The following is a 57,671-nucleotide window of genomic DNA, read 5'->3' on the forward strand; positions in this document are numbered from 1 at the left end:
CAATAATAGAACCAGGTAGTGATGATGTTGTTAAAATAATAGACGATAAAAATGGAAATTATCAAATTAACCTAGATGCAGTTGGAAATCCTGTCATAGAAAACAGGGAAATGATAGGTATCAATTGGACAATTAGGGTAAATGCAACACAAGACTTAAGAGATGCCTTGGGCTATAAGTTAAATTTGACTACTGTTGAAGGTTCAGGACTTGGAGAAATTACTGATGTAAAAATCAATGGACAAAGCGTAGATCTAAAGGACCAACTTAATGGAGCTTTGGGAATAGTTGACTCTAAACATCATGATTTTCAAGGAAAGGGTCAAGATCTTGTATATAATTTCTATACAGAAGTAACAAATAAACAAGGCAACTATGTGTTAGATATTTCTACAATTCTTACAAATAAAACTGATGAACAGGGAAGGGGAAAGACGGGAGCTATTAGATTAGTTTTTGACAAGGGATATACCCAAGATTCAATAATAGAATTTACTCCTACTCGTGTTGGTGTAAATAATAGAACTACAATAGAAGGAAAGTTCAATTCCAATTCACAAGCAACATGGACTATTACAGACGGAGTATCAAGTGGAGATACTAATGTTACTCTTCCATTAGAAACTAGAAGCTTGGGAAATAATCAAAATATTGCTCAAGGACAAAGTGCAGTATACGGTTTAAATGACCAAGGTCAAATGGTTCAAATAGGAAGCACACAAACTATTACTGATTTTCCACAAGAGGGAACAAATCCAGGTGGAAACCAAGCGGTAGGGAATATAGCAGTATATAAAGTTATTACTGACTTACAATCTCCGGAAACATATCAAGATTACGAAGTGAGTGGAGTTAAAATCTCAAAATACAGAGATCTTTACGTCCAACAAGTTTGGAACTTGCCAGAGGGTCTGACAATGCCTAGCGAAACATTTAAAGCAGTGGGAAATGACGGAGATGTCCTTGGCGAGATAAAAGTTAGTGAAGGATTAGATGGAGAAAAGGAAAGAACAATAACTATACCCCATGTAAAATATTGGAATATTAGCTCATTGGGAGAAGCCTATCTAATAGATCACAGAGTAAAACAAGAATACGATGCAAATCCAGTAACAATAAATGGCAGAACATACAGATACTATGAAAATGTAAATTACTACAAAAACTATGAAAAAGTTCATTATATTCAAAATTCAGCCATTGAAGAAACTGAAGCAAAGACGGCGTCCTTTAAAGTGGTTAAAGTTGACAGCAAAGATCCAAACAAAAAAATAAAAGGAGTAACTTTTAGATTATTAGGAACTGGGATAGATGTAACGACAAATGAAGAAGGAGAAGCTGTTTTTACAGATATACCTTCAGGTTCTTATCAATTAAAAGAAACTAAAGCGGCAGATGGATATAAAATAGACCAAGATTTAAAGACTGTAAATATATCCAACAGTGGAGAGATTAGCGTATCGGGAAATAATGCAGATTTCTCACTTGGAGCAGGTAAAACTGAATATGTGGAACATAGCGGCTACCCAGACTACATGAATGCCATGTATTACGGCAAGGTTGATGAAAATGGAAATGCAGAATTTTATCTTTTCTTAAAGGCTAATGCAAAGAAACAAGGCGGTTCAACAGATAGAGATACAAGGCTAAATATCAGCATACCGGGAGTAGAAATTACTGATGTAACAGCTTATGATGTTTCACCAGATAAAAGAGATAATGTAAAAGATTTAATGCAAAAACAAACTGTAGATACAGTTATTAATAGCCTTGGTTTAAATTTAATAAATAGAGCAAATAGCAACATGATTACAGGGAAACCTAATAAAACTGATGCCTATACTGGAAAAACAGGATATCAAATTTATTTTCCTCAACAAAGATTTGCTAATGACTGGGGCTTTTTGGTAAAAGTAAATGCTAATATTGGAGACAATAAATCAACTACACTTTCCTATGAATGGTTAACTGATAAGGATACTGGAAATCAAGCTCAAATCTCAAAAATTGTGAATTTAGGCAATAGCGGCGAAGAAGGTTTGCCTAGCATAACTATAAAAAATGAAGAATTTACTAAAAGCCCAATATCTATAACAAAATTCGACAATTCAACTGAAAGACAAAAACTGGCTGGAGCAGAATTTGTGTTAAAGGATAGGGATGGAAATATAATTGCAAATAAAGTTACGGGAGAAGATGGAGTAGCGAATTTTGGAGAGTATGCTTCAGGAGTGTACACATTAGAAGAAGTAAGTGCACCGAAAGGCTATCAAAAGTCAAAGGTCTACTTTGAAGTAACAGTTGACGATAAAGGACAAGTAACATATAGTCCTAAATTCAAGGAGGGTTCAGGTACACCAGTTCTTGGCGAAGATTACTATAAAAAAACAGAAGAAATTCAGGATGATGAGAAAAGTGCAAAAGTAATATCTGTAGAGCAAAACCTCACTTATCAAGAAAATACGGCAGGTGATATTGGGAGAAAACCGGGTGTATGGGAAGCTTACGAGTTGGAATCATTACAATATCACGCAGATATAACTTTGGATAATTCATCACCGGGCACAAGGTTTGAAATTCAATTTGACCCAAATCTTGATTTCACACAATATTTTGGGGAATTTCCAAAAATTAAAATAGGTGGAGTTTACGTTGCAGATCCATACTTCAATTATGACACAAACCTTTTGACTTATGTATTTAATGATAAGTCAGGTGGAGGAACGGCAACTATATCAATTGATTTAAGAGGTATTATTCCTAGCAAATTTTACGCAAAGCAAGATGGGACTTATAAATTCACAAATATAGTAGCTCCGGGCGTAACAGGCGTTGATGGAGAACAAAGCAAAACGAATGAGATTAAAGCAGACTACGGCTATTATGATACAAAATTTGGAGCACCTGCTCAAGCAAGTTATTTTAGGGATGTATATAAAGATAGCGACGGCAATTGGTATTTAAAAGTAATATCCTATTACAATGCATTGGGAGATACTGGATTTGGACAGAGAACTGTAACTTGGAATTGGCTTTCTACTAATTATCAAAGTAATTATGCTGTATATGACTGGAGAGCTAATGGAACAAGTCCTTCCTTTGAACTGGAAGATGTAAAAATTTATCGCACAGATAAAAATAGAAAAGTAATAGAGGAGAAAGCATTAAATGAAAATATGCCTCTATCTTTTGGGATTAGGCCTGAACAAGACCCTTATAGGTACTTTCTAGTTTACCATATGCCTATAAATCCTAATGAAAGAATTAGCGATAGATCAAATAACTTCACTTTGGATTATGATCCAAGCCAAATACAAACTTCAGGTGTAATTAATCAGAAAACTCCTCTAAAAATAGTAATGCCTAACATTTCAAGTAGGGGAGAAGGTTATGTAATAGAAAAGACTTTTAAAATTCCAGACCTAGATGCCTTCAATAGTAGTTGGAGAGCCTTCCTAATGGATAGCGGTAATGGGACTCTTAGATCTGCCTTTGCCAGTGCAGCTAATTACAATTGGAGTACAGGAGACCAAGTTGGTGGAGAAATACCACAATATTCTAAAGAAATAGTAGGTCTTATTAATAAAAAATACACTCCTGGTCATTTTAAAATAACTAAATTAAATGAGGGAAATAAGCAGGAAAAACTTACTGGAGCAGTTTTCGCACTGACTGATGAAGAGGGAAATACAATTTATCGCTCATCAGATAGCGATGGAATAGTAAGTTTTACTGATCTCGCTCCGGGAAGATACACTCTAGTAGAAAGTACTGCACCAGATAAATTTAGAAAATCAGAGAAAAAATGGACAGTTACAGTTTATGACAATGGCGAAGTGCATATCCTAGAAGTTGGAATTCTCGGTGCTGATGAAGAGTATCATGGCACAGATATAAACATGAAAGTAACCAATAAGCCAATGGGCACGGAATTTGTAGTATATAAGAAAGATTCCAAGGGAACGCCACTTGCAGGGGCTGAATTTAAACTTACAAAACCAGACGATAGTACATTTTCAAAGATTGCAGAATCTGGCCAAAATGGTGTTGTAAAATTTGACAACACCTTAACTGACGGGACATATATATTAGAAGAGTCCCGAGCTCCTGAAGGTTACAACAAGCTCGACAAGAAATGGGTTTTAGTTATAAATAATGGAGAAAAGAAAGTTTATAATTACAGAGAACCTGCAAGCCCAACAGAATTAAATTCGATTTTAGAACAACGAGGAGTAAATTGGGTCAATGTAAGGGAAAGAACATTAGACGGATGGAATTTAAACGACAATAGGTACACAGGTTGGACGGGAAATTCAGCAGAAGCCTATAAACTTGGTACTAGAATCGTTGGAATAAATAAAGATGAAAAATATATCATTCAAAGATTTGTATTAAATCCAGAATCAGCACAAATTGGCGAAACCACAGCAACAATTCACAGAGAAAAACCTAATTACTCAAACATGGATTGGTATGCAGGAAATGAAACCTACCAAGTATTCAAATTGAATAAACCAGTTGAAGGCGTTATTTCAGATATAAGACTTTCAGAGTATGGAGCTGAAGAAATAAAGGACAGCGTGAGAAGAAGTACGGATAATACCAACCCACGAGAACCGCAACGTCTAAAATTAGATTTTCCTGCTACGGATAAGCCAATAGTTGTGGATATAAAAGTTTCCTATAAGGATGCAACTGGCGGAGTCGGTCTTGGAATGGACTGGACGGAAAATGGCACGACTTATTGGAAGAGCGACTATTATGAAAGAGTAGACACAATAAAACTTGCAGAGCCAGTTGTACAAGAAGGGGATATCAAGGGGGCTTATGTATCATCTGACTCTCTCGATGTAACTAATGAGTTTAAAACTTTTGGATTTAATCTTAAAAAAGTAAAAAAAGTCGATGAAAATCAAGTTATAGAGGGAGCTACCTTCAAACTTACTGGACCTAATCCAAGTCAAGAAGAAAAAATTATGACTACGGGAGAGGACGGTATAATATATTTTGATGGATTAAGACCGGGAACTTATAAATTATCAGAAGAAAAGGCTGCACCAGGTTATAAAAAGACAGATGTAACTTGGACAGTTACAATTACGAAGGAAGGAAAAGCCTACTATAAAGTCGACAACCCTGACAATATAAACTCAGAAGCCTTTGTAGAAAATTCTATAATGTTTGCAGCTAGTGCAAGAAATAATATTTATTCAAGATATGACCCAAACTCTAATTTAGAAATTTCTAACTTGGATAGGCTTGATGCTATGAGAATTCCAGTAGGAGAAAGCTATATTGAATATGCATTTAGGGCTAGCGTAGGTTGGCAAGATGTTGATCCTGACAGGTCTACAATGGCAAACCACGAAGATTCTGGCTATGGAGAAATAGATACAAAAATAACAGCAATCAACAAGGATACAAAACAATTTAAGCAAGTATTCTTAATTGACGGAAGAGTGAACAAAACATCGCCTATTATGTTAAACATTCAAAATATGAATGGGGCGGACATAAAGGTATATCCAGTAACAGATTCTTCTACAGTAGATAATGTGGTTAGCAGTGGTTCTGATATGATATTCAATGGTCCCTTTGATGATAATAATTTTGGTGGAAAAACTATAAACTTCCCGATAGAAAAGCAAAAAATAGCGATAGAGATTATTTCGTCATATGGTGCAAGTGCCAATATTGGCTTAGAAATGAGATATTTCTATGAAAGAGTTGGTCGCCCGTCTAATTGGAAACAATTTTTTGCAAAGGAAACTTATAATAGTGAAAATGACATAAACAAAGAAATCTACGATGTAATAGCTATTTCAAAGGGGAATGGTTCAGTTAGTGCAAGCCCAAATCAAAATGTTGAGGCGGGAGCAACAGTTACGATAAATACAAATCCGGAGGAAGGATACAGATTAAAAGCTCTCACAGTAACTGATGACAATGGTGGAACTATTCAAGTAAATAATAATCAATTTACAATGCCAGAATCGAATGTAACTATCACTGCGGAGTTTGAAAAAATACCAGAAAAAACTTATAAAACAATTATTAATGTTCAACAAAATGGAACAGTGACAGCTAGTCCAAGTGAAAATATAAAGGCAGGAGAAACTGTTACACTTACATTAAACCCAAATGAAGGTTATCAATTTGAAAAAGTAGAAGTAAATAGCACAACAGGTCCTGTGGGAACAACAATAGTTAATGGTAATGTAACCTTTACAATGCCGGCATCTGATGTAGGTATCAATGTTTACTTTGTACCAATACCACCTACAAATTATTCTATAAATATAGATGGCAGTATAGAACATGGCAAGGTTTCTGCAAGTACTACAAGTGCAGCAGAAGGAGCAGAGGTTATACTTACAGTTACTCCTGATGAAGGATATAAAGTTGAAAGTGTAATAGTGGATGGCGTGGCGATAACAGTAGATGCAAGTGGACAGTATAAGTTTACAATGCCAGCATCAAATGTAAATGTGTCAGCTACCTTTACACAATTACAATACCCTGGAACGACACCTCCAGAAGGTTCTGTTGAAATACCTACTGGTGGATTTGCTTTAATCAAGAATGAGCAAACAGGTCTTGACCTCAAAGTATACAAGAGAGATATGTACGGCAATCCGTTACAAGGTGGAGAATTTACTTTAAAGAAGTATACTGACGAAAATTATGAAACAGAGGACACTAATTTCACGCCTATAAATGCTGAATCTAGAGAAGATGGTTTGCTAGTACAAAAAGATGCAGAAGGAAAAGATATAGCTATAACTTTACAACCAGGTTATTATCTATTGGAAGAAACTCAATCTCCGCAAGGATATAAAAAGATCAAAGCTCCTTGGGAAATTCACGTATATGAAGAAAACGGTCAATTGAAGGCGGACTACAAGGGACCGGAAGACACTCCGAATACTTTTATAGATTCTGATAAGGCAAAAGATGTCGGCAAAACTGGTTTAACGACAACTCCTAGCGGAATTAAGTATGCATCTAGGATGACCTATATAAATCCGGAATCAAAGACATATATTCAAAGAATATATATAGATACTAGGGCTTATACAGGAAGCGATAAGATAAATGTTCAAATAACACCAGATATAAAAAGAGAAGAGTTTGAAAGACCGGGAGAAGCTCCTGAAACTATAAAACAAGGTGTGAAGACTGCGTATAGGTCAACATATAAAATAACTGGACTAAGTGATAACCCTAGCGATAGTGAATTGGACAACATATTGAGGTACTATGATATATCCAGAAATGACGTGTCCATGGTTAACACTGCAAGGTGGAGACCTTTTGACTGGGGATTTGACGAAGACCAATTAAATATTGACAAGGGAGTCTACTATATAGATGTCGAAGGATTCTATGATGACAACATCATAGATCTAGGGAAAATCAATATGAATATTGACTTTTATGACGGTGCAAGGCAATTTCAACAACGTGTTTATGAAGAATCAAAGTTTTCCTATAAGGTTGTTGACAAGGGTTCTTATCAAGGCGGTATGGAAGCTCTTAGACAATGGCTAGAAAAACAATATGGAAAAGCATACGCTGACAATTGGGCAAACAGCAAATCTGACGGTCAAAAATATATTAATGCATTAAGCAAGGAAGCTTATATAGGAGGCAAAAAATATACAGCTGGTAGGATTTATCCTGCATTAGATGATAATAAAGATTCCATTGTTACAAGCATCAATATAAAACCGTTATATTCATCAAGCAAAGTCAATACAATTGGATTAGAGGGCATGGATATAAGAAATGATAAAGAAACTTACAACATCACATTCTCAAAACACGGTCGAGATGATCCAAAGGAATCTTTAACTGGTGAAGAAGTTACTAATAGAAGACTTGAAGGAGCTGTATTCAAACTTCAAGAAAGTGTAGGGAACACCTATGTTGATGTGCCGGGTTCAAGCATAGCATCTGCCTTCAACGGATATTTCGGTTTTAGAGGATTAAAACCGGGTCGTTATAGACTAATAGAAGTTAAAGCACCTGAAGGTTACAACCCAATTGAAGGGCCATTGCTATACTTTACAATAGAAACTATAAACAAAAATTCTGGAAGAATTATAGATCCAGAGACCGGCGAAACAATTGACATTAAAACTATTAAAGTCAAATTTCCTACGGGTTCTCAAAATGATACAGTGTATGAACTCTCTGATTTAAATATGATTAATTCAGAAGGGCAAACAGTACCTATTAGCTCTGTGGATGCAAAAAATATCAATATAGAAGAAACTAAGGTAATTAATCCTAATACAAATGAACAAGTTCTACTAAAAAATCTTAATATAGTAGTAACGGACAATGAAGGAAAGTTAAAAGAGTATCCCGTAAAACAAATAAAAATAGTGCCAGATTCCAGCGGATATATATCCTTGGAATATGACGAAGCTAATGGGGTTTATCAATATGTACCTGAAAAAACAACATCTGAAAAAGATGGCAAGCTAGTTGACTTTGTAACAAGTGCAACTGCAAAAAACATGGGTAAGATTGTAAACGAAAAGCCGGGAAAAGGTAGCATAACTGTCAAAAAGGTAGACCAAAATGGAAATACAATAAGTGCTACGGATCAATTGCCTGGAGCAACATTTAAGTTAACTAATTTATCGAATGACACAGTTATAACTAAAACTGTTGGCGAAGATGGAACTTTGAAGTTTGAAGGACTAAATATAGGAAATTACAAACTGGAAGAAGTAAAATCCCCTGAAGGCTATGTCAATACAGACCAAGTATGGCATTTCACAGTAGGTGGCAAGGACTTAGACCCTTATGCAGGAGATATTTCAAGAACGGGAGTAGATTTAACAAGTAAAATAATTCTTGATAAATCTGATATGAAAGTTGTAAATCCTGAAAATGAAAATAATGAGCCGGAGCAAGAGGGAGAAATTCATCCACACTTAGGAGAAAGTTTTGAATTTGACAACACTTATAAGCTTGCTCCAAATACGAAAATAAATCCGGGAGATTATTTCGTATTAAAATTAAGCGACAACATTAATATTAACGGTATTCTTGAAGATAATGTTGAAAGTCTTGATATATTTGCAGATGGAGTAGGAACTATTGCCAAAGCAGATTACGATAGAGAAAATGGAACAATTACCTACAAATTTACAGACTATGCCAACACTTATCAGTTAGTAGAATTTAGCAATAAGCTTTCAGCCTTTATTGACTTGTACAATTTGAAGGAATCAGCTGAACAAAGAGTTGGTTTAGGTGTGGGTGATGATACTAGCAAATATCACGATATAAGAGTTGTCTATGACCTTAACTATGCCGAAAATAGTGATGGGTATAATTCTTTAAATCTTGCATCAAAAATCGTAAGTTATAGGGCAAGTAATGGAGAATTTGTTCACTACTATTATGTAAATAGGAAAAGACAATACACTGGGACATTTAAATTCAATTATTCATCAGAGCAAGACATAGAAAATTTAAAAATTAGTTATAGTGCATTGAGAAACAACTATTATGTGGAAAGAGATATGCCTAAGTCCTTTGGAGTAGATGAAAATAGCACAAATCTTATGCCTTTTACAACTATAACGTCGAGAACATTTTTAAACGCAAATGAATCTGTAGATTTGACATTTAATGGTGGACTATCAAATGGCGATTCCGGAATTATCAAGGTAACAGGAAGGGTAGCGGGAGATGATAAATCTGCTTATGTAGGGTATGGTAAACTGAAATTAACGTATACTAATGGAGCATATATAATGGTATACAGACACGACCAAGTTTATACTTTTGAAAATGAAGCCAGTGCAAAAGCGGAGTTAAATATCCAAGCAGTTAACCCTGAAAATAAAATTGAATTCATTAAAGTTGACCAAGACGGCAAAGCATTAGAAGGTGCAAGCTTCACACTTTACAAGAAGAATGCCGAAGGAAACTTTGTCGGATATGGAGAGGTAACTAAGACAACTGGTGAAGATGGACGCTTTGAGTTCACTAAACTAAAACCGGGTGAATATCAATTAATAGAAACAATAACTCCAGATGGATATGTTAAACAAAATGATCCTTTACTAGAATTTAGTGTAGATGAAAAAGGAAAAATCACAAGAAAGGGCACTAATGAAGAAGTAGGGGCTGTGCCAATCACTATAACCAACAAGAAAGAGCAAGAAGTGGAATTTGTAAAAGTCGATGCAAAGGATAAAAAGGCTCTTGAAGGTGCAGAGTTTGAAGTTTGGTATAAGAAGGACAAAAATGGAGAATACTCAAAGGAACTTATAAAATTATACCAAGATGCGAATAACAATAAATTAGTCTTGAATAAAGATGAAAAAGCTCCTTCTGGGTATACTGAAGTTGACAAATTCACAACGGGAGCAGATGGAAAAGTAAAATTCAAATTATACGATTCCGGTTACTATGCCCTTAAAGAGATAAAAGCACCGGAAAAATATATAAAACCAAAAGACTATGTCAAGGAATTTGCAGTGTTAGATGGAAAGATTGAGGTAGACAATAATAGTTTTGAGATTGAAAACCATAAAGGAGAATATCCACTAACTGGTGGTATGGGTACTTTAATCTTTACTATAAGTGGCTTAATCTTAATGAGTGCAGCGGCTTATATTTACAAGAGAAAAAGAGGTATGGACTATGATGATTAGTTTCAAGATCAACAAGAGAAAACCTCCGTAGAGAAGTCGATGTTTTAATATTTAAAATGAATAGGAGAGCAGTTAAGCTTAAAGCTGTTCTCCCTCAATACAATAGTCTTTAATATTTTGTAAAAATTAAGTAAGACAGAGGATTGAAAAGTTAGGAAAAAGTTAAAGTCTTTTATAAGACCATAATAGCCAAAGAGGCTATTTAGATAAGGTAATAATTTGCCAAGGCAAATAATTATAAAAATTTAAACAAGGAGTTATACTATGAACAAGAAAAAAATTCTCTCACTAATTATGGCATTAGTGATGCTAGTAGGAGTTTTTTCTCCACTAACAGCACTAGCGGCTGTAACAGAGCCAACTGGTGAACTTTCAAAAGATCAACTTTCAGAAACTAAACCAGATACAACTGAAGTTAATATCTTCAAGTTAGTAACAAAAGAAAGCTATAAAGCAGGTGCACCTTGGAAACATAATGGTGGACAAATTGCTGACATTACTAATTTAGGAACTGGTGTAGAAGTTTTACAAGGAGCTCAATTTACTTTCTACAAAATCAATGGAGAAAATGATGTAGAAAATGAAAAAATCCTAGAACTTTTAAAAGCTAACTCAGCTAAATTTGAAACTGTTGACCAAATGACTGCTTTAAAAAATAATGGAGCTAATGGTTTAACTGCAAGCGCTGCTGACACTAATATGACATCAATTGCAGCTAATAAAATTGATTTAGCAACTGGTACTGGTTTAACAGATGGACATACTGCAGATACTGGTACAGACGGTAAAGCTACTGTAAATCTAGCTGATGGTTATTATTGGGTTGTCGAAAGTAAAATTCCAGACAAAGTAACAGGACAAATTGCTGTTCCATTTGGATTAACACTACCACTAACTAATATTGAAGATGTAGTAGATGGTGAAAATACTATTAAAGCAGGTACACAATATCTAAAGACTTTATACATCTATCCAAAGAACTTAAAGACAGATAAAGTTAAAATCGATAAGAACCATGCACAATATGATGATATAAATAAAAAATGGTATGATCAAAATGGAACTGAAGTACCAGCAGCAGACCTAGGTGCTGATTATGCAAAATATGAAGCAGATAAGAAAACTGTATCTGCAGAACTAGGTAAAAAAGTTCCTTATGAATCTAAAACAGAAATCCCAAGAAACTACAAATTTGAAACATTCTCTTGGCAAGATGTTATGTCCGAAGGACTAACTTATAACAAAGACCTTGAAGTTACAATTGATTACATTGATGCTGATGGTTCAACTCAAAAAACAAAACAACCATTTATTAGTTCAGCAAATAAAACAACATATGTAACTGAAAGAGATAACGGTTTTGATGTCAAAGTAACAAAAGACCAAGTTACTGATACTTTAGTAGAATATTTAAAACGTGGTCCAGTAACATTCCACTTTAAATATTCAGCAACTGTTAACAAAGATACAGTTGTAGATAAGCCACAAACAAACAGTATCACTTACACGCCAGGTGAACCTAATGGTGGTGGTAAAGTAACTACTGGAACAGATAAATCTATTACAGTAAACAAGACATGGGGAGATCCGAAAGCAGAACCTACTGTAAGTCAAGTAACTTACTATGTAGAAGATGCTAATGGAAAAGGTGTTGCATCTGTAACTTTAACAAATACCTCAACTGGTAAGATAGTAGCAGGTCCTGGAATCGAATTTGAAGTAGGAGCTAAATGGTACTCAGGTAAATTTACTGGATTAAAAGAAAACACTCAATATACTGTAAGAGAAGCAGTTGTAGGATATGACCCAACTTATACACCTAATGGCTCAACTCTTGGAATCGACAACAAGTCTAATCCAGATACACTAAAACCAACTGAACCAAAGGTTGAATTCCACGGAAGAAAATTCGTTAAGTACGATCAATTAGACGGAACTAAGAGATTAGCAGGTGCAGAATTCGTTGTTAAAAACAACATTACAGGCGATGATAACGATGGAAAATATTTAGTAGCTAAAACTTCTACACAAACTGATGCTGAAAAAGTTGATTTAACAGCAAAGAAAACTGCATTAGACACTGCAATAGAAAATTATAATAAGCTTTCAGCTGAAGAACAAGCAGGAGAAGCAGGCACAACTGCAAAGAACGCCATTGACGAAGCTCAAAAAGCTTACAACAAAGCCTTCAAAGATGCTGCAAATGCATACACTTGGGGAGACAAAGACGATGCAGTAGTATTTGTATCTGATTCTAAGGGTGGATTTGAAGTAACTGGCTTATCAGCAGGAGACTATCAATTAGAAGAAATTAAGGCTCCAGCAGGATATGCTTTAAACAAAACTCCAATTGACTTTAATGTAAAAAACGGAACATATAAGAGTGCAAAAGACGATGAAACTGAACTTGAATATACTTCAACAACAGAAATAACAGATGATTATGGTAAGAAGATCGCCAACAAGAAAGTTACAATTCCACAAACTGGTGGTATTGGTACTGTAATCTTTACTGTTGTTGGTATTGGTTTAATGGCTGCAGCTGTTGTTGCTATGAAGAGAAACAGAGAAGAAGCTTAATCTTATTAAGTAAGATATTTTGAGATACTTTTCTCAAAGAGGTTTAATTATTTAAATCTATGGGAGGGGGCAACCCCTTCCTCTACATATTATGATAGAGGGGTAGAGATGAAGAAAAGAATTAAAGATTTAATAATTTTATACATGATGGTAACTATGGTCTTCCTACCTCTCAATGTTTTGGGAGCATCATCTGTTACCATCGAAATTAACACAAGGGAAACTTTGACTAGAGAGGATTTGGAAGGCAGGACTCTAGGAATTTGGAAAATAAACGACAAATTTATTGATACTAATATGGATAAGACTAAACTTGCTTCTATTTTAGACAAGTTAAGTGAAGAGGAGCTTGATGAGCAACTTGCTGACAAAAGGGACAAATGGGTCATTAGTCCTAAGGAGAAGGACGACTACAAAGTTACTCTTGACCTTGAAGTTGGCACTTATTATATTAGGGAGCTTGGAGGCAAGGATAGAAAAACTTTTATTGAATCTGCGGTTTTTTCTCCTGAGGAAACAAATATTATTAAGTTAAAGTGGGGAGAAAGGGAAAATCCTCCAGAAAATCCACCGCACAAGCCACCTCACAATCCGCCACAGGTGCCGCCAGAAAATCCGCCTCATGAACCGCCGACTCCTCCTAATTCAGTTTTACTTTTTAAGACTGATGATGAGGGCAGAGGTCTTAAAGGTGCTAAGTTTCAACTTACTCGTGATAATGGCGAGATAGTAAGGACTAGCAATTTTGTCATGGATGACAAGGGCGTGGAAGAAGTCTTTGAGACTGATGACGAGGGTTATATTTTAATAAAGGGTCTTGAACCTGGTGTGTATTTCTTCAAGGAAATCGAAGCGCCAAAGGGCTATGAAATTGTAACACCAGAAAGCCAGTTCTCAATATTTTCTGGTGGAAAGGCAAGGCTTACTGTTGTGAACAAGAAGAAGCGTGGCTCTTATAATTTTTTTAAGACTGATGAGTCTAAAGAGAAAGGGCTTCCTGGTGCTGAGTTTGTAATCACTCGTCAAGTTGATGGCAAAGACCAAAGGCTAAAGCACAAGGGCGAGGATCTAGTCCTCAACTCTGGCGAGGATGGCAAGTTTTTTGTGAAGGATCTTCCCTATGGAACTTATTATATCTGGGAGACTAAGGCTCCTAGTGGCTACACTCTTTTACAGGGCAGTTTGAAATTTGAAATTGACGACAATTCTTCTGAGAAAGTCCTAATTATTGAAAATACTAAAAGACCGCCTATTCCTAAGACTGGCGACATCACTTTAATTGTGCTTGTCATCGCTGGTGCTATAATGATTGGTTTAGGCAGGTTTATGATCAAGGACAAAAATTAATTGAGGCTCCTTGGAGCCTCTTTTTTATGGAGAAAAGATGAGCAAAAAAAAGAAAAAATCCAATAAGTTATTTATTTTTATTTTTATTTTAGGTCTTGGGATACTTTCCTATCCCTTGGTCTCTAACTGGTATTATAGGATTGAGGCGAACAATCAAGTTGCTGATTTTAAAGAGGCAAGGGATCTCTTGAGTCAAGAGGAAATAGATAGGCGTCTTAGATTAGCCAAAATTTACAACGACGATCTAGGCAATGTAGTTCCAAAGGATCCTTACAGCGATGAGGAAAAGCATAGAGCTTTAGAAAATTATGCGCAGATGCTTGAACTTAGGACTAAAATTGGAACCATTGAGATACCTTCCATTGATGTGGATTTGCCAATTTACGCTGGTACTAATGAGGAAATTTTGCAAAAGGGTTGCGGGCACTTGGAAGGGACTTCTCTTCCCATTGGTGGGGAGTCCACTCACACTGTTATAACAGCCCATTCTGGTCTTCCTTCTGCTAGACTCTTTACAGATCTTGAAAAGGTGAAGCTTGGGGACAAGTTTTACATCAACAACATTGGCGGAATTTTGGCATATGAAGTTGATAACATTGATGTAATTGAACCTTCTGATTTTTCTAAGCTCCTCGTGGTGCCGGGAAAAGATTATGCAACGCTACTTACTTGTACTCCTATTATGATTAATACCCACAGGCTCATTGTCCGTGGACACAGAGTTCCTTATGTGCCTGAGGAAGATGAAAAGATTAGAGAAGATAAGGGCGGCAATTTAGATATTGATAAAAGGCTTATCATTCTTTTGATTTTTGCTATAATTATATTAGTTAGATTTATTCAATATAAGAGAAATAAAAAATTGGCAAAAAAAAGAGAAGCTGAAAAGGCAAAAAATATTGAGATGGCTAAGATGAATGTAAATAAAAACAATGATTTAAGGGATAATAAAGATAGGGGTGATGACAGTGAAGGAGAAGTTTAAAAATAATTGGAAGATTATCCTATTATTTTTACTAGGTCTTCTCATTGCCCTTTATCCCATTATTTCAAATTATTATTATACTATGGACAATAACAACCAAATTATAGAATTTAAGGAAGCTGTTTCTGAGATGTCAGAGGAAGAGATAAACAAGAGAATGGATCTTGCTCGTGCTTATAATGAAACCCTTGACCCTTCTAAGCTTGCCGATCCCTATACTGAGAGGGAAAAGAAAGGTATGGCAAATTATGCAAGGATGCTCGAAGCAAGGGAAAAAATTGGTTATATAGATATTCCGAAGATAGATCAAAATATTCCTGTCTTTGCTGGTACTTCTGAAGATGTTTTGCAACACGCTTGTGGGCACTTGGAAGGGACTTCTCTTCCCGTTGGTGGCAAGGCAACTCACGCTGTAATTACAGCTCATAGAGGTCTTCCACAAGTCAAACTCTTTAGGGACCTTGACAAGATGGAAGTGGGCGATGTGTTTTATTATACAAATATCAAGGAAACTTTAGCTTATCAAGTGGACCAAATAGTAGTTATCGAGCCGTGGAATTTTGATTATGTTCTCGTAGTAGATGGCAAGGACTACATGACTCTTTTAACTTGTACGCCTTATATGATTAATTCTCATAGACTTTTGGTGCGTGGTCATAGGATTCCATATGTGCCAGGGGAAAAAGAAACTGAGGAAAAAGCTAAGATCAACCACAGGTCATTGATTTGGGTGCTTGTTATTTTGGCTCTTGTTATGTTCCTTATCTTTATTTATATTAGAAGACGCAGGAGGAGATATTATGAAGGCTAAGGCTAGGGTCATAATTGGATATTTATTTATCTTGGCAGGGATATTTATGCCCCTTCTTGCCTTTACTTCTATGTCCTTTAGAGAGCTTGTGGCGAACAAAAGGTATGAATCCTTTAAGGAGAAAGATGCTCAGGTAACTGATGCACTTAAAAAATATAATGAAGAAGTGCAGAAGAGCGGCAACAATATTATCGATCCATTTGACAACGAAGATTATAAAGGCTATTACGAAATCAAGGGAATTGATAAAGACGAAGTTTTTGCTTATCTTATTATTCCGAAGCTTGACATGAAAAAACCGATTTATCTCGATGCAAATTACGACCATTTGGACTGGGGAGTTGCACAAGTGGATGGGACTAGTATTCCTCTAGGTGGAAGGTCCACAAGATCTGTCATCGCTGGACACAGAGGCTGGTGGGGAGATCTCATGTTTTATGACATCGACAAGCTTGAAGTTGGAGATGAAATTTTAATTGATGGACGCAGTGGGCTTTTGAAGTACAAAGTTACTGGTCAGGAAATTATAGATCCAAGTGATTGGGAAAGAATTCTTCCCCTTGAAGGTAGAGATATGATTACATTACTCACTTGCCATCCAAAGAGACCGCCTAGACCAAAGAGGTTACTCATCAATGCAGAAAGAGTTATTGAAAAGAAAGCTGATGTGACCACAGAAGTTATAAAAGAAAGTGAAGTTTCACATTTGAAGTATGCAATTTATGCTATTACAGTTATTGGTTGGATTGCTATAATTATTGTCTTCTTTAAAATGCTAACTTATATAAAGAAAGAGAAAAGACATTGATTCTTATAGGAATTAAATATTATTAAGGCTCGTAACTCGAGTCTTCTATTTTTGTATAGGATAAAAAGTAAAGCCATGGTTTCCCGTGGCTTTAAAATTTACTTTCTATTTTTAATTTCTTTTATTAAGTCTGGAACTATATTAAATAAATCGTCTACTATTCCATAGCTTGCTACGTTAAATATTGCTGCATCTGGGTCCTTATTTATTGCAATAATTGTAGCGGAGTTGTCCATTCCCTTTGTGTGTTGAATTGCTCCCGATATTCCAAGGGCAATGTATAAGTCTGGTTTTACTTGCACGCCAGTTACTCCAACTTGAAGGTCTTTATCACACCAGCCAAGGTCAGTTGCAGCTTTTGTTGCGCCAACTGCACCGCCAAGAGCATCGGCAAGTTCTTCTACTAAGTGCCAGTTTTCTGGGCCGCCAAGTCCCAATCCACCTGATACAACTATTTTTGAATTCATAAGTTTGTCGAGTAGAGGGTTTATGTCAGATTTTTCAAAGCCAATAAATTTTGTAGCAATGTCCTCTTCTTTAAGTTTCACTTCTTCTTTTATTATTTCAATCTTTTTACTTTCGTCACGAGTGGCCTCTACAAAGGCTCCTCTTCCAATTGTTGCCATCATAATTTCAGATAAAATTCTTACGTCGCAGAATAATTTTCCATCAAAGGATGGTCTAATCCATTTTATATCTTTTTTATCTTCTGCTAGCTCGACTGAGGAGCAGTCTGCAACAAGTCCAACGCCTTTTTTTGCGGAAATTCTTCCGGCAAGGTCACGACCGTTGTGGCTTGCTGGTAGCATTATTATTGCTGGGTCGTATTTATCCATTAATGTTTCTAAAACTTTTGCAAAGCCCAAGGTATTGTAATGTTCTAAAAGCTCATCCTCTACCTGAATTACTTTGTCGGCACCATAGTATCCTGATTCTCTTGCCATTTCGTCGTTATTAAATCCAATTTCAATTGATACAAGTTCTTTATCTAAATCCTCAGAAAGTTCTTTTGCCTTTGACATAGTTTCTTTAGTAATAAGTGAAAGTGAACCTTCTGAAGTTTCGTTTACTACCCAAATATTTCCTTTTTTCATTTTATCACCTACACTAATACTTTCTTATCTTCTAAAATTTTTATGACTTCTTTGATATTTCCCTTTGCAGAGCCAGTGTCAATTATGTTTCCTGCTTCTGATTTTCTTGGAGCACTTAAATCCTTTACTATTGTAAGAGAACCCTTTTGTCCAAGCTTGTCAGGGTCGAGTCCAAGGGAAGATGCAGTTAAGACGTGAATTTCTTTTTCCTTTGCAATTTCATCTCTATTTAATGCAAATTTTGAAGGCTTGTTCACTGAACCCTTTAGGGCTGTTGCAACAAAAGGTGTAGATAATTTTATGGTTTCAACGCCTGTGCCTATATTTCTCTTAACTTCAAATTCGCCATCTCGATAATTTATGTCGCATAGATAAGTAACTTGATTCATGCCGAGTCTTTCTGCAATTTGTGGGCCTACTTGTCCAGTATCGCCGTCTGTAGTTTGGTCGCCTGTAAAGATTATATCGTAATCACAAATTGATTTCGCCGCTTCTGCAAGTGCATAGGAAGTTGCTATTGTGTCAGATCCTTTAAACTCAAGACCTTCTAATAGATAAGCTTCTTCTGCACCCATTTGTATGCAATCACGCAAAAATTTTTCTGCTGAAGGTGGTCCCATAGTTAGCACGTCAATTTGGACATCTTCTTCTACTTGTTCTGATATATTTAATGCAAATTTAAGTCCACATAAGTCTGATGGATTTATTATAGTTTTAATTCCATCTCTAATTAAGTTATTAGTTTCTGGGTCAATTTTTGCATTAGTTGTGTCAGGAACAGTTTTCATTAATAATAATATCTTCATAGTTCCTCCTTAATATTTATTTAATATATTTATATTATACCCTAATAAATAGATTTATATTTCGATTTAAGAATTTTGATGGGAAGAAAACTTTTATGGAACAATAAATTTATAAAAAGGATATTAGTGTTTTTGAAGAAAATATATTACATTGCCTTAAATATTAAACGCAGAAGTTTTAAAGAAATTGAATAAGCGATATTTGAAAGGGGGACTAAATTTATGTTATTAATAAAAGAAGTTTATAAAAAAATTTCTAGGGTATATTAATACTGATAATGTTTATCATAATATTATCGCAAAAGTTAAAATTAAAATAAAGGAGGACAATATGTCACAAATAGGAAAGAAAATTCCAGAGTTTAAAACAATGGGCTATAGTCCAAAGAAAGAAGAGTTTATCGAAATTACAAATAAAGATTTTGAAGGTAAATGGACGGTGTTAATGTTCTACCCGGCAGATTTTACTTTTGTATGCCCTACGGAACTTGAGGATATGCAAGGTCAATATGCTAAATTACAAGAATTAGGTGTTGAAGTTTATTCTATGTCAACTGATACACATTTTGTGCATAAAGCTTGGCATGATCATTCAGAAGCTATTTCTAAGCTAGAATTTACAATGCTTGCTGATCCACATAAATCAATTACAAGAGATTTTGATGTGCTTGATGAAGAGCCAGGATTGGCACAAAGAGCTACTTTTATTATTGATCCAGATGGAATAATTCAAACTGTTGAAATTAATGCAGATGGAATTGGCCGTGATGCAAGTCAAGTATACGATAAGATTCGTGCGGCACAATTTGTAAGAAATAATCCTGGCGAAGTATGTCCAGCTAAATGGAAAGAAACAGGTGAAACATTAACTCCAGGACTAGATCTTGTTGGTAAAATCTAATGTTGGATTCAAATCTAAAAAATCAAGTAAAACAGTATTTACAACTTCTCGAAAGAGAGGTTGTAATCACTGCAAGTCTTGATGAGAGTGAAAATTCAAAAAAAGTTAAGGAATTTATAGATGAGTTATTACCTTTATCAGATAAATTAAAACTAAAAGAGGGAAATTTAAAGTATACTCCTAGTTTTTCTTTATCTTCAGAAGATATAGAGGGAATAACTTTTGCAGGAATTCCCTTGGGACATGAATTTGAATCCTTTGTCCTAGCACTTCTCCAAGTAGGGGGAAGAGTACCAAAGATTGAAGAGTCACAAATAAAGAGAATAAAATCAATTGATAAAGAGCTTGATTTTCAAACTATTGTAAGCCTAAGCTGCCACAATTGTCCTGAAGTTGTTCAAGCTTTAAATATAATGGCTGTACTTAATCCTAAAATTAAACATACTATGATCGATGGTTCTATGTTTAAGGATTATGTTGAAGAATTAGGAATATTGGCTGTACCAACTTCTTACCTAAAGGGTGAATTATTCTATAACGGCAAGATTTCTCTTAATGAAATTTTAAATAAAGTTACAGATGAGAAAGAAGATTTAAAGCTAGATGAAAAAGAAGAATTTGACGTATTGGTAATAGGCGGTGGGCCTGCAGGGGCAACTGCAGCAATTTATGCTGCCAGAAAGGGAATAAAGACAGGGCTTGTTGCTAAGGAATTTGGCGGACAAGTTAAGGAAACTTTAGCAATAGAAAACATTACTGGGCTTTCATATACTGAGGGGCCTAAATTCATGGACTATGTAAGGGAACATGTACAAAAGTATAATGTGGATATTATAGATAATGTAAATGTAGAAAATATAATAGAAGCAAATCCAATTAAAATAATTACTGATCATGGAGAACTTAAGTCTAAAACAATAATTATAGCAACTGGTGCTAAGTGGAGATTAATCGGAGTTCCTGGTGAAATTGAATTTAGAAATAAGGGCGTAGCTTATTGCACACATTGTGATGGACCTTTATTTAAGAATAAAAGGGTTACAGTAATCGGCGGAGGAAACTCGGGTATAGAAGCAGCTATTGACTTGGCAGGCATTGCAAAGGAAGTTTTAGTATTAGAATTTTTACCGGAGTTAAAGGCAGACTCTATATTACAAGATAAGTTAAAGGAACTTAAAAATGTAAGGGTTATTACTAATGCTGCTACACAAAGTCTAGAGGGTGGAAAAGTTTTAGAAAAAATAACTTATCAAGATAGAGTTAGCGGTGAAGTAATTACAGAAGATACACAGGGATGCTTTATTCAAGTGGGCCTTGTTCCTACGACTGAATGGCTCGACAATGTAGAAAAAAATTCTCGTGGCGAAATTATTGTAGACGAGTTTGGAAAAACTAATAAAGAAGGAATTTACGCAGCGGGAGATTGTACGAATTCTACATTTAAACAAATTGTGATAGCGCAAGGTAGCGGAGCCATAGCTGCACTAGGGGCATATAATTATTTAATGACTAAATAAAATTTATAGACTAATTGTATATATAATAGAAGAAATATGGTTTAGTTAAAGCTAAGCCATATTTTTCTCTTTTAGAATGAGCTATTGGTCGGGATTGGTAAAATAAATTAAAAGGTTTAAAGAGAAGAATATGAATTGAGGAGAAGGTGTAAGAAAATTCAAAATTTTATACACAGAAAAAAAGAAAGTTTTTTATTAAAATAAATTTAACTTACAATTTAATTTATAATTATAGAAAAAGTTTCTCTAAAAATTACAATGGAGAAGTTTAAAATTTCCCGAAAAATTTTCAATTACTTCAAAAAATTCCTTTACATTGGCTTAAATATACTATATAATGTTTAAGCGTTTAAAAAAGAATGTTGCGATGAAGTCATAAGTTGCTCGAAACTTTGCTGAAAAAAAGGAGTTTTGAGGTAATTATGACGGAGAAGTCCAAGCTGGACTTGGGCGAGGGTTATTTTTTTCAGATGGGCTCTATGATACACTAGGGCGCGTTTATCGATAACCCCATTCGCAAGTAAGGATTTAGCGAATAGGAGGTAAATATGTCTAACAAAGGCAAACAAAAAATCAGAATTAAACTTAAAGCTTATGATCACGAATTACTTGATAATTCAGCGTTAAGAATTGTTGAAGCTGCTAAGAAGAGCGGTGCAGAAGTATCTGGACCAATTCCTCTTCCAACAGAAAAGGAAATTATTACAATTATAAGAGCTGTACACATGTATAAGGATTCAAGAGAACAATTTGAGCAAAGAACTCACAAGCGTCTAATTGATATACTTAATCCTACACAAAAAACTGTAGATTCACTTATGAAGTTAAATCTACCAGCTGGTGTAGACATAGAAATTAAACTTTAAGACTTTGCTTTATAAGACTTCTATTTAGAAGTCCGCTGTAAATACTAGGAGGTGCAACATGAAATATTTAGTAGGTAAAAAAATTGGCATGACCCAAATTATTGATGAAGAGGGTAATGTTACTCCTGTCTCAGTTATTGAAGTAGAACCAAATGTTGTTGTGCAAAAGAAAACAATTGAAAGTGATGGATACAATGCTATCCAAGTTGCAACACATGAAGTTAAAGAAAAAAAACTTAACAAACCTGAGAAGGGACATTTCGACAAGGCAGGCGTAGGATATAGAAAACATCTTTCTGAATTTAGAACTGATGATGTAGATTCTTACAACCTTGGAGATGAAATAAAGGTAGATATTTTTGAAGTAGAGGAACATGTTGATGTAATTGGTACTTCAAAGGGAAAAGGAACTGCAGGTATTATCAAACGCCATAACTTTGGCCGTGGTAGAGAAACTCACGGTTCTAAATTCCACAGAATGCCAGGTGGTATGGGTGCTGCTTCTTATCCAGGAAAAGTATTCAAAAACCATAGAATGGCTGGAAAAATGGGTAACGAAAGAGTTACTGTTCAAAATTTAGAAATTGTTAGAATAGATACAGATAAAAATTTAATTTTAGTTAAGGGTGCTATCCCAGGACCTAAGAAGGGAACTGTAAGAATTAAAAGCACTGTTAAAATGACTAAATAAGATAGGGAGGTTAAGAAATGCCTAAAATTCAAATGATTGACATTAAGGGAAATCCTGTTGAAGAAGTCGAACTAAGTGAAGGGCTATTTGATGCTCCTATAAGCACTCATGCTGTTTATTTAGTTGTTAAAAATATTTTGGCTAATAAAAGACAAGGTACTCACTCTGCTAAAACTCGTGCTGAAGTGCGTGGAGGCGGAAGAAAGCCTTGGAGACAAAAAGGAACAGGTCGTGCAAGACAAGGTTCTATTAGATCGCCTCAATGGAGAGGTGGCGGAGTTGTTTTCGCTAAGAAACCAAGAGATTATTCTTATACAACTCCTAAGAAGGCTAGAAGAGTTGCTCTTAAGTCAGTTCTTACTAGCAAATTCCAAGATGGTGAAATGATTCTTGTTGATAAGTTCACAATGGATGAGCCAAAGACAAAGATCTTTGCAAACATCTTAAAGGATATTAAAGCAGGAAAAAAAGCGCTTGTAGTTGTTAATGATGACGAAAAGGACGTTCAAAGGGCTGCAAGAAATATCGCTGGAGTAAAAACATCTAGAGCCACTGATATTAATGTATATGATTTATTAAAATACGATAATCTTATTATCTCAAAGGCTGCACTAGATGTTGTTGAGGAGGTTTTTAACTGATGAATAAATTTGACATTATTAAAAGACCTTTAGTTACTGAAAAAAGCATGGATATGATGGCAGAAAATAAGTACACTTTTGAAGTGCAAAAGGATGCCACTAAACCTGAAATCAGAAAAGCTGTTGAAGAAATCTTCGGCGTTAAGGTTGAAAAAGTATATACAATGAATATGCGTGGAAAATTAAAAAGACAAGGAGTTCATCAAGGTAGACGTCCTTCATGGAAAAAAGCTATAGTTAAGCTTACTGATGACTCAGAACCGATAGAATTTTTTGATTCTATCTGATAGTAGGAGGTATTAAAATGGCGATTAGAGGATTTAAACCTACAACTCCTGCCCGTAGACAGATGACTGTTGCTACATTTGAAGAGATTACAAAGAAGACACCTGAAAAATCTCTTTTAGTTAGCATCAAAAAAACTGCCGGTAGAAATTCACAAGGTAGAATTACTAGTAGACATAGAGGCGGCGGAGTTAAGAGAAAATATAGAATTATAGATTTAAAGAGAGATAAAGATAATATTCCTGCAAAAGTAGCGGCTATTGAATATGATCCATATAGAACAGCTTACATTGCACTTTTACATTATGCAGATGGTGAAAAGAGATATATCATTCAACCTAATGGATTAAAAGTTGGAGATGTAATCGAATCAGGTTCAGATGCCGATATTAAAATTGGTAATGCGCTAATGCTTGCTGACATTCCAGTTGGTACTACTATTCACAATATCGAAATGACTCCAGGCAAGGGCGGCCAAATAGCAAGAAGTGCTGGATCATCAGCTCAACTAATGGCTAAAGAAGGAAAATATGCTCAACTTAGACTTCCTTCAGGTGAATTTAGATTGATAAATCAAAGATGTAGGGCAACTATTGGACAAGTTGGAAATATTTCTCACGAACTTATTACACTAGGTAAAGCGGGTAAGAGCAGATATCTTGGAAGAAGACCTCATGTTAGAGGATCTGCAATGAACCCTGTTGATCACCCACATGGTGGTGGAGAAGGTAGAACTCCAGTAGGTAGACCTTCACCAATGACTCCTTGGGGCAAGAAAGCTCTAGGGCTTAAGACTAGAAAGAAATCTAAAAAATCTGATATGTATATAGTAAGAAGAAGAACTAAGTAATCGGAGGGTATAATGAGTAGATCAATAAAAAAAGGACCATTTGCTGATGAACACCTTCTAAAGAAGGTTGACGAGCTTAATGAAAAGAACGAAAAGAAAGTAATTAAAACTTGGTCTCGTCGCTCAACTATTTTCCCTGAATTTGTATCACACACAATTGCTGTTCATGACGGCAGAAAACATGTGCCAGTATACATTACTGAAGACATGGTAGGACATAAATTAGGTGAATTTGTTCCAACGAGAACATATAGAGGCCACGGCGGCAAGAGCGAAAAGAGCACAACAGTTAAATAAGGAGGGTTATAATGCAAGCACAAGCAATTGCAAAATATGTAAGAATATCACCTCTTAAGGTGAATTATATTTGCGCTGAAATACGCGGCAAAAGTGTTGATGAGGCCCTCTCTATTTTAAAATTTACTAATAAGAGGGGAGCTCATGAACTCTATAAGGTACTAAAATCAGCTGTAGCTAATGCTGAAAACAACCTTAATTTGGACAGAGACGATCTTTATGTGAAAAAAGCATACGCTAATGACGGACCTACTATGAAGAGATTTCGTCCTAAGGCTAAGGGTATGGCTTATCCAATCCTTAAAAGATCAAGTCACATTGGCGTTGTAGTAGCAGAAAGAGAGTAAGGAGGTAGAGAATGGGCCAAAAAGTAAACCCACATGGACTTCGTGTTGGAATAATTAAAGATTGGGATTCAAAATGGTACGCAGACAAGAAAAATTTTGCCGATCTTTTAGTTGAAGACAACAATATTAGAAAATATGTCAAGAAAAAACTTTATACTGCAGGAATCTCTAAGATTGAAATTGAAAGAGCTGCTAATAGAGTTAAAGTTTCAATTCACACAGCTAAACCAGGAATGGTAATTGGACGTGGCGGAGCTGGAGTTGAAGAACTTAGAGCTGAAATTGAAAAGCTTACAAATAAATCTGTTGTAATAAATGTTGAGGAGATTAAAAATCAAGATTTAGATGCACAAATAGTTGCTGAAAGCATTGCAGAATCTCTTGAAAGAAGAGTTGCATTTAGACGTGCTATGAAACAAGCAATTCAAAGAACTATGCGTCAAGGAGCTCTTGGTATTAAGACTGCTGTATCAGGTCGTTTAGGCGGTGCAGATATGGCAAGAACTGAAGGTTATTCTGAAGGAACTATTCCTCTTCAAACATTAAGAGCTGATATCGACTACGGTTTCGCTGAAGCTGATACTACTTACGGTAAGATTGGCGTTAAGGTTTGGCTTTATAAGGGCGAAGTTCTCCCTGAATTAAAAGAAGATTCAAGAAGAAAACCTAGAGATAACAGAGATAATAGAAATCGCAAAAGACGCGATAACAGAAATAATAATTTTAACAGAAACAATAGAAGAGACAATAAGAATAAAGAGTCTTAAAGAAGGGAGGAATAGTCATGTTGATGCCTAAGAGAGTAAAATATCGTAAAGTTCACAGAGGCAGAATGAAGGGCAAGGCTATGCGTGGTAATGAGCTTGCATATGGCGAATATGGTATAAAAGCTTTAGAACCTTGTTGGATAACTTCAAATCAAATAGAAGCGGCACGTCGTGCTATGACAAGATATATTCGTAGAGGTGGAAATATCTGGATTAAGATTTTCCCAGACAAACCTGTTACTGAAAAACCTGCTGAAACTCGTATGGGTTCTGGTAAAGGTGCTCCAGAGTATTGGGTTGCAGTAGTTAAACCAGGAAGAATTTTATTTGAAATGGGCGGTGTTTCTGAAGAAGTTGCAAGAGAAGCTATGAGACTTGCATCTATGAAACTGCCTGTGAAAACTAAATTCGTTATGAAAGATAAGGATGGTGACTCAAATGAAGGCTAATGAAATTCGTAATTTATCAAGCGAAGAATTAAATAATAAAGTTAATGAGCTTAAGAATGAACTTTTTAATTTGAGATTTAGATTGGCAACAGGCCAACTTGACAATCCATCAAGCATTAAAATGGTTAAAAGAGATATAGCAAGAGTAAAGACGATCATTAGAGAACGTGAACTTGAAGTTGGAAAGGAGGCTTAATCTCATGGAAAGAAATTCAAGAAAAACTATAACTGGAGTTGTAGTAAGTGATAAAATGGATAAAACTATTGTAGTAGCAATTGAGACTTTTAAAACTCACCCTATTTACAAGAAGAGATTTAAGAAGACTACTAAATTCAAGGCTCATGATGAAAACAACGAATGTGGTATTGGTGATCGCGTAAAACTTATGGAAACTAGACCACTAAGTAAAGATAAAAGATGGAGACTTGTAGAAATTATTGAAAAAGCTCAATAATTTTAACTTGAAAGGAGAATAACATGATTCAACAAGAAACAAGATTGCGTGTTGCTGACAATTCAGGTGCAAGAGAACTATCTGTAATTAAAGTCCTTGGTGGAACTAATAGAAAAACAGCTAGTATCGGAGATATCGTGGTTTGTTCTGTAAAGAATGCAACACCCGGTGGCGTTGTCAAAAAAGGTTCTGTTGTAAAAGCAGTTGTTGTTAGAACAAACAAGGGTATCAGCAGAAAAGATGGATCTTACATTAGTTTTGACGACAATGCTGCTGTTGTAATTAAAGATGATAGAAGCCCTGTTGGTACTCGTATTTTTGGACCTGTAACTAGAGAACTAAGAGCTGGAAACTTTATGAAAATTATTTCTCTAGCTCCGGAAGTACTATAATTTGGAGGTGTAATATGAAAATTAAAAAGGATGACATCGTAAAAGTTATAGCCGGAAAAGATAAAGGCAAAACTGGTAAGGTATTAAGAACAATTCCTAAAAAAGATTTAGTAGTTGTTGAAAAGGTAAATATTGTTACTAAACACATTAAACCTAGAGGACCACAAAATCCAGGTGGAATAGAAAAAATGGAAGCTCCAATTCATGTATCTAATGTTATGTACTTTGACAGTGCATCAGGAAAAGCTACAAGAATTGGATATAAGATAGAAGACGGAAAAAAAGTTAGATTTGCAAAATCTAGCGGAAAGGTAATTAAGTAGGGGGTAGAATAATGACTTCAAGACTACAAGAAAAATATAAGACAGAAGTTGTGGGCCACCTAATGGAACGTTTCAACTACAGCAACGTTATGGAAGTACCGAAACTTGAAAAAATCACTATTAACATTGGAATTGGTGAAGCTAAAGACAATCACAAAGCTCTTGAATCTGCAGTAGAGGAACTTACTACAATAGCAGGTCAAAAGGCTGTTGTTACTAAGGCGAGAAAATCAATTGCCAACTTTAAACTTCGTGCAGGACAAAATGTTGGCGTTAAGGTTACTCTAAGAGGACAAAGAATGTATGAATTCTTAGACAAATTAATGAATGTTGCCCTTCCAAGAGTAAGAGACTTTAGAGGTGTTAAGCCTACTGCTTTTGACGGTAGAGGAAACTATGCTCTAGGCCTTAAAGAACAACTTATCTTCCCTGAAATTGAGTATGATAAAGTTGATGCTATTAGAGGAATGGACATCATCATAGTAACTACTGCTAATACTGATGAAGAAGCTAAAGAATTCCTAGATAAAATGGGAATGCCTTTTGCTAAGGCTTAAGGAGGTACATTGTGGCAAAAAAATCAATGATTGCAAAACAAAAGAGGAAACAAAAGTATTCTTCTCGTGAATATACTAGATGTAAAATTTGTGGAAGACCACATTCAGTTTTACAAAAATATGGAATATGTAGAATATGCTTTAGAGAACTTGCGTATAAGGGACAAATTCCTGGCGTAAGAAAAGCTAGCTGGTAAAGCCTTAGATGAAAGGAGGCAAACTGATATGATGACAGACCCAATTGCAGATATGCTATCAAGAATTAGAAATGCAAATAATGCAAGACATAAATCTGTTGATATTCCTTGTTCAAAAATCAAAAAAGAAATCGCTCAAATTCTTCTTGATGAAGGTTATATTAAAGGATATGATGTTGTTGAAGACGACAAACAAGGAATGATCAAGATTGATCTTAAGTATTCTCAAGACGGAGAAAGAGTTATTTCTGGATTAAAGAGAATATCTAAACCGGGACTTAGAGTTTATGTTAAGTGCGAAGATGTTCCTAAAGTTCTAGGAGGACTGGGAATTGCAATTATCTCTACATCTAAGGGAATAATTACAGATAAAATGGCAAGAAAAGAAAAAGTTGGCGGAGAGGTAATCTGCTACGTTTGGTAATTTGGAGGTGAAAAATGTCAAGAATTGGCAAAAAACCTATTGAAATCCCAAAGGGCGTTGATATTAAAATTGACGGTCAAACAGTAACTGTTAAGGGACCAAGGGGTGAACTAACACAATCTTTTGATAAAGATTTAAAAATAGAATTAAATGACGGAGTTCTCACTGTAGAAAGACCAAATGAGATTAAAAAAATTAAGGCACTTCACGGTTTAACTAGAACTCTAATCTACAATATGATAATTGGCGTTACAGAAGGTTACTCAAAATCACTTGAAATAATCGGAACTGGATATAGAGCTGCTAAGAAAGGAAAGGTTCTTTCTCTTAACTTAGGATTTTCACATCCTCTTGATCTTGAAGATCCAGAAGGTATTGAAGTTGAAGTTCCTGCAGCTAACTCCATTATTGTAAAGGGTAATGACAAACAACAAGTTGGCGCTTATGCTGCTTACATTAGAAGCTTCAGAGAACCTGAACCTTACAAGGGTAAAGGTATTAGATATACTGATGAATATGTAAGACGTAAAGTTGGTAAGACTGGTAAGTAAGAGAGGAGAATTTAAGTGTTAAAAAAGATTAATAAAAATGCAAATAGAATAAAAAGACACAAAAGACTTAGAAATCATATCTCCGGTACTTCTGCTAAACCAAGACTTTCAGTTTACAGATCATCTAAGCATATTTATGCTCAACTAATTGATGATGAAGCTGGCAATACTTTATTAAGTGCATCAACTCTTGATAAGGCATTGAATTTAGAAAACACTGGAAATATTGAAGCGGCAAAGGCTGTTGGTGCTTCTATTGCTGAGAAAGCAAAGGAAAAAGGCATCGAAGAAGTTGTCTTTGATAGAAGCGGTTATGTATATCATGGCAAAATCAAAGCACTTGCTGACGCAGCTAGAGAAGCTGGGCTAAAATTCTAAGAAGGAGGAAGTAATGGAGCGTTCATTAATAAATGCGGCAGAACTTGATCTTGAAGAAAGAGTTGTATCTATAAATAGAGTTGCCAAAGTAGTTAAGGGTGGTAGAAATTTTAGATTTTCTGCTCTTGTAGTAGTTGGCGACAAAAATGGACACGTTGGTGTAGGTACAGGTAAAGCTCTTGAAGTTCCTGAAGCTATAAGAAAAGCAACACAAGATGCTAGAAAGCATATTATAAAAGTAAACCTACTAAATACTTCTATTCCTCATCAAGTAACTGGAATTTATGGAGCAGGTAGAGTTTTCTTAAAACCAGCAAGAGAAGGTACAGGAGTTATCGCAGGCGGAGCTGTTCGTGCTGTATGTGAACTTGCAGGTATCACTGATATTCGTACTAAGAATATTGGTACAAATAATCCAAGAAATACAGTTAATGCAACAATTGAAGGATTAAAACAACTTAAAACTGTTGAATCTGTTGCAAGACTTAGAAATAAATCAGCGGATGAAATAATAGGATAGGAGGAAAATCATGAGTACAATTAAAATTAAACTTGTAAAAAGTCCTATCGGTAGAGTACCTAAACACAGAAAAACAATAAAAGCACTTGGTCTTAAAAAATTAAACCAAGTTGTTGAAAAAAATGATACACCTCAAATTAGAGGTATGTTGAAACAAGTCGATTATATGATCGAAATAGTAGAATAAGGAGGTGTACCTAATGAAGTTACATGACTTAAGACCTAATGAAGGCGGCGGAGTTAAAGCTAGAAAAAGAGTAGGTCGTGGAATAGGTTCCGGTACTGGAAAAACATCTGGCAAAGGTCACAAGGGACAAAATGCTAGAAGTGGCGGAGGAGTTAGACCTGGATTTGAAGGTGGACAAATGCCACTATTTAGACGTCTTCCTAAGAGAGGATTTACAAATATCTTTAAGAAGGAATATGCAGTTATTAACGTAGCAGATCTTAATGTATTTGAAGAAGGAACTGAAATCACTCCTGAATTCTTAATAGAAAATAAATTTATCAAAGCTGGAAAAGCTAAAGACGGAATTAGAATTTTGGGAGATGGTGAATTAAATGTTAAACTTACTGTAAAAGCTCAGCATTTCTCAAAATCTGCTAAAGAAAAAATTGAGGCTTGCGGAGGAAAGGCCGAGGTGATTTAATGCTATCTACTTTTAGAAATGCATGGAAAATTGAGTCAATTCGCAAGAAGATGCTTTTCACTTTATTCATGCTTCTATTATATAGACTTGGATCACATATTGCTGTTCCTTACATGAACTCACAAGTTATTTCACAACTTATGAGTGGAGCAGGTGGATCAATTTTCTCCTTCCTAGATTTAATGGCAGGAGGTAACTTTAGAAGGTTTACAATTTTTGCCGCTAATATATATCCCTATGTTACTGCGTCAATTATTCTTCAACTTTTGACAATTGCAATTCCTTCATTGGAATCTCTTGCAAAAGAGGGAGAAACTGGTAGAAAGGCTATTGCAAAGTATACTAGATATCTTTCTATCGCCATAGCTCTTGTACAAGCCATTGGTTATACTTTTGGTCTTTTCAGACAAGCTATAAACGCAACAAGTGCTATTGAATATGCAACAATTATCCTATCAATTGTAGCAGGTACTGCTATTCTAGTTTGGATAGGTGAACAAATAACTGAACATGGAATTGGAAATGGTATTTCAATTTTAATTTTTGCAGGTATCGTTTCAAGATTCCCAATTGATATAGCTCAATCAGTTGCTCTTGTAAGAGCGGGAAAATCTAGTCCAATCTTTTTAGTGCTATTCGTAATAATTGCAATTGCAATTGTTGTATTTGTAGTAACACTTACTGAAGGTGAAAGAAGAATTCCTGTACAATATGCAAAGCGAGTTGTAGGAAGAAAAATGTATGGCGGTCAAGCTACTCATATTCCTATTAAAGTTTTGATGACTGGTGTTATGCCAATTATCTTTGCCAACTCACTACTTGCTATTCCAGCAACTATTGCTATGTTCACTAGTGAATCAACTAGAAATTGGATTCAAAAATGGTTAACTCCTGCTGGAGGACCTGGAGCTGTGATTTATATAATATTTACTATAATTCTTATTGTATTCTTCACATTTTTCTACACGACAATCCAATTTAATACTGTTGAATACTCTAAAAACCTTCAAGCTAATGGTGGCTTTATTAGCGGAATTAGAGCAGGTAAACCGACAAGTGATTATTTAGGTAGAACTTTGAATAGATTGGTTATGCCAGGAGCAATTGCGCTTTCTATACTTGCAGTTCTTCCAACTATACTAACACTTATTTCAGGATTACAATTTAATTATGGTGGTACTTCAATTATCATCGTAGTTGGTGTTGTGCTTGAAATTCACAGAGTATTAGAACAACAATTAATCATGAGAAATTATCGTGGTTTCTTAAAGAATAAATAGGAGGCATTTATGAAATTAGTTATATTGGGACCTCCAGGGGCCGGAAAGGGCACACAAGCTGAATATATTGTTGAAAGATACAATATTCCACACATTTCAACTGGAGATATCTTTAGAGAAAATATTAAGAACAACACAGAACTTGGTAAGGAAGCAAAATCTTATATGGATAAGGGACTTTTAGTTCCAGACGATCTTGTAATCGCACTTGTTGAAGATAGACTAAACAAGGAAGATGCTAAAAAGGGATTTTTACTAGATGGTTTTCCAAGAACCGTAGCTCAAGCTGTTAGTCTTGATTCTATTTTAGATAAAAATGATGAAAAGCTAAATAATGTTATTAATATTACAGTTGATCCTAAAATTTTAATAGAAAGAGCTGTTGGAAGACGAGTTTGTAAAACTTGTGGAATGACTTATCATGTTAAATTCAACCCTCCAAAGGAAGAAGGAATTTGTGATAAGGACGGTACTAAGCTTATTCAAAGAGATGACGATACTGAAGAAACTGTAAAGACTAGAATTTCAGTTTACTTTGATCAAACTGCACCTCTTATTGATTACTACAGAGCGCAAAATCTTCTCGTAGATATCGACGGGGCTAAGGACATTGACAAAGTATTTGAAGATATAGTTAATGGTCTTGAATAGTTCATGGATAATACATTTAGTCTTTTAAGGGGACAAGTTGTAAGATCCAAAAAAGGTAGAGATGAGGGAAGAGTTTTTGTAATCACTGAGATTATAGATGATGATTTTCTCTTTATCGTAGATGGAAAGCTAAGAAAGCTAGATCGACCAAAGAAAAAAAAGGTAAAACATCTTTATATATATAAGGATGTCATTGATCTTAATGTTAAAGATTTAAATGACAGTTATATTAGAAAGAAACTATTACCTTATAGCTAAAGGAGGATCCTTAATAATATGGCTAAAGAAGATGTAATTGAAGTTGAAGGCGTTGTTGTAGACGCTCTTCCAAATACTCATTTCAAGGTTGAGCTTGAAAACGGACATATCATACTTGCTCATATTTCAGGTAAATTGAGAATGAATTATATTAGAATTCTTCCTGGTGATAAGGTGACAGTTGAGCTTTCACCTTATGATCTTACAAGAGGAAGAATAACTTGGAGAAAGAAATAATCCTAGAGTTAGGAGGCATTTAAATGAAAGTAAGACCATCTGTAAAAAAGATGTGCGAAAAGTGCAAAATAATTAAACGAAACGGAAAAGTAATGGTAATTTGCGAAAATCCGAAACATAAACAAAGACAGGGATAAGGGAGGTAATTATGGCTAGAATTTCCGGTGTAGATTTACCTAGAGAAAAGAGAGTTGAAATCGGACTCACTTATATTTATGGTATTGGAAAACCTAGATCTCAAGCAATTTTAACTGCTGCAGGCGTTGATTTTGATACAAGAGTTAAAGATTTGACAGAAGCTGAACTTGCTAAAATTAGAGAAGAAATAGATAAATACCACGTAGAAGGTGATTTGCGTCGTGATGTTGCAATGAGCATCAAGAGACTTCGTGAAATTAACTGTTATCGTGGAAGAAGGCATAAAATGGGTCTTCCTGTAAGGGGACAAAAAACTAAGACTAATGCTAGGACAAGAAAAGGTCCTAAGAAACTTGTTAGTAAAAGTAAGTAAGGGGGGACTTTAATGGCTAAAAAACAAAAGGTTACACGTTCTAGAAGACGTGTTCGTAAAAATATTGAAAAGGGAGAAGCTCATATAGCTTCAACATTTAATAACACTATGGTTACTCTTACTGATATTAACGGTAATGTTATTTCTTGGGCAAGTGCTGGACAACTTGGATTTAGAGGTTCAAGAAAGTCAACTCCTTTTGCAGCACAAGAAGCAGCACAAGAAGCAGCTGAAAAAGCTAAAGAACATGGATTAAAGAGCGTTGATGTATATGTAAAGGGTCCAGGTTCAGGAAGAGAAGCTGCTATTAGATCTCTTCAAGCATCAGGTCTTGAAGTAACTATGATTAAAGATGTTACTCCAATTCCTCATAATGGATGTAGACCACCAAAACGTAGAAGAGTCTAAACTATTTATCGAGAAGGAGGGTACCCATGATTGAAATTGAAAAACCTAGAATTAGTATTGAAGAATTAGATGAGTCAGGTTTATATGGCAAATTCGTCGTTGAACCTCTAGAAGCTGGATTTGGTATCACTATTGGAAATTCCTTAAGAAGAGTGTTACTTTCCTCTCTACCAGGCGCAGCAGTTTCTTTTATAAATATACGCGGCGTTGAACATGAATTTGATACAATTCCAGGTGTATTGGAAGATGTACCTGAAATAGTTTTAAATATTAAATCTATAGTTTTAAAGATGACTGAAGATGAACCTGTAAAACTTGTTATAGAAAAAAAGGGAAAGGGAGAAATTAAAGCTTCTGACATTGAGCTTCAACCTCAGGTAACTGTTATTAATCCAGATCAACATATAGCTACGCTAAATGAAGATGCTGATTTTTATCTTGAAATGATGGTTGAAAGGGGAAGAGGCTATGAACCTTCTGAACTTAAAAAGGATGAAATAACTGAAATTGGAATTATTCCAATGGATTCTAATTTTACACCAGTGGAAAAAGTAAACTGGAAAGTTGAAAACACTAGAGTTGGACAAAGAACTGATTATGATAGATTAATCCTTGAAGTTACAACAGATGGTTCAATGAAAGCTGACGAAGCTACATCTCTTGCAGCAAAAATCTTGACAGAACATCTTGAACTCTTCATTGGTCTAAAGGAACATGTCAGTGAAATAAATTTGATGGTTGAAAAAGAAGAGGATCAAAAAGAGAAAGTTCTCGAAATGACAGTTGAGGAATTAGATTTATCTGTTAGATCATTTAACTGTTTAAAGAGAGCTGGAATAAACAGCGTTGAGGAATTGACTAATAAAACTGAAAGTGAAATGATGAAAGTTAGAAATCTTGGTAGGAAATCTCTACTAGAAGTAACTGAAAAGCTTGAAGAATTAGGACTTAGCCTCAAACCTGAAGAAGAATAAGGAGGACATTATGGCAAAAAACAGAAAACTTGGCCGTAATTCAAGTCATAGACGTGCAATGCTTAGAAACCTTGTTACTTCTCTTTTAAGGGAAGGTAGAATTAAAACTACTCACACTAGAGCAAAAGAAGTTCAAAGAATTGCAGATCGCATGATTACACTTGGAAAAAGAGGCGACCTTCACGCAAGAAGACAAGCTTTAGCATATATTTATTCTGAAGATGTTGTTACAAAATTATTTGAAGAATATTCTGAAAAATATGCAGATAGAAATGGTGGATACACTAGAGTATTGAAGATGGGTCCAAGACGTGGAGACGGTGCAGAAATTTCAATTATAGAATTAGTATAAGGAAATCCAATGGGATTTCCTTTTTTATATTTTTGGAGGGCTTATGTTTTATAAAAAAATTTACAACTCGCCATTAGGGAAAATTTATTTAATCTTTGATGAAGAATTTTTACTTGGACTATATTTTGAAAATCAAAAATATTTTGGAGAAGTTATAAAAGGTGAAGAGGTAGAAGATTTTAACTTAAAAAAGTTAGAAATCATCAATAAAAATTTAGAAACTACAGAAAAGTGGCTTGATATTTACTTTAGTGGTGAAGAGCCAAAATTTATGCCTTGCATAAAACTTATTGGAACAGAATTTAGAAGAGATGTGTGGAAAATTTTATTAGATATACCCTATGGAGAAACTATTACATATAAAGCTATCTCAGAGAAATTAATAGAGAGGGGAAAGTATAAAAAAATGTCGGCACAAGGGGTAGGTGGTGCAGTTGGGCATAACCCGATATCAATAATAGTACCTTGTCATAGAGTGATTGGAGTCGATGGAAGTCTTAAAGGCTATGCAGGAGGAATTGCGAAAAAAAAGAAATTACTTCAAAACGAGGGTTTCAAGTTTAAAAAATAAATGTAGAAGTAAAACAAAAGCTTTGCTATAAAAAAGTGAAGCTTTTATTTTTTATTTTGCACTCAACCCTTGAAAAATTTTTGCCAATGTATTAATATATATATTAGCAGAAGGCGTTGCCGAGTGCTAATAAAAAGGAGGTAAATATAGATGAAACTTAGACCACTTGACGATAAGATCGTCATCAAGAAAATTGAAAAAGAAGAAACAACTGCTTCAGGCATAGTACTTCCTTCTTCAGCTAAAGAGGAATCAAATATAGCAGAGGTTATTGCAATAGGAAATAAACTAGATACGGATGAAGATATGAAGGGACTTGTCAAAGTAGGAGATAAAGTTATTTTTTCAAAATATGCAGGAAATGATATTGAACTTGATAAGGAAAAATACACAATAATAAAATTCCAAGACATCTTGGCAGTTATTGAATAAGGAGTGATAAAATGGCAAAGGAAATTAAATTTTCAGAGGAAGCTAGAAAGGGCTTAATTAAAGGAATAAATACTCTTGCAGATACGGTTAAAGTAACACTTGGACCTAAGGGTAGAAATGTAATTTTAGACAAAGAATATGGCACACCACTAATTACAAATGATGGTGTAACTATTGCAAGAGAAATTGAATGTGAAGATAAATTTGAAAATATGGGTGCACAACTTTTAAAGGAAGTTGCTACAAAGACTAATGACGTTGCTGGAGATGGAACTACTACAGCTACTCTTCTTGCTCAAGCAATTATTAGAGAAGGAATGAGAAATATTGCAGCAGGTGCAAATCCAATGGTTTTACAAAAGGGAATTGATAAGGCGGTAGAAAGTACTGTTGAGGAAATCAAAAACTTTTCAACGGAAGTTTCTTCAAAGGAATCTATTGAACAAGTTGCTTCAATTTCAGCTGCAAATGAACAAGTTGGCAAGCTTATTTCTGAAGCAATGGAAAAAGTTGGCAATGATGGTGTAATCACTGTTGAAGAATCTAAATCAATGGGCACAAGCCTTGATGTAGTTGAAGGAATGCAATTTGATAGAGGATATCTTTCACCATATATGGTAACTGACTCTGACAAAATGGTTGCAGAATTAGAAGATCCATATATTTTAATTACGGACAAAAAAATTTCAAATATTCAAGAAATTTTACCACTACTTGAACAAGTATTGCAAGCATCTAAACCACTTTTAATTATTGCAGATGACATCGAAGGTGAAGCACTTGCAACTTTAGTTGTAAACTCCCTAAGAGGAACTCTAAATGTTGTTGGAGTAAAGGCTCCAGGCTATGGAGACAGAAGAAAGGATATGCTACAAGACATTGCAATTTTAACAGGTGGACAAGTTGTATCCTCTGATTTAGGTCAAGATCTTAAAGATGCAACAATTGATATGCTTGGCTCTGCGTCAAAGGTTAGAGTTGAAAAAGAACTTACAGTAATAGTAAATGGAGCAGGCGAAAAATCTGAACTTGAAAATAGAATTAACCACATTAAAAACCAAATTGAAGATTCAGATTCAGAATTTGATAAGGAAAAATTACAAGAAAGACTTGCAAAACTTTCTGGCGGAGTTGCAGTAATCCAAGTAGGAGCAGCAACAGAAGTTGAATTAAAAGAAAGAAAATTAAGAATTGAGGATGCTCTTGCAGCAACAAGAGCAGCAGTTGAAGAAGGTATAGTAGCTGGTGGTGGTACAGTATTAATCGATTCAATTGAAGCAGTTGCAAAAGCAGTTGATGAGTTAGAGGGCGACGAAAAAACTGGTGCAAATATCATCTTGAAAGCATTGGAAGAACCACTAAGACAAATAGCAGAAAATGCAGGATTAGAAGGCTCAGTAATAGTAGAACATGTAAAGAAAAAAGAAAAGGGCATAGGTTTCGATGCATATAAATCAGAATATGTAGACATGAAAAAAGCTGGAATAGTAGACCCAACTAAAGTAACAAGATCAGCACTACAAAATGCAGCAAGCGTAGCATCAATGATTTTAACAACAGAAGCAGCAGTAGCAAATATAAAAGAAGAAAAACCTGCAATGCCAGCAATGAATCAAGGAATGGGAATGATGTAATAATAAGAAAAGCCGAGATAAGTCTCGGTTTTCTGACTTTAACAGCAATGCGACTGAAAGAAAACATGAACTTATGAAAAATCTTATCCATGTAATATAGAAAATGCGAAGGAATAATTAGCATTTTCAGGCAAATAGGATTTATTAAAACAGCCTCAAAAAAACAGTCTTGAGATAGGCTGTTTTTTTATTTTATCCAGCAAAGGAGCTTAAAGTAAGAGTTTATAAAAATTTTATCTAAAGATAAGACAGTAAGACTTAAAGGAGTATTGCTGAGGAAGTTATACTTTAAAAACCTTTAAAATTAACACATCTTTGTTTAAATAGAGGCAGTTAGAGTAATTATATAGTGAGGTGTTTTATGAATATTAATTATATCAAGGCTTTTGAAGACAATTATATTTGGACAATTGAAAAGGAGGACAAAATCATCGTAGTGGATCCCGGAGATTCAGTTCCTGTTCTTAATTATTTAAAAAACAAAAAATTAGTTGCCATCCTTCTTACTCACAAGCACATGGATCATGTGGGAGGAGTTCAAGAACTTAAAAATAAATGCGGTGCAAAGGTCTATGGACCAGTTGAAACTAAAGAGTACAACGATGTTACTGTAAAAGAGGATGATGAATTTGAAGTCTTAGATGAAATTTTTAAAGTTATTTTAACTGCTGGCCATACAGAAGGACATATTTCCTATCTAATGGAAGATAATTTATTTTGCGGCGACGCACTTTTTCTTGCTGGATGTGGCAGAGTTTTCACAAAGGATTATAAAAAATCCTATGAGGGTCTTTCAAAATTAAAAAGTTTAGATGATGATACAAAAGTTTATCCTGCACACGAATATTCCCTTTCTAATTTAGAATTTGCAAAATCTGTGATTTCTAATGAGGATTTAGACAGAGAGTATGAGAGAGTAAAAAAATTAAGAGAAGAAAATAAAATCACCCTTCCTTCAACAATTGGCAAGGAGAAAAAAATAAATCCCTTTTTACTTGCAAGAGATTTAGAGGATTTTATAATTTTTAGAAACAAAAAGGATAATTTTTAAGAGTAAAAAATAAAAGTGTTGGCAAAAGAAAAGCCAACACTTTTTAAATATAAAAATCAAAGATCAACCAATTCCGCCAAGAATTGCTCCTGCTATTAGAGCAATTATTGCTGCAGTAACATATACATATTTAGCAAGTGGATAGTACCATCCACCGATTTCTTTTTTAGCTCCTTGGTTAACTGCGGACAGTGCATAATCCTTTCCTGCAACCCATAGGAACATTATTCCTGCAAGAGATGCTCCTAGTGGGCAGATGTAAATTGAAACTACGTCCATCCAACCACCTACTATTGCTTGGATAAAGATGGCAACTAGGCAACCAATTATATGAATAGTTGTAGTTGCAATTACTCTTGAGAAATTAAATTTTTCTTCCAAGTAAGCAACAGGTGTTTCATAAAGATTTATTATTGAGCTTAATCCTGCAAAAAGTACGCAAATATAGAAAACAATTCCAACAATTTTTCCAACAGTCATTCCGTTAAATACATTTACTAAATAAATAAACATAAGTCCAGGACCACCAGTGTCAAGGGGTGCATTTGCTGTTGCCATTGCTGGTATAATTACAAAAGCTGCCAATAATGCTGCAATAGTGTCAAATATTGCGACATTTCTTGCAGATGATGGTATACTTTCGTTCTTGGGGAGGTAGGACCCGTAAATTACAGTGCCACTTCCTGCAACTGATAATGAGAAAAAGGCTTGTCCAAAGGCATAGATCCAAACCTTTGGATCTTTTAATCCTTCAGGGTTTACTGTGAAGATGTATTTGTATCCATTTGAAGCTCCATCAAGTTTAAAAATATAAATTGCAAGTCCAACAAATAAAATAAATAATGTAGGCATCATAATTTTATTTGCTTTTTCGATTCCTCCAGATACTCCCATTGCCATAATGGCGAAACTTGCGATAATTGCTATTACAACCCAAATGTTCGCACCAAAGGTAGAGGCAGTTTGTCCAAAAGTTCCACCAATTACGTCCATATCTTGACCCATTGCATAAAGTCCGCCTGTTAGTGAAAGAAAAGTGTATTTAAAAATCCAAGCCATTACACAAGTGTAACCTATTGCAAGTGCAAGAGAACCAACTACAGGTATAAGCCCAATAGTTTCTCCAATTTTTTTGTTTTTCCATCTAAGTTCTGTACATTTGCCAAAAGCACCCACTGGACCAGCTTCAGCTGACCTTCCAAGGGCCATTTCAGAAATTACTCCAGTAGATCCTATAAGCACAACAAATATTATGTAAGGAATTAAAAAAGTCATGCCACCATAGGCTGAAACCATTATAGGAAATCTCCAGATATTGCCCATACCAACTGCAGAGCCTATACAAGCAAGTATAAAGCCCCATTTACTTTTAAAACCATCGCGAGTTTTTAAGTTGTTATCCATAATTATTCTCCTTGAATAGGGTAATACCCCTTTTTGAAAGGGGTATTTAATATTAAATTTTAATTAAGTTCATTATTTTTCATCTTCAGAAGGTTCATAAGTTTCTAGGAATGCGTGGAAGTGACGCATTGGAAGGTTTTTACCCTTTACTATTCTAATATTAGGAATAGTAGCACGATCTTCATAAAGAGCTTTTACAGCTGCAATTACATAATCTAGGTGTTCCTTAGAAAGTTGACTTCTGTTTATGGCAAAACGAACTACATTAGCGACTTCAGCTTGTTGTTCTGGAGTTTTTAGATCGTATTCCATAGAATAATTTCCAAGTTCAGCTGTTCTTATTCCATATCTTCTGATTAATTCAACAGAGAAGCCTTGACCAGCAAAAGTTTCGGGTGCTCGCTTATTGTCGAAAAATTCATCCATATTTATATATACTCCATGTCCACCAGCAGGTAGTACAACGCCCTTCACTCCAGCTTTATAGAATCCTTGTGCAAGATATTCACATTGTTTTACACGAGCATCAAGGTAATCGAACTTGGCAGCTTCATAAAGTCCAGCAGCAAGTGCCATAATATCTCTACCACTCATTCCGCCATAGGAGTCGTTTCCGTATGAAGAAATTTGTTTAACCTTTAATAAAATACCAACGTCAGTTTTTACTGAGCCATCTTCGTTAAAGTCAGAGAATTTTTTCCAGAACAAGCCTTTGTCTCTGAAGGCAAGCACGCCACCCATGTTTGCGTGTCCATCTTTTTTTAGGGATGCAGTAAATCCATCACAATAAGAAAACATTTCCTTTGCGATTTCTGGGATTGACTTGTCAGCGTATCCATCTTCATTTACTTTAATGAAGTAAGCATTTTCTGCCCATCTAGCGGCATCAAACATATATGGAATTTCATATTTGTGTGCTATTCTAGAACATTCCCTAATATTTGCCATGGAAACGGGTTGACCGCATACAGTATTATTAGTAATAGTCGTATAAATTAGAGGAACATTTTCAGGTCCTAATTTTTCAATTAATTCTTCTAATTTTTCTGTATCCATATTGCCCTTAAAGGGATTTTTTTCGTAGTGGCCATTTTCAGGAACTTCCCACAAAAGTTTTTTGTTATATAAGTTTCTTGGTATAGAACCCATTTGTTTAATATTTCCTTCAGTTGTGTCAAAGTGACCATTTGAAGGAATTGTGTAAGTCTTTCCCGGCTCTCTTTCATTTAAAATTTTTTTAACTAATTCAAATAAAACAGACTCAGCTGCACGACCTTGTTGGATGATAAAAGTATTAGGTCTTTCCATTTGTGCAGATCCACCGTTAAATAATCCACCTTCATACTCGCAAAGATATACTTCGTTCATCATTTTTTCTACATCAGTACAATCAGTTCTTACAAGGTCAATAATTCTTTTTTGGTTGTCGCCTCTTTCAAAAACGTCTCTAAAGGCATCTAAAAGAACATAGTAGCCTTTGTTTCTTCCATAAGATTCATCGCCTAAAAACATTGCAGACCATTGAACATCTGTCATAGCAGTAGTTCCTGAATCTGACAACATATCGATAGTTAACATTCCTGCAGGAAAAGCAAATTCATTGTAGTGAGTAGCTTTAAGAGCTCTTTCTCTTTGCTCAACTGTTACATTTGGCAAGTTTTTAGTAACATAAGTATAGGAATGTGGTGTAGGTACGTCTAATTGATACTCTTTCATAAAATAAAACCTCCATATAAATAATAAATGATAAATTTACAGAGGAACCCCGGTCATCGACTAAAAAATCAACTAGCGGACAGTATCCAAATTGAGAACCCCGGTTATCAAAAAGTTGATTGTAAATTAGTAAAATACTAATAATAAAATAAAAATTTGATGAGCGGTCAGCACTCATAGATAAGAATATTATCTATGAAATAGTTTACGCTATAGAAATTTAAAAGTCAATAATATTGTATATTCACTAATTATTTTGTTAAATAAAAAATGAAATCGTTTTAAAAACTAAGCATAAATTAAAAAATCTCCAAATTAATGGAGATTTAAATAATTATTTTTCAACTGAAGCTGAATAATTTTTTTCTATTGATTCGTCAAGTATCTTTGTAAATTCTTCATCTGTCTGGTTGACATTAAGTCCTTCAGTTAAAGCTCTTGAATAAGAAGCGATTACACTTTTGTTTTTTCTAAGTTTTTTATTAGCTTCATCTCTTGAGTAGCCACCAGAAAGAGCAACAACCCTAATTGTTTGACTGAAATTATATAAGTCTTCGTAAAGATTTTCTTTCTCAGGAAGAGTTAATTTAAACATTACATAATTTTCTTTTTCTAAGTTTTTAAGTCCTTCGATTAAATATTTTTTTAGAACTTCTTCAATTTCAGCTTTATCTTTAGCGTGAATGTCAACTTCAGGCTCTATAATTGGGACAAAGCCTGCATCAGAAATTTTCTTTGCATATTCAAATTGTTGGTCTACAACTTTTTCAATTGATTTTTCATTGAGTTCCTTTATTACGGAACGCATTTTTGTGCCAAAAATATTTCTTTCTTTAGCATTTTTAAGGAGCTCGTCAATGTGTTTGAAAGGCTTCATAAGTTGTACACCATCTTTTAATTCATCAAGGCCTTCGTCGATTTTTAAAAAAGGAACTATGCCCTTTTCTTCCCAAAGGTAGTCGCCAGTAAATTTATTGTCAACCTTTGAATTCATAGTAACTTTAAATAAAATTGCAGCCAAAATTCTATCAGAAGTAAAAGCTTCATTAGTTATAATTCTCTTTCTCATTTCATGAACTAGGTTAAACATTTCTTCATCGTTAGAATATTTGTCTTCAGTTATTCCATAATTTAAAAGTGCCTTTGGTGTTGATCCACCTGATTGGTCAAGGGCAGCAATAAAGCCTTTGCCATTTTTCATTCTATCAAATTGTTTTTTGTTCATTTTTACCTCCAAAGTCTAGACTTCTTATTACTTCTAATTATATAATAAGTAGACATAGTTGACAAATGACAAATTTTGAGGTGAATATGAATTATTATGCAGTAAGGGTTGGAAGAAACCCTGGAATATATAAAACGTGGGATGAGTGTAAAAAAGAGACTATGGGATTTAAAGGTGCAAGCTTTAAAAAATTTTCTACTCTTGAAGATGCTAAAGCTTTTTTAAATGAAATAGAAGAAGAAAAAAAAGAAGTGGTAGAAAGGGATGAGCTAATAGCATATGTAGACGGCTCCTATAGGAATTCTGATAAGAGCCATTCCTATGGGGTATATATGTTTAACGACGAAGAAGAATATATCTTTTCTAAAAGATTTTTTAAAGGTTCAGAGATGAGAAATGTTTCTGGAGAAATAAAGGGCGCCATGAAGGCTATGGAGTACGCAGAATCTATTGGAAAGAGAAAAATTTATCTTCATTACGATTACGAGGGTATAAGATCCTGGGCTCTTGGATTTTGGAAGACAAATAAAGAGGGGACAATTTTATACAAAGAATTTTACGATGACATAAAAGACAAACTAGAAGTAAAATTCATAAAAGTAGAGGCACATAGTGGTGTGAAGTACAATGAACTTGTAGATAAGCTTGCAAAGGAGGCAAAATGAGAAAGTCTTGGGACGAATATTTTATGGAGATAACTGAAATGGTTGCGACTAGATCCACTTGTGATCGTGCCTTTGTAGGTTGCGTGCTGGTAAATTCTGATAACAGAATTATTTCTACTGGATATAATGGGTCTGTAACGGGAAACCCTCATTGTGACGAAGTTGGTCATACAATGAGAGATGGGCACTGCATTGCCACAATTCATGCAGAGATGAATGCACTTTTATATTGTGCAAAGGAAGGAATTTCAGTGAAGGGTGCTAAGGCCTATGTTACACATTTTCCGTGTTTAAACTGTACAAAGGCACTTATACAAGCAGGAATTTGTGCCATATATTATCACGAAGCTTATAGAGTGGATGATTATGCAATGGAACTTCTGAATAAAAATAATATTCTTTTAAAACAAATTTAACAAATCTAGATGCCTATTAAGTATAACTTAATAGGTTTTTTTATTTAGATGTTGGGTATCTTATATTAATAAGTGATACACAAAAATTAGGAGGTAGAACATGAAGGGATTCATAGAAGAATTTAGAGAATTTATTTCTAAGGGCAATGTAATGGATATGGCAGTAGGGGTTATTATAGGTGGCGCCTTTGGCAAAATCGTATCAAGTCTTGTGGAAAATATTTTAATGCCACTTATTGGAATTATTATTGGTGGGGTTAATTTTTCTGATTTAAGTATAACTGTTGGAACTGCTGAAGTTAAATATGGCGTATTTTTGCAATCAGTTTTTGATTTTTTAATTATTGCATTTGTAATATTTATAATGATTAAACAAATTTCAAAAGTTACTAGCAAATTTAAAAAAGAGGAAGAAGTGAAACCGACAGAAAAGGTATGCCCTTTCTGCAAGTCAACTATTGCAATTGACGCAACTAGATGTCCACACTGTACATCTGAACTTGGAAGTGTAAAATGAAAAAGTGGGGTTTGGTCCTTGAAGGTGGTGGAGCAAGAGGCGCTTATCAAGTAGGTGCTTATTTTGCCCTTATGGAAATGGAATTTAATTTTTCAAAAATTGTTGGCACGAGTATTGGTGCCTTTAATGGAGCTATGTTTGCCCAAGGTGATGCCTATGAGTGTTTTAAAGCTTGGAAAAACTTGGATTTTTCTTCTTTTGTCAATGAATTAAAAACTGTGGAAGAAGATCAGGATATTCTGGCAAAAATTATAGAAAAATTAAGGAGGCACGACATAAAAATCCCTGAATTGACAAGGTCGCCCTATCCACTTTTTAGACTAGTAGATCAATTTATTGACGAAGACAAGCTTAGAAATTCAGATATTGATTTTGGAATTTGTACAGTTAATGTTTCTGATTTAAAAGTTGAGAAATTATTTAAAGAAGATATTGAGAAGGGACTAATAAAAGATTACATTATTGCCTCTTGTTACATTCCTTTCTTTAAATTAAAATCCCTTCATGGCAAAATATTTTTAGATGGAGGTTTTGCATCTCCAGCTCCTATTGAAATGATTGAAGATGACATGGATATTGTTTTAGTAAGACTTTCTGATAGGAATATAAAAAATGAAGAGCGTGCGAAATATATTGTTAAACCAAATAAAAGGCTTGGTTCAACACTTGGTTTTGATACTGATAGAGCTGATGAATTAATAAAAAATGGTTACTTCGATGCCTTTAGAGCTGTAAAGGGTTTAAAGGGTGAGGAGTATTATATTTTGCCAATTAAAGAAGAAGAAAGTTTAAAATATATTTATAAAATTTTAAAAGAAAAGGTCTACGAAATTGATAATAAAGTTATTAGAAAGATATTTGAAGAATATGTACCAAAGATTGCAGCAGAGCTAGAGATGCCAGAAAATTTTAAATACGATGAACTTTTATATAAGCTTTTAGAAAGAGAAGCAGAAAAAAACAAGATAGATAGATACAAAATTTATACAGTTGAAGGATTAATGAGGGAAATAGAAAATGGATTTTAATGCTGATTTTGAATTAATGAAAATTAAAGCTAAACTTCAGAAGAAAAGTTCAATGCCTGTGGATGTTAAAAACAGATTTTCTGTCATGATACCTTTGATAAAGAGAAGAGGACAAATTCATCTTTTGTTTGAAAAGAGGGCACTTAATCTTAGAAATCAACCAGGAGAAGTTTCTTTCCCTGGTGGCAGAATTGAGGGAAATGAAAGCCCAAAACAGGCTGCTATTCGTGAAACCTGCGAGGAATTATTAATAAAAGAAAAGGATTTGGAAATATATTCAGAGGGGGATTTTTTAGTAAATCCATATTCTGCTATTATTTACACTTATATTGGTGAGATAAAAAAAGATTTTTTTGAAATTATTCCATCAAAGGATGAGGTTGAAAAAATTTTCACAGTACCACTAAAATTTTTTATGGAGATTGAGCCAAAATCCTACAAGTTAGATTTAAATGTAAATAGAAATGAAGACTTTCCTTATCATTTGATTCCAAATGGAGAAAATTACAAATTCAAAAGGGGAAAAGAAGAAGTCCTATTCTATGATTATAAAGGCATCATTATTTGGGGTTTTACTGCCAAAATAACGAGAAGATTTGTAGAAAGAATAGGTCTTTGACCTTGTGTAAAGTTTGATAATTGATGATTTGAATTTTGTAAAAAACTTCTGTAAATAGATATAAAAATTATTTTTAATAAAAAATTAATAAAAAACTAGTAATATTTGTAATACAAATGTAATATTTTAGTTTAAAGTTCTAAATTTCAATGTTTAGAGCTTTTTTTATTTTTATCATAAAATATATTTAAATAATACAACCTTTAAAATGGCTAAATTTCAAAGATTATGCCAAGAATTACAAAAAAGTTACAAAAAATTGACAAATTAAGTTTTTTTTATTATACTTTTATGAGGTTAGAAAAGGTTACAAAAGTGTAACAAAATTTACAATTTTGTAACGCTATGGAGGTTATTTATTTGAATAAGAAAAACATTTTTAAAAATGCAAAGTTTATTTTAATAGTCCTAGCGCTTGTTTCAGTGCTTACAATGGGTTTTAGCACAGCTTTAGGAAATGATGTAGAATTAAATATTAATGGAAAGACAAAGACAGTTTTTACATATGAAAAGACTGTGGGTGCATTTTTAGAAAAAGAAGGCATAGTACTTAAAGATAAGGATGTTGTTAGTCCAAGTGTTGATCAAGAAATTAAGGAAGATATGAAGGTAATAATAACTTCTCCAAAATCTTATCACATTAAAGATGGCAATAAGACTATAATTGCTGAAGCAAATGGATATACAGTTGCTGATGTACTTGAAAATTTAAATATAAAGTTAAATAAGCTTGATAGAGTTTCCTTTCCTCTTGATGAAATTGCAAAAGAAGGAATGGAAATTCAAATTGATAGAGTAGTAGTTGAAAATATTGAAAACAAAATAGAAATTCCTTTTGAAACAGAAAGTCGTGAAAATGCAGAAATGCTTGAAGGACAAAAAAATGTAATCACTAATGGTGAAGTTGGACAAAAGGTTGAAAGTTTAAATAACACTTATGTCAACGGAGTTCTTGAAACTACTGAAGTTTTAAAAAGTGAAATTACTAAGAATCACGTTAAAGAAGTTGTAGAAGTTGGAAGTAAAAAAGCACCTGCAGCACCTAATGGGAAAAATGCAAAAAGAGTAATAGTGATGCAAGCCACTGCTTATGATCCAACAGCTGGTTCAAAGACAGCTATGGGAACTCGTGCAAGAGTTGGAGCAGTTGCCGTTGACCCTAAGGTTATCCCTCTTGGTTCAAAACTTTATATTGAATCAATGGACGGTTTCGCAAGTTATGGTTATGCGACAGCAGAAGATACTGGTGGAGCAATAAAGGGAAATAGAATTGATTTATTTTACAATTCAAATGCTGAGGCTAATAGATTTGGCAGAAGAAATGTAAAAGTTTATGTACTTGATTAAAAAAGTCCTAGCAATGGGACTTTTTTTAATGCAAACTTTTAAAGTGTTGGTTTTCCAAAAATTAAAGGAATCTCGAGAAAAATGAAAATCTAAAAATAAAAAAATTGAAAAAATAAGAGTTCATCATTTAAAAGAACCTTTATTTAATTTATAATATAAATGAGGATGATTTTATGAAATTAGTAGAACATGAACTCGTCGATAGGTATATTTATTATTTGCAAAGATACATCCCCTATGATAAGCAAAAAGATGCAAGGGATGATTTTTTAGAAATTTTGAAAGATAGACTTCCGGAAATTTATACGGAAGATGACATAAAAAAAGAATTAAATAAAATTGGAAATCCCTATGAATTTGCGACAACTTATACTGAAGGTAGTAAATTTCTTTTAAGTGGTAAAAACTATGAAATTTTTGTAGCCTTTTTGAAGATGCTTTCTGTGTCTGCATTAATTGGAATTATTTTATTCATTTTAAATTATTTCAAAAGATTTGTAAGTGCAAATTTATTTGATTTACTAAAGACAATTTTAATTAGCATTTTTGTTCTAAGCTTATTGCCTTCTTGGATTTGTGAAAAGATTAAAACCACAAAAATTCTAAAGGCACTCACAGAAGAATGGGATATAGATAATCTTTATGAGACTAAGGATTTTAAAATAGAAAAATATGAGATCGTATTATTGGTATTAAATTTTTCAATGTATTTTATGCTTCAAGCGTATATTATCACTGCAAGAATTAATATTTCCATTGTTACTTATACTTTTATTATGGTATTATTTTTTCTAAATGTACTTAGTGCAAATTTAAAATTATCAGAAAACACTATTGTCTCAAAAGTAATGCATTTTGAATATTTTGTAGATATATTTACATTAATTAGTTTTATAATTATGACAAATTACTTTATTCCAAGGGTATTTATCATAAAAATAATTATGCTATGCAGTGTAATTAATATAATTTTAAATTCTTATAATATTTCTAAAAGCAAGAATATTTTGCTATCGCGAAAAAAGAGAAAGAAAAATAAATTTAAAAGAAAAAACAAAAAGACAGAGTGAACAATAATCACCTGTCTTTTTTGCATTTGATTAATTAAATTAAGCTACATTTTCCTTTAAATATTTTATAATATCTAAAGATTCGTAAAGAGGCTTGTCGCCAATGAATAGACATGGAACTTGTTTTTTGCCGCCCTTTTCAATTAAATATTTGCGAGCTTCTTTATCTTCATCAATGTTTTTTATTTCTACAGAATTAATGCCATTATCTGCCATAAAAGATTCAACTTTTTTACAGAATGGACAAATTGTACCTACATAAAGTGTTAATTTTTCCATAAAATCCCTCCGATTTTATTTTACCCAATTAATGGTAAAGAAAACAAGGGCAGTATTTAAAAGGTAGTCATTTTTTGATATAATAGCATAGATTCGAGGTGATATTGTGGGATTTTTTGACAGTCTCGATGGAAATGTTAATGAAATAATGGGAAATTTAAATTATTTGAAGAAAAAGATTGTAAGTGAATCACAAGAAATAAAAAAAATGGCAAGGTTAAAGTACGAAATTTTAAACGAAGAGAGAAAGTTATCTGAACTTTTTGAATCTCTTGGGCGACATGAGTTTAATATTTTAAAGGGTGAAGAGTCAGATCTTGATATTGATGAAACTTTAAGAGCAATCGAAAGACATACTTCAAGGATTTCTTCGCTAAAGATGGGTCTAGATTTAAATGAAAATACTAGTATAAATTTTCAAAAGGATATAGAAAAAAATTCAGACAAAGACCAAGATAAAAATAATTTTAGCGGACTTTATGTGGAAAAAGATTTTAATAATAAATTAAAAGAGGAAGATGATAGTTGCATAATTTTTATAGAAGAAGATGAAGATGAAAGTAGATAAAAATTTTATTGATATAGATGGAATAAAAACTGCATATATAAAAAGAGAGGGCGGCGAAAAAATCGTCCTTATCCTTCACGGATGGGGTGCATATATTGAGTCGATTATGCCAATTTTTAATGCTATTCCAGAGCATTACACAGTCTATGCCTATGATGCACCGGGATTTGGATACAGCGAGGCACCAAAAGAGGTAATGGGAACCTACGATTACTATAGTTTTTTGTTGAAGTTTTTGGAAAAGTTTAATATAAAAAGGGCTACATTTATCGGGCATTCCTTTGGAGGCAAAACTCTTACGATTTTAGGTGCGAGAAATAAGAATTTAATAGACAAATTAGTGCTAATCGATGCATCGGGAGTTATTCCAAAGAGAAAACTTTCTTATTATGCTAAGGTTTATTCTTTTAAAGCTGCAAAAAAACTATATATGCTAACTCATGGCAACGACGACAAAGCTCTGTCAAAATTTTATAAAAATCACGGCTCCGATGACTACAAGGCAGCAGAAGGAATTATGCGAAAATGTTTTGTAAAAGTTGTGAATGAATCCACAAGAGAAGAGTTTAAAAATATCGAAGCAGAGACTCTTCTAATTTGGGGAGACAAAGATGATGCAACGCCTCTTTACATGGGTAAAATTTTTGAAAAAGAGATAAAAAATTCAGGACTTGTGGTTTTGGAAGATGCTGGTCATTATTCATATCTAGATAAGTTTGGACAATTTAGAGCAGTTATTAATTCCTTTTTAGATTAGGAGATTTAGATGAAAATTTTTTTAGTGAAACTACCTATTTATATAATAGATTTAATAGTAATTTCTGTGGCACTTTATTACTCTTTAATTAGGAGTAATTTTCCCATTCATATGCTTCAACTTGAAGGCTATGACAATGACGAGTACAAAACGTTTTTGAAAAATAACAAGGAAAAGATGAATAAATTAGTCTACAAATTGGATAAAAATCAAAAAACGCCAATAGTTTGGACCGATAGGGCAAAGAGACTTTTAAAAAAGCATAAAATTATAAATTTTATTTTTTTCGTAATTATTGTTGTAATTTCTCTTTTATTATTTGATATTACAAAATCTTATGTGCTATCAGCATTTTCGACTATTGTATTTTCCTTTTTAGTTTATTTTTTTCAATATAGAATTTTGATTTTGACAAATATGTGGGCAAAGCCAACTGAAGACAAAATCAATATGGGATTTTACAATTCTGCACAAGCTAAAATTAAAAAATTTAAAGAAGAAAGGGGCTTAAAAGTTTTAGGGATAACGGGTTCCTTTGGAAAGACTTCTGTAAAATTTATATCTAATACAATTTTGTCTGAAGGACTTAGAGTTAAAAACACGCCTTCTTCCTTTAACACGCCTATGGGTCTTTCAAAAATTATTAACAATGAACTTGAAAGCAACACAGATGTTTTCATCGCAGAGCTTGGAGCCAAGATGCCAGGAGAAATTCACGAAGTGGCGGAACTTGTACAACCTGATATTGGAATAATTACAGCAATTGGGCCAACGCACATGCATCTTTTTAAGACAATCGAAAATATTCAAAAAACAAAGTATGAATTAATAGAGGATTTGCCTGAAGATGGAATTGCAATATTTAACTACGACAACGACTATGTAAAGCCTCTTGCGGATAAAACTTTAAAGAAAACTTATAGATATGGAACAAGGGACTTTGAAAAACTAGATATTTACGCTGACGAGATAAAAGTTAATGAAACTGGTTCTGAATTTATGCTTCACATCAAGGGTGTGGGGGAAATAAAATGCGAGACAAAACTTCTTGGAGTACACAATATTTCAAACATACTTGCATCAGCGACTGCGGCACATGTCCTTGGACTTAGCTTAGAAGATATACAAAGGGGAATAAAAAAAGTTGAGCCAGTGGAACATAGGCTTTCACTTCTACCATCGACAAATGGCACAATAGTTATTGACGATGCTTTTAACTCAAACCCTGTTGGATTTAGGGCAGCATTAGATGTTCTTAGAGAATTTAAAGATCATAGAAAAATAATTATTACGCCAGGCATGGTTGAACTTGGCGATATGGAAATTTGTGAAAATAGAAAAATAGGCGAAGCAATGGCAGATGTCCTCGACTTTGTAATTTTAGTCGGCAAAAAGAGAACACTTCCAATTTATGAGGGTTTAAAAAATAAAAAATTTAATGAAGATAATATTTACAGAGTTTCTTCACTAGCAGAAGCTACTGAAGTACTCGCAAAGATTTCCTTGCCAGGAGATGTCCTTCTATTTGAAAATGACCTTCCTGACAATTACAATGAGGAGTGAGAATATGGAAAATATAGGTGTAATTTTTGGAGGTAGATCCGTTGAACACGAAGTTTCTGTAATTACAGGGATGCAAATTATTGAAAATATGGATAAGACAAAGTACAATCCTATTCCAATTTATATTACAAAGAGCGGCAAATTTCTTTCGGGCGAAAGTTTAAAAAATTTTAAAGCGTATAAAAATCAAGACTTCCACGATGGAGTTGAAGTTTTTTTCAAGCCAACTTATGGCGACAAAAATCTTTACTTTGTAAAGCATAACGAAAAAAAATTGTTTAAGCCAGAGTATGATTCTGTCGAAGTTTACGAAAAAATCGATGCAATATTTTTTGCCCTTCACGGAACTTTTGGCGAAGATGGATGCACTCAAGGACTTTTTGAACTTATGGGAATGCCCTACACTGGTTGTGGCGTAATGTCAGCAGCTGTAGGCATGGACAAGGTAATTATGAGAAAAGTTTTTGAATCAGAAAATATTCCAATGACAAAATACAAGTATTTTTACAAAGAAGAGCTTAAAAATTTACAAAATATTGTTGAAAAATGCAAGGATTTGAAATATCCTTTATTTGTAAAGCCTGCAAATTTAGGTTCCTCTATTGGAATTTCAAGAGTGGAGAATGCTCTTGACCTTTCAAAGGCGCTTGAAGTTGCAGCACATTATGATAGAAAAATAATTGTGGAAGAAGCAGTGGTAAATCCAAGGGAGATAAATGTGGCAGTCCTTGGTTATGAAAATGACCTTAGAGTTTCTGCAGCAGAGGAACCCCTCGGATTTAAGGATCTTTTGAAGTACGAAGATAAATATGTTTCTGGTTCAAAGGGTGCAAAGTCATCACAAAAGCATCAAAACAAAAAGCTCCCAGCTGATTTGACACCAAGTCTTGAAAAAGAAATTAAAGAGCTTGCAAAAAAAAGTTTCATGGCAATTGATGGAGCGGGAGTTGCAAGGATTGACTTTTTAGTTGATGGTGAAAAGGCTTATGTAAATGAAATTAACACTTTGCCGGGTTCGATTGCCTTTTATCTTTATGAGGTAGATGGACTAAAGATTGAGGATTTAATTACAAAATTAATTGAACTTGGAAAGACTAGACATAGCGAAAGAGCAGAAAACAATTATTCCATTGATTCAAATTTATTTAATATGACAAGTTATGGAGCAAAGATTTAATGATCAAAGAAAAGATTTTAGAAGTTATCAAAAATTCAAAGCCAAGGTCAAAGGAGGAACTCACAAAGCTATTTAAAATTAAAAACAAAGAAAAGAAACAGTTTTTTAAAATAGTTGAAGAGCTACAAAGAGAAGGACTTATTTTTGAAGATTCTAGAAAAAAATACAGATTTGTCGACAATGACAAATTCTTTTATGGAAAACTTCAAACAAATGCAAAGGGATTTGGATTTTTGATAAGGGGAAATCTTGACGAAGATATTTATATATCAAAAAACAATTTAAATTTTGCACTTAATGATGATGAAGTTATTGTTAGAAGGTACAAAGATTCCTCTGGCGATAGACCTGAGGGAAAGGTGCTTGTTATTGTAAAAAGAGTGAACACGAAATTTGTTGGAGTTTTTCAAGAAAAGAAGGACTTTGGATTTGTAATCACAGACGAGAGCAAAATGGCAATGGATATTTATATTCCAAAGAAAAAAATTAATGGAGCAAGAAATGGTCAAAAGGTAGTTGTAAAAATAGAGAAATGGCCAGAGGAAAATAAAAAACCAGAGGGTCGCATCATAGAAATTTTAGGTTATCCAGAAGATCCTCATGTTGACATAATGTCCGTTGCAGCATCTCTTGACCTGCCCATGGAATTTAACAAGGCGGCAATTTCTGAAGCAAAGAGCTTGCCACAAGAAGTTAGTGCTGATGAAATAAAGGGCAGGCGTGATTTCAGAGATCTAACAACTTTTACCATTGACGGAGCGGACTCAAAGGATTTTGACGATGCAATCTCTCTAGAAATTTCTAAAAAGGGCAATTACATTTTAGGTGTTCACATTGCAGATGTAGCACATTATGTCCAAGAGCTTGGGGCAATAGACGAGGAAGCTTTCAAGAGGGGTAATTCAGTTTACTTACTTAATAAAGTAATACCAATGATACCCTTTGAACTTTCAAATGGCATATGCTCACTTAATGAAGGTGTAGATAGGCTTACCCTTTCAGTTATTGCAGAGATAAATAAAAGTGGCGATGTAGTAAAACATGAAATCTGTGAATCTGTAATAAACTCAAATAGAAGGCTTGTCTATGAAGATGTGTCCGATTATTTGGAAAAAAATATAGTTCATGAATCCCTAGTTGGGCTTGAAAAAACTTTAGACAATATGTATGAACTTTCACAAATCTTACAAAAAAAGAGAGAAGAAGGCGGCGCAATTGACTTCGATATACCAGAAGTAATAATCGAAGTTGACGAAAGAGGATGGCCACAAAATATTCACAAGAGAGATAGAAGATCTGCCAACAAACTTATTGAAGATTTTATGTTAACGGCAAATGTCTGTGTGGCAAGAGAATATTTTTTCAAAAACATTCCATTTTTATATAGAATTCACGAAAGACCAAAGGAAGATAAAATTTCCGAACTAAATGCTTATCTTAGACCACTTGGATATATGATAAATTTTGACGGAAAAGTCGAACCAAAGGATGTGCAAAAAGTTCTCGAAAGGGCAAAGGGAACTAAGGAGGAAATGTTTATCTCTACAATGACATTGAGATCTATGACAAAGGCGAGGTATTCTGAAATAAATGACATACACTTTGGTTTAGCCTTTGATTACTATTCACATTTTACTTCTCCAATAAGAAGATATGCTGATCTTACAATTCACAGAATTATAAAAAGACATCTCAAGGGTACCCTTTCTAAGGGAATAATAAAAAATTTAAAATTAGTCCTTCCAGAAATTGCAGAGCAGGTTTCTAGGACGGAAAAAATTGCACAGGATGCAGAAAGACAAGTTGAAGACATTAAAATGGCAGAGTATATGTCTGAACGCATTGGAGAAAGATACATTGGTAGAGTTTCAAGTATAACAAGTTTTGGGATTTTTGTAGAGCTTGACAATTTAATCGAAGGACTCATTAGCTACAGAACTATGGATGGTTACTACGAATTTGACGTGGATAATTACAAGGCTATTGATTACGAAACAAAGGATGAATTTCACATTGGCGACGAAGTAAAAATTGAAGTTATAAATGTAGATTTAAATATGGGAAATATTGATTTTAAATTAATAGGTGATGAAGATTGAGTAAAGAAAATGATAACGCAATTGCAAATAACAAAAAGGCGAGCCATCTTTATTTTATCGAAGATACTTATGAAGCAGGCATTGAACTTTTTGGGACAGAAGTAAAGTCAATAAGAAAGGGACAAATAAATATAAAAGATTCCTATTGCGACATAAATAAGGGCGAAATTTTTGTATATGGCATGCACATTTCTCCTTACGAACAGGGAAATATTTACAATGTTGACCCGATGAGAAAGAGAAAACTTTTGATGCACAAAAATGAAATCCTTCGCCTTGAAAAAGTAAAGACTCAAGATGGCTATACAATAATTCCTTTGAAGGTTTATTTAAAGAGGGGAAAGGTTAAAGTTTTAATTGCAAAAGCAAAGGGTAAAAAACTTTGGGACAAAAGAGAGACTATGAAGAAAAAAGAAGTAGACAAAAAACTAAGGCAAGCACTCAAATACTGAGTGCTTTTTATATGGTAATTTTATATTATGTTTATAGCATTTAATTAGTGTTGACTGACTACATAAAAGATGAATTTACTTTGAAATGCCCTGACATAAATTGAAAGCAAAACAAATTAAAGAATTATAAAATATCTAAAGATAAGGTTTAATTAACTTGACATCTATATTAGAATTTGCTAATATGCTAATATAGATAAATTTTAGAGGTGTATTGATTTTGAAAAAAATTACTGAAGAACATAAAAAAGTAATTAAAGGCAGAGCAAGTCTGGTAAAGGCAATGGCTCATCCAGTGAGATTATGTGTGCTTGATAAATTGATTAATGAGGGAGAAAAAAATGTAACAGAAATAGTGGATTGCATGGATGTTACTCAATCAAATTTATCTCAACATTTATCAAAACTTAGAGATTTAGGAATAGTTGAAGCAAGAAAAGAAGGAAATTTAATTTACTATTCAGTTAAAAGGAAGGATGTAATTTCAATTGTAAAGGTGATAATGAGAGGTGCAGAATGAAGATAATAGTTGTTGGTGGAGTTGCAGGTGGTGCAACGGCGATAGCAAGACTTAGAAGACTTGATGAAAATGCAGAGATTCTTCTTTTAGAAAGAGGAAAATATGTAAGCTTCGCAAATTGTGGTCTTCCATATTATATTGGTGGTGCAATAGAAGAAAGGGACTCTCTTTTTGTAACTACTAAAGAATCTATTGAAGATAAATACAATATTGAAATTAGAACGGAAAATGAAGTTCTTTCAATAGATAAAGAAAATAAAAGGGTCAGGATCATAGATTACACAAGTGGAAGAGAATACGAGGAAGATTATGATAAATTACTTTTATCTACTGGCTCAAGTCCCTTTATACCAGATGTAGAAGGAATTAATGAAAGAAATATTTTTAAGCTTTGGACAGTTCCAGATGTAGATGCAATATATAGTTTTATAGAAAAAGAAAAACCTAAAAAAGCAGTAGTCATTGGAGGAGGCTTCATTGGACTTGAAACAGCTGAAAACTTATATGAAAAGGGTCTTGAAGTTACTCTTGTTGAAATGTCAGATCAAGTTATGCCACCACTAGATAAAGATATGGCAAAAATTTTAGAAAATCATTTAGAAAATAAAGGTGTAAAGCTTTTACTTGGAGAAGGATTTGACGGAACAGAAAATAAAGGAAAAACTATAAAATTAAAATCTGGGAAAAAATTAGAAAGTGATATTACAATTTTATCCATT

At 34.0% G+C, this 57,671-nt stretch carries 63 protein-coding genes (2 of these 63 running past the window's edge); 57 read left to right on the forward strand and 6 right to left on the reverse strand.

All coding sequences use genetic code 11. The features are described from left to right. The 6 genes from BIV18_RS07770 to BIV18_RS07795 all read left to right on the forward strand — a co-directional run. On the forward strand, nt 1–10,682 hold the 3' portion of the coding sequence (locus tag BIV18_RS07770; protein ID WP_075660060.1) for a SpaA isopeptide-forming pilin-related protein. It extends 1,489 nt beyond the left edge of the window; the window shows 10,682 of its 12,171 coding nt (coding positions 1,490–12,171); its start codon lies beyond the left edge, outside the window; its stop codon occupies nt 10,680–10,682. Between the two features lie 264 nt (nt 10,683–10,946). Next, a complete protein-coding gene (locus BIV18_RS07775; RefSeq protein ID WP_075660061.1) occupies nt 10,947–13,262 on the forward strand; it encodes a SpaA isopeptide-forming pilin-related protein in 2,316 nt (771 codons plus the stop codon). Nucleotides 13,263–13,370: 108 nt separating this feature from the next. Next, nucleotides 13,371–14,609, forward strand: a complete 1,239-nt coding sequence (locus tag BIV18_RS07780; RefSeq protein ID WP_075660062.1) for an MSCRAMM family protein — start codon at nt 13,371–13,373, stop codon at nt 14,607–14,609. A gap of 37 nt (nt 14,610–14,646) precedes the next feature. Next, nucleotides 14,647–15,594: a class C sortase gene (locus BIV18_RS07785; protein WP_075660399.1), complete on the forward strand. Its 948-nt coding sequence runs from the start codon at nt 14,647–14,649 to the stop codon at nt 15,592–15,594. Next, the gene (locus BIV18_RS07790; protein ID WP_178385784.1) at nt 15,578–16,405 is read left to right on the forward strand and encodes a class C sortase; all 828 of its coding nucleotides are present in this window, start codon (nt 15,578–15,580) and stop codon (nt 16,403–16,405) included. The genes BIV18_RS07785 and BIV18_RS07790 overlap by 17 nt, the downstream gene beginning before the upstream one ends. Next, complete coding sequence (locus BIV18_RS07795; protein ID WP_075660064.1) at nt 16,395–17,213, forward strand: class C sortase; 819 nt, start codon at nt 16,395–16,397, stop codon at nt 17,211–17,213. Before BIV18_RS07790 ends, BIV18_RS07795 begins: the two co-directional genes overlap by 11 nt. Nucleotides 17,214–17,311: 98 nt before the next feature. On the opposite strand, the gene BIV18_RS07800 is transcribed toward BIV18_RS07795, so the two are convergent. Beyond that, nucleotides 17,312–18,307: an electron transfer flavoprotein subunit alpha/FixB family protein gene (locus tag BIV18_RS07800; protein ID WP_075660065.1), complete on the reverse strand. Its 996-nt coding sequence runs from the start codon at nt 18,305–18,307 to the stop codon at nt 17,312–17,314. An 8-nt stretch (nt 18,308–18,315) separates the two neighbouring features. Then, nucleotides 18,316–19,113 (reverse strand): electron transfer flavoprotein subunit beta/FixA family protein, encoded by a 798-nt coding sequence (locus BIV18_RS07805; protein ID WP_075660066.1) that lies wholly within the window; start codon nt 19,111–19,113, stop codon nt 18,316–18,318. 331 nt (nt 19,114–19,444) lie between these two features. Here BIV18_RS07805 and ahpC point away from each other — a divergent pair, with 331 nt between their 5' ends. The 36 genes from ahpC to gloB all read left to right on the forward strand — a co-directional run bounded on the left by ahpC (nt 19,445) and on the right by gloB (nt 39,530). Beyond that, nucleotides 19,445–20,014 carry an alkyl hydroperoxide reductase subunit C gene (gene ahpC / locus BIV18_RS07810; protein ID WP_075660067.1) on the forward strand — a complete coding sequence of 190 codons (570 nt, stop codon included), beginning with the start codon at nt 19,445–19,447 and terminating at the stop codon, nt 20,012–20,014. Next, nucleotides 20,014–21,531 (forward strand): alkyl hydroperoxide reductase subunit F, encoded by a 1,518-nt coding sequence (gene ahpF, locus BIV18_RS07815; protein ID WP_075660068.1) that lies wholly within the window; start codon nt 20,014–20,016, stop codon nt 21,529–21,531. The genes ahpC and ahpF overlap by 1 nt, the downstream gene beginning before the upstream one ends. 548 nt (nt 21,532–22,079) lie before the next feature. Further along, nucleotides 22,080–22,397 carry a 30S ribosomal protein S10 gene (gene rpsJ, locus BIV18_RS07820; RefSeq protein ID WP_075660069.1) on the forward strand — a complete coding sequence of 106 codons (318 nt, stop codon included), beginning with the start codon at nt 22,080–22,082 and terminating at the stop codon, nt 22,395–22,397. 58 nt (nt 22,398–22,455) lie between these two features. Further along, nucleotides 22,456–23,088: a 50S ribosomal protein L3 gene (rplC, locus tag BIV18_RS07825; RefSeq protein ID WP_075660070.1), complete on the forward strand. Its 633-nt coding sequence runs from the start codon at nt 22,456–22,458 to the stop codon at nt 23,086–23,088. 17 nt (nt 23,089–23,105) lie between these two features. Beyond that, nucleotides 23,106–23,729, forward strand: a complete 624-nt coding sequence (rplD, locus tag BIV18_RS07830) for a 50S ribosomal protein L4 (protein WP_075660071.1) — start codon at nt 23,106–23,108, stop codon at nt 23,727–23,729. Continuing rightward, nucleotides 23,729–24,016, forward strand: a complete 288-nt coding sequence (gene rplW, locus BIV18_RS07835) for a 50S ribosomal protein L23 (RefSeq protein ID WP_075660072.1) — start codon at nt 23,729–23,731, stop codon at nt 24,014–24,016. The genes rplD and rplW overlap by 1 nt, the downstream gene beginning before the upstream one ends. Nucleotides 24,017–24,033: 17 nt before the next feature. Continuing rightward, on the forward strand, nt 24,034–24,864 hold the full coding sequence (rplB, locus tag BIV18_RS07840; protein ID WP_075660073.1) for a 50S ribosomal protein L2: 831 nt from the start codon (nt 24,034–24,036) through the stop codon (nt 24,862–24,864). A 12-nt stretch (nt 24,865–24,876) separates the two neighbouring features. Continuing rightward, complete coding sequence (gene rpsS, locus BIV18_RS07845; RefSeq protein WP_019107919.1) at nt 24,877–25,161, forward strand: 30S ribosomal protein S19; 285 nt, start codon at nt 24,877–24,879, stop codon at nt 25,159–25,161. Between the two features lie 11 nt (nt 25,162–25,172). Further along, the gene (rplV, locus tag BIV18_RS07850; protein WP_019107918.1) at nt 25,173–25,508 is read left to right on the forward strand and encodes a 50S ribosomal protein L22; all 336 of its coding nucleotides are present in this window, start codon (nt 25,173–25,175) and stop codon (nt 25,506–25,508) included. Nucleotides 25,509–25,519: 11 nt separating this feature from the next. Continuing rightward, a complete protein-coding gene (gene rpsC, locus BIV18_RS07855) occupies nt 25,520–26,275 on the forward strand; it encodes a 30S ribosomal protein S3 (RefSeq protein ID WP_075660074.1) in 756 nt (251 codons plus the stop codon). 17 nt (nt 26,276–26,292) lie between these two features. Continuing rightward, a complete protein-coding gene (gene rplP / locus BIV18_RS07860) occupies nt 26,293–26,724 on the forward strand; it encodes a 50S ribosomal protein L16 (RefSeq protein WP_075660075.1) in 432 nt (143 codons plus the stop codon). Further along, nucleotides 26,714–26,920, forward strand: a complete 207-nt coding sequence (rpmC, locus tag BIV18_RS07865) for a 50S ribosomal protein L29 (RefSeq protein ID WP_075660076.1) — start codon at nt 26,714–26,716, stop codon at nt 26,918–26,920. Before rplP ends, rpmC begins: the two co-directional genes overlap by 11 nt. Before the next feature lie 4 nt (nt 26,921–26,924). After that, the gene (gene rpsQ / locus BIV18_RS07870; RefSeq protein ID WP_075660077.1) at nt 26,925–27,179 is read left to right on the forward strand and encodes a 30S ribosomal protein S17; all 255 of its coding nucleotides are present in this window, start codon (nt 26,925–26,927) and stop codon (nt 27,177–27,179) included. 23 nt (nt 27,180–27,202) lie between these two features. Next, nucleotides 27,203–27,571, forward strand: coding sequence for a 50S ribosomal protein L14 (gene rplN, locus BIV18_RS07875; protein ID WP_075660078.1), 369 nt, complete (start codon nt 27,203–27,205; stop codon nt 27,569–27,571). Between the two features lie 14 nt (nt 27,572–27,585). Further along, nucleotides 27,586–27,894, forward strand: a complete 309-nt coding sequence (rplX, locus tag BIV18_RS07880; protein WP_075660079.1) for a 50S ribosomal protein L24 — start codon at nt 27,586–27,588, stop codon at nt 27,892–27,894. An 11-nt stretch (nt 27,895–27,905) separates the two neighbouring features. Beyond that, the gene (gene rplE, locus BIV18_RS07885) at nt 27,906–28,451 is read left to right on the forward strand and encodes a 50S ribosomal protein L5 (protein WP_075660080.1); all 546 of its coding nucleotides are present in this window, start codon (nt 27,906–27,908) and stop codon (nt 28,449–28,451) included. A gap of 11 nt (nt 28,452–28,462) precedes the next feature. Next, the gene (locus BIV18_RS07890; RefSeq protein ID WP_005957510.1) at nt 28,463–28,648 is read left to right on the forward strand and encodes a type Z 30S ribosomal protein S14; all 186 of its coding nucleotides are present in this window, start codon (nt 28,463–28,465) and stop codon (nt 28,646–28,648) included. A 28-nt stretch (nt 28,649–28,676) separates the two neighbouring features. After that, complete coding sequence (gene rpsH, locus BIV18_RS07895; RefSeq protein ID WP_075660081.1) at nt 28,677–29,072, forward strand: 30S ribosomal protein S8; 396 nt, start codon at nt 28,677–28,679, stop codon at nt 29,070–29,072. Nucleotides 29,073–29,086: 14 nt separating this feature from the next. Further along, nucleotides 29,087–29,623, forward strand: a complete 537-nt coding sequence (gene rplF / locus BIV18_RS07900; protein WP_075660082.1) for a 50S ribosomal protein L6 — start codon at nt 29,087–29,089, stop codon at nt 29,621–29,623. A gap of 15 nt (nt 29,624–29,638) precedes the next feature. After that, nucleotides 29,639–30,001, forward strand: coding sequence for a 50S ribosomal protein L18 (gene rplR / locus BIV18_RS07905; protein ID WP_075660083.1), 363 nt, complete (start codon nt 29,639–29,641; stop codon nt 29,999–30,001). Between the two features lie 13 nt (nt 30,002–30,014). Then, entirely contained in the window at nt 30,015–30,521 is a 507-nt protein-coding gene (gene rpsE / locus BIV18_RS07910; protein WP_075660084.1) for a 30S ribosomal protein S5, read from the forward strand. Between the two features lie 10 nt (nt 30,522–30,531). Then, nucleotides 30,532–30,708: a 50S ribosomal protein L30 gene (gene rpmD, locus BIV18_RS07915; protein ID WP_075660085.1), complete on the forward strand. Its 177-nt coding sequence runs from the start codon at nt 30,532–30,534 to the stop codon at nt 30,706–30,708. A 13-nt stretch (nt 30,709–30,721) separates the two neighbouring features. Next, nucleotides 30,722–31,171 (forward strand): 50S ribosomal protein L15, encoded by a 450-nt coding sequence (rplO, locus tag BIV18_RS07920; RefSeq protein ID WP_019107904.1) that lies wholly within the window; start codon nt 30,722–30,724, stop codon nt 31,169–31,171. After that, nucleotides 31,171–32,451 (forward strand): preprotein translocase subunit SecY, encoded by a 1,281-nt coding sequence (gene secY / locus BIV18_RS07925; RefSeq protein ID WP_075660086.1) that lies wholly within the window; start codon nt 31,171–31,173, stop codon nt 32,449–32,451. The genes rplO and secY overlap by 1 nt, the downstream gene beginning before the upstream one ends. Nucleotides 32,452–32,460: 9 nt before the next feature. Continuing rightward, nucleotides 32,461–33,102: an adenylate kinase gene (locus BIV18_RS07930; RefSeq protein ID WP_075660087.1), complete on the forward strand. Its 642-nt coding sequence runs from the start codon at nt 32,461–32,463 to the stop codon at nt 33,100–33,102. A 3-nt stretch (nt 33,103–33,105) separates the two neighbouring features. Beyond that, nucleotides 33,106–33,360: a KOW domain-containing RNA-binding protein gene (locus tag BIV18_RS07935; RefSeq protein ID WP_075660088.1), complete on the forward strand. Its 255-nt coding sequence runs from the start codon at nt 33,106–33,108 to the stop codon at nt 33,358–33,360. An 18-nt stretch (nt 33,361–33,378) separates the two neighbouring features. Further along, nucleotides 33,379–33,597, forward strand: coding sequence for a translation initiation factor IF-1 (gene infA, locus BIV18_RS07940; RefSeq protein ID WP_005957367.1), 219 nt, complete (start codon nt 33,379–33,381; stop codon nt 33,595–33,597). 23 nt (nt 33,598–33,620) lie between these two features. After that, nucleotides 33,621–33,734: a 50S ribosomal protein L36 gene (gene rpmJ, locus BIV18_RS07945; RefSeq protein ID WP_010244353.1), complete on the forward strand. Its 114-nt coding sequence runs from the start codon at nt 33,621–33,623 to the stop codon at nt 33,732–33,734. An 11-nt stretch (nt 33,735–33,745) separates the two neighbouring features. Further along, nucleotides 33,746–34,108: a 30S ribosomal protein S13 gene (gene rpsM, locus BIV18_RS07950; protein WP_019107900.1), complete on the forward strand. Its 363-nt coding sequence runs from the start codon at nt 33,746–33,748 to the stop codon at nt 34,106–34,108. A 12-nt stretch (nt 34,109–34,120) separates the two neighbouring features. Then, entirely contained in the window at nt 34,121–34,516 is a 396-nt protein-coding gene (gene rpsK / locus BIV18_RS07955; protein ID WP_019124973.1) for a 30S ribosomal protein S11, read from the forward strand. A gap of 26 nt (nt 34,517–34,542) precedes the next feature. Further along, nucleotides 34,543–35,490: a DNA-directed RNA polymerase subunit alpha gene (locus tag BIV18_RS07960; protein WP_075660089.1), complete on the forward strand. Its 948-nt coding sequence runs from the start codon at nt 34,543–34,545 to the stop codon at nt 35,488–35,490. A 10-nt stretch (nt 35,491–35,500) separates the two neighbouring features. After that, nucleotides 35,501–35,842, forward strand: a complete 342-nt coding sequence (gene rplQ, locus BIV18_RS07965) for a 50S ribosomal protein L17 (protein ID WP_075660090.1) — start codon at nt 35,501–35,503, stop codon at nt 35,840–35,842. Nucleotides 35,843–35,885: 43 nt separating this feature from the next. Continuing rightward, a complete protein-coding gene (locus tag BIV18_RS07970) occupies nt 35,886–36,413 on the forward strand; it encodes a methylated-DNA--[protein]-cysteine S-methyltransferase (RefSeq protein WP_075660091.1) in 528 nt (175 codons plus the stop codon). Nucleotides 36,414–36,563: 150 nt separating this feature from the next. Continuing rightward, a complete protein-coding gene (locus tag BIV18_RS07975; protein ID WP_075660092.1) occupies nt 36,564–36,845 on the forward strand; it encodes a co-chaperone GroES in 282 nt (93 codons plus the stop codon). Between the two features lie 11 nt (nt 36,846–36,856). Further along, the gene (gene groL, locus BIV18_RS07980) at nt 36,857–38,479 is read left to right on the forward strand and encodes a chaperonin GroEL (RefSeq protein ID WP_075660093.1); all 1,623 of its coding nucleotides are present in this window, start codon (nt 36,857–36,859) and stop codon (nt 38,477–38,479) included. 361 nt (nt 38,480–38,840) lie between these two features. Beyond that, nucleotides 38,841–39,530 carry a hydroxyacylglutathione hydrolase gene (gene gloB / locus BIV18_RS07985; protein ID WP_075660094.1) on the forward strand — a complete coding sequence of 230 codons (690 nt, stop codon included), beginning with the start codon at nt 38,841–38,843 and terminating at the stop codon, nt 39,528–39,530. 63 nt (nt 39,531–39,593) lie between these two features. Here gloB and BIV18_RS07990 read toward each other — a convergent pair whose 3' ends face one another. From BIV18_RS07990 to BIV18_RS08000, 3 genes are all read right to left on the reverse strand, one after another. Beyond that, nucleotides 39,594–40,934: a sodium-dependent transporter gene (locus tag BIV18_RS07990; protein ID WP_075660095.1), complete on the reverse strand. Its 1,341-nt coding sequence runs from the start codon at nt 40,932–40,934 to the stop codon at nt 39,594–39,596. Between the two features lie 72 nt (nt 40,935–41,006). Further along, on the reverse strand, nt 41,007–42,650 hold the full coding sequence (locus BIV18_RS07995) for a tryptophanase (protein WP_075660096.1): 1,644 nt from the start codon (nt 42,648–42,650) through the stop codon (nt 41,007–41,009). A gap of 334 nt (nt 42,651–42,984) precedes the next feature. Next, on the reverse strand, nt 42,985–43,875 hold the full coding sequence (locus tag BIV18_RS08000; RefSeq protein ID WP_075660097.1) for a fructose bisphosphate aldolase: 891 nt from the start codon (nt 43,873–43,875) through the stop codon (nt 42,985–42,987). 86 nt (nt 43,876–43,961) lie between these two features. Here BIV18_RS08000 and BIV18_RS08005 point away from each other — a divergent pair, with 86 nt between their 5' ends. The 7 genes from BIV18_RS08005 (at nt 43,962) to BIV18_RS08035 (ending at nt 49,537) form a co-directional block, all read left to right on the forward strand. Next, a complete protein-coding gene (locus BIV18_RS08005) occupies nt 43,962–44,540 on the forward strand; it encodes a ribonuclease H1 domain-containing protein (protein WP_075660098.1) in 579 nt (192 codons plus the stop codon). Next, nucleotides 44,537–44,956 (forward strand): deoxycytidylate deaminase, encoded by a 420-nt coding sequence (locus BIV18_RS08010; RefSeq protein WP_075660099.1) that lies wholly within the window; start codon nt 44,537–44,539, stop codon nt 44,954–44,956. Before BIV18_RS08005 ends, BIV18_RS08010 begins: the two co-directional genes overlap by 4 nt. 100 nt (nt 44,957–45,056) lie before the next feature. Continuing rightward, nucleotides 45,057–45,473: a large conductance mechanosensitive channel protein MscL gene (gene mscL / locus BIV18_RS08015; protein ID WP_075660100.1), complete on the forward strand. Its 417-nt coding sequence runs from the start codon at nt 45,057–45,059 to the stop codon at nt 45,471–45,473. Beyond that, nucleotides 45,470–46,501, forward strand: a complete 1,032-nt coding sequence (locus tag BIV18_RS08020; RefSeq protein WP_075660101.1) for a patatin-like phospholipase family protein — start codon at nt 45,470–45,472, stop codon at nt 46,499–46,501. Before mscL ends, BIV18_RS08020 begins: the two co-directional genes overlap by 4 nt. Continuing rightward, entirely contained in the window at nt 46,491–47,120 is a 630-nt protein-coding gene (locus BIV18_RS08025) for an NUDIX hydrolase (protein WP_075660102.1), read from the forward strand. The genes BIV18_RS08020 and BIV18_RS08025 overlap by 11 nt, the downstream gene beginning before the upstream one ends. A 360-nt stretch (nt 47,121–47,480) precedes the next feature. Continuing rightward, nucleotides 47,481–48,467, forward strand: a complete 987-nt coding sequence (locus BIV18_RS08030) for a resuscitation-promoting factor (protein WP_075660103.1) — start codon at nt 47,481–47,483, stop codon at nt 48,465–48,467. Between the two features lie 173 nt (nt 48,468–48,640). After that, nucleotides 48,641–49,537, forward strand: coding sequence for a hypothetical protein (locus BIV18_RS08035; protein WP_075660104.1), 897 nt, complete (start codon nt 48,641–48,643; stop codon nt 49,535–49,537). Nucleotides 49,538–49,576: 39 nt separating this feature from the next. Here BIV18_RS08035 and BIV18_RS08040 read toward each other — a convergent pair whose 3' ends face one another. Beyond that, nucleotides 49,577–49,816 (reverse strand): glutaredoxin family protein, encoded by a 240-nt coding sequence (locus BIV18_RS08040; protein WP_075660105.1) that lies wholly within the window; start codon nt 49,814–49,816, stop codon nt 49,577–49,579. A 106-nt stretch (nt 49,817–49,922) separates the two neighbouring features. Here BIV18_RS08040 and BIV18_RS08045 point away from each other — a divergent pair, with 106 nt between their 5' ends. From BIV18_RS08045 to BIV18_RS08080, 8 genes are all read left to right on the forward strand, one after another. Beyond that, nucleotides 49,923–50,384, forward strand: a complete 462-nt coding sequence (locus tag BIV18_RS08045; protein ID WP_075660106.1) for a hypothetical protein — start codon at nt 49,923–49,925, stop codon at nt 50,382–50,384. Then, entirely contained in the window at nt 50,371–51,141 is a 771-nt protein-coding gene (locus BIV18_RS08050) for an alpha/beta fold hydrolase (protein WP_075660400.1), read from the forward strand. Before BIV18_RS08045 ends, BIV18_RS08050 begins: the two co-directional genes overlap by 14 nt. Before the next feature lie 9 nt (nt 51,142–51,150). Next, on the forward strand, nt 51,151–52,704 hold the full coding sequence (locus BIV18_RS08055; RefSeq protein ID WP_075660107.1) for a UDP-N-acetylmuramoyl-tripeptide--D-alanyl-D-alanine ligase: 1,554 nt from the start codon (nt 51,151–51,153) through the stop codon (nt 52,702–52,704). Between the two features lie 4 nt (nt 52,705–52,708). Continuing rightward, nucleotides 52,709–53,881: a D-alanine--D-alanine ligase family protein gene (locus BIV18_RS08060; RefSeq protein ID WP_075660108.1), complete on the forward strand. Its 1,173-nt coding sequence runs from the start codon at nt 52,709–52,711 to the stop codon at nt 53,879–53,881. After that, entirely contained in the window at nt 53,881–55,980 is a 2,100-nt protein-coding gene (rnr, locus tag BIV18_RS08065) for a ribonuclease R (RefSeq protein ID WP_075660109.1), read from the forward strand. Before BIV18_RS08060 ends, rnr begins: the two co-directional genes overlap by 1 nt. Further along, nucleotides 55,977–56,432 (forward strand): SsrA-binding protein SmpB, encoded by a 456-nt coding sequence (gene smpB, locus BIV18_RS08070; protein WP_075660110.1) that lies wholly within the window; start codon nt 55,977–55,979, stop codon nt 56,430–56,432. Before rnr ends, smpB begins: the two co-directional genes overlap by 4 nt. Before the next feature lie 220 nt (nt 56,433–56,652). Then, nucleotides 56,653–56,952, forward strand: coding sequence for an ArsR/SmtB family transcription factor (locus tag BIV18_RS08075; RefSeq protein WP_083635560.1), 300 nt, complete (start codon nt 56,653–56,655; stop codon nt 56,950–56,952). Continuing rightward, a protein-coding gene (locus BIV18_RS08080; RefSeq protein WP_075660111.1) for an FAD-dependent oxidoreductase crosses the window boundary here: on the forward strand, nt 56,949–57,671 show its beginning. The gene runs 1,722 nt beyond the window's last position; 723 of the gene's 2,445 nt are visible here — the first part of the coding sequence; it begins with the start codon at nt 56,949–56,951; its stop codon lies beyond the right edge, outside the window. Before BIV18_RS08075 ends, BIV18_RS08080 begins: the two co-directional genes overlap by 4 nt.

This window comes from Peptoniphilus grossensis, from assembly GCF_001940285.1.
In the GTDB taxonomy this organism is placed as follows: Bacteria; Bacillota; Clostridia; order Tissierellales; family Peptoniphilaceae; genus Peptoniphilus_A; species Peptoniphilus_A faecalis.

Bases quoted from the DNA above. Each gene is read 5' to 3' on its own strand.
- BIV18_RS07775 (WP_075660061.1), top strand. From the start codon at position 10,947: ATGAACAAGAAAAAAATTCTCTCACTAATTATGGCATTAGTGATGCTA.
- BIV18_RS07780 (WP_075660062.1), top strand. From the start codon at position 13,371: ATGAAGAAAAGAATTAAAGATTTAATAATTTTATACATGATGGTAACT.
- BIV18_RS07785 (WP_075660399.1), top strand. From the start codon at position 14,647: ATGAGCAAAAAAAAGAAAAAATCCAATAAGTTATTTATTTTTATTTTT.
- BIV18_RS07795 (WP_075660064.1), top strand. From the start codon at position 16,395: ATGAAGGCTAAGGCTAGGGTCATAATTGGATATTTATTTATCTTGGCA.
- BIV18_RS07800 (WP_075660065.1), bottom strand. From the start codon at position 18,307: ATGAAAAAAGGAAATATTTGGGTAGTAAACGAAACTTCAGAAGGTTCA.
- BIV18_RS07805 (WP_075660066.1), bottom strand. From the start codon at position 19,113: ATGAAGATATTATTATTAATGAAAACTGTTCCTGACACAACTAATGCA.
- ahpC (WP_075660067.1), top strand. From the start codon at position 19,445: ATGTCACAAATAGGAAAGAAAATTCCAGAGTTTAAAACAATGGGCTAT.
- ahpF (WP_075660068.1), top strand. From the start codon at position 20,014: ATGTTGGATTCAAATCTAAAAAATCAAGTAAAACAGTATTTACAACTT.
- rpsJ (WP_075660069.1), top strand. From the start codon at position 22,080: ATGTCTAACAAAGGCAAACAAAAAATCAGAATTAAACTTAAAGCTTAT.
- rplC (WP_075660070.1), top strand. From the start codon at position 22,456: ATGAAATATTTAGTAGGTAAAAAAATTGGCATGACCCAAATTATTGAT.
- rplD (WP_075660071.1), top strand. From the start codon at position 23,106: ATGCCTAAAATTCAAATGATTGACATTAAGGGAAATCCTGTTGAAGAA.
- rplW (WP_075660072.1), top strand. From the start codon at position 23,729: ATGAATAAATTTGACATTATTAAAAGACCTTTAGTTACTGAAAAAAGC.
- rplB (WP_075660073.1), top strand. From the start codon at position 24,034: ATGGCGATTAGAGGATTTAAACCTACAACTCCTGCCCGTAGACAGATG.
- rpsS (WP_019107919.1), top strand. From the start codon at position 24,877: ATGAGTAGATCAATAAAAAAAGGACCATTTGCTGATGAACACCTTCTA.
- rplV (WP_019107918.1), top strand. From the start codon at position 25,173: ATGCAAGCACAAGCAATTGCAAAATATGTAAGAATATCACCTCTTAAG.
- rpsC (WP_075660074.1), top strand. From the start codon at position 25,520: ATGGGCCAAAAAGTAAACCCACATGGACTTCGTGTTGGAATAATTAAA.
- rplP (WP_075660075.1), top strand. From the start codon at position 26,293: ATGTTGATGCCTAAGAGAGTAAAATATCGTAAAGTTCACAGAGGCAGA.
- rpmC (WP_075660076.1), top strand. From the start codon at position 26,714: ATGAAGGCTAATGAAATTCGTAATTTATCAAGCGAAGAATTAAATAAT.
- rpsQ (WP_075660077.1), top strand. From the start codon at position 26,925: ATGGAAAGAAATTCAAGAAAAACTATAACTGGAGTTGTAGTAAGTGAT.
- rplN (WP_075660078.1), top strand. From the start codon at position 27,203: ATGATTCAACAAGAAACAAGATTGCGTGTTGCTGACAATTCAGGTGCA.
- rplX (WP_075660079.1), top strand. From the start codon at position 27,586: ATGAAAATTAAAAAGGATGACATCGTAAAAGTTATAGCCGGAAAAGAT.
- rplE (WP_075660080.1), top strand. From the start codon at position 27,906: ATGACTTCAAGACTACAAGAAAAATATAAGACAGAAGTTGTGGGCCAC.
- rpsH (WP_075660081.1), top strand. From the start codon at position 28,677: ATGATGACAGACCCAATTGCAGATATGCTATCAAGAATTAGAAATGCA.
- rplF (WP_075660082.1), top strand. From the start codon at position 29,087: ATGTCAAGAATTGGCAAAAAACCTATTGAAATCCCAAAGGGCGTTGAT.
- rpsE (WP_075660084.1), top strand. From the start codon at position 30,015: ATGGAGCGTTCATTAATAAATGCGGCAGAACTTGATCTTGAAGAAAGA.
- rpmD (WP_075660085.1), top strand. From the start codon at position 30,532: ATGAGTACAATTAAAATTAAACTTGTAAAAAGTCCTATCGGTAGAGTA.
- rplO (WP_019107904.1), top strand. From the start codon at position 30,722: ATGAAGTTACATGACTTAAGACCTAATGAAGGCGGCGGAGTTAAAGCT.
- secY (WP_075660086.1), top strand. From the start codon at position 31,171: ATGCTATCTACTTTTAGAAATGCATGGAAAATTGAGTCAATTCGCAAG.
- BIV18_RS07930 (WP_075660087.1), top strand. From the start codon at position 32,461: ATGAAATTAGTTATATTGGGACCTCCAGGGGCCGGAAAGGGCACACAA.
- BIV18_RS07935 (WP_075660088.1), top strand. From the start codon at position 33,106: ATGGATAATACATTTAGTCTTTTAAGGGGACAAGTTGTAAGATCCAAA.
- infA (WP_005957367.1), top strand. From the start codon at position 33,379: ATGGCTAAAGAAGATGTAATTGAAGTTGAAGGCGTTGTTGTAGACGCT.
- rpmJ (WP_010244353.1), top strand. From the start codon at position 33,621: ATGAAAGTAAGACCATCTGTAAAAAAGATGTGCGAAAAGTGCAAAATA.
- rpsM (WP_019107900.1), top strand. From the start codon at position 33,746: ATGGCTAGAATTTCCGGTGTAGATTTACCTAGAGAAAAGAGAGTTGAA.
- rpsK (WP_019124973.1), top strand. From the start codon at position 34,121: ATGGCTAAAAAACAAAAGGTTACACGTTCTAGAAGACGTGTTCGTAAA.
- BIV18_RS07960 (WP_075660089.1), top strand. From the start codon at position 34,543: ATGATTGAAATTGAAAAACCTAGAATTAGTATTGAAGAATTAGATGAG.
- rplQ (WP_075660090.1), top strand. From the start codon at position 35,501: ATGGCAAAAAACAGAAAACTTGGCCGTAATTCAAGTCATAGACGTGCA.
- BIV18_RS07970 (WP_075660091.1), top strand. From the start codon at position 35,886: ATGTTTTATAAAAAAATTTACAACTCGCCATTAGGGAAAATTTATTTA.
- BIV18_RS07975 (WP_075660092.1), top strand. From the start codon at position 36,564: ATGAAACTTAGACCACTTGACGATAAGATCGTCATCAAGAAAATTGAA.
- groL (WP_075660093.1), top strand. From the start codon at position 36,857: ATGGCAAAGGAAATTAAATTTTCAGAGGAAGCTAGAAAGGGCTTAATT.
- gloB (WP_075660094.1), top strand. From the start codon at position 38,841: ATGAATATTAATTATATCAAGGCTTTTGAAGACAATTATATTTGGACA.
- BIV18_RS07990 (WP_075660095.1), bottom strand. From the start codon at position 40,934: ATGGATAACAACTTAAAAACTCGCGATGGTTTTAAAAGTAAATGGGGC.
- BIV18_RS07995 (WP_075660096.1), bottom strand. From the start codon at position 42,650: ATGAAAGAGTATCAATTAGACGTACCTACACCACATTCCTATACTTAT.
- BIV18_RS08000 (WP_075660097.1), bottom strand. From the start codon at position 43,875: ATGAACAAAAAACAATTTGATAGAATGAAAAATGGCAAAGGCTTTATT.
- BIV18_RS08005 (WP_075660098.1), top strand. From the start codon at position 43,962: ATGAATTATTATGCAGTAAGGGTTGGAAGAAACCCTGGAATATATAAA.
- BIV18_RS08010 (WP_075660099.1), top strand. From the start codon at position 44,537: ATGAGAAAGTCTTGGGACGAATATTTTATGGAGATAACTGAAATGGTT.
- mscL (WP_075660100.1), top strand. From the start codon at position 45,057: ATGAAGGGATTCATAGAAGAATTTAGAGAATTTATTTCTAAGGGCAAT.
- BIV18_RS08020 (WP_075660101.1), top strand. From the start codon at position 45,470: ATGAAAAAGTGGGGTTTGGTCCTTGAAGGTGGTGGAGCAAGAGGCGCT.
- BIV18_RS08025 (WP_075660102.1), top strand. From the start codon at position 46,491: ATGGATTTTAATGCTGATTTTGAATTAATGAAAATTAAAGCTAAACTT.
- BIV18_RS08035 (WP_075660104.1), top strand. From the start codon at position 48,641: ATGAAATTAGTAGAACATGAACTCGTCGATAGGTATATTTATTATTTG.
- BIV18_RS08040 (WP_075660105.1), bottom strand. From the start codon at position 49,816: ATGGAAAAATTAACACTTTATGTAGGTACAATTTGTCCATTCTGTAAA.
- BIV18_RS08050 (WP_075660400.1), top strand. From the start codon at position 50,371: ATGAAAGTAGATAAAAATTTTATTGATATAGATGGAATAAAAACTGCA.
- BIV18_RS08055 (WP_075660107.1), top strand. From the start codon at position 51,151: ATGAAAATTTTTTTAGTGAAACTACCTATTTATATAATAGATTTAATA.
- BIV18_RS08060 (WP_075660108.1), top strand. From the start codon at position 52,709: ATGGAAAATATAGGTGTAATTTTTGGAGGTAGATCCGTTGAACACGAA.
- rnr (WP_075660109.1), top strand. From the start codon at position 53,881: ATGATCAAAGAAAAGATTTTAGAAGTTATCAAAAATTCAAAGCCAAGG.